This is a genomic window from Ekhidna sp. (assembly GCF_965227465.1).
Lineage (GTDB): Bacteria > Bacteroidota > Bacteroidia > Cytophagales > Cyclobacteriaceae > Ekhidna.
Genome location: NZ_OZ245746.1, coordinates 3709134 through 3766804, shown reverse-complemented (window position 1 = coordinate 3766804; position 57671 = coordinate 3709134). Strand labels below are relative to the sequence as shown.

Sequence of the window (57671 nt, the reverse complement as noted above, 5' to 3'; positions counted from 1 at the left end):
CTCTTCTTGTATATGCTTTTTAGGAAACCGGGACGGTTTTACCTCACACATTTCATTTTTTCAGTACACTTACACGCGTTCATTTTCGTCTTGCTGACTATTATGGTCGTTTTAATTGATTACATATTTCCAACAAGTGTATTTTTAAGTCAGTGGTCACTAATCATCACGGTTTTTCTTCTCGAGCTCTACTTATTAATTGCGTTGAAAAAAGTATATGAGCAAAGATGGTTGACCACCACGTTCAAATTAATACTGCTCAATATCATGTACATCATTTCGGTCATGATCATCTTTAGTGGTGTTGGGGCCCTCATATTTTATCTATAATTAAAATATTATCTTGAGAAGATGTCTGCTCAAGCACAGCATCAATACCCCCTCAATTGCCCTACAGGAAGGTGGACGATGTTTTCTACCATTCTTGCCACGAGCATGGCCTTCATTGATGGCTCTGTCTTAAACGTGATCTTACCGTCACTTCAAAAGGACCTGGCAGCAAATGGGGTTGATCTTTTCTGGGTTTTAAATAGCTATCTCTTAATGCTCGCCGCATTAATAATAGTTGGTGGAAGCCTAGGGGATAAATTAGGCAGGGTCAAAGTATTCAAGTTTGGAATTTTAGTTTTTACCATAGGGTCAGCGCTGTGTGGTTTTTCTCAGGACATTACTCAGTTGATAGCTTTCAGAACCATTCAAGGGATAGGAGGAGCTTTTATGATCCCCGGAAGTCTTTCCATAATCTCTGCTGTCTTCAGTAGAGAAGAAAAAGGAAAAGCCATCGGCACCTGGTCTGCCGCTACAACTATTGTCACGATATGCGGACCCGTGCTGGGCGGGGCATTGGCAGATGCGGGTCTTTGGAGGTTTATATTTTTTATAAATGTGCCGCTTGGGATATTATCCATGGTGGCCTTGCATTTAAAAGTCCCGGAAAGCCGAGAGCCAGGAGCTTCCTCAGTAGACTGGACAGGAGCCACAGCCCTTGTATTAAGTCTTGCTGCCCTGACATTCGGATTTTTGGAAATGCCAGAATGGGGATACTCCCACCCGGGAGTTATTTTAAGTCTGATACTAGGTACAATTTTTCTGCTCGTATTCGTCATCATCGAGAAAAAAGTAAAAGAGCCAATGGTACCCCTGGATATGTTTAGAGATAAAACCTTTTCAGGAGTTAATCTGCTAAGCTTTTTTCTTTATGCAGGCATGGGAGCAGTCATGTTATTTCTTTCGCTTAACATCATTCAAATTCAAGGCTACTCACAGCTACAGGCAGGGTTGACCTTCCTTCCGTTTTCACTTATTATGCTGGTTGCCGCAAGAAAAATGGGAGAGCTCACAGGAAAATATGGAGCAAGAAGGTTTTTGATCATTGGACCTACTATCACCGGAATTGGGATGGCCTGGTTTTCATTTATTGGAATGACGGATGGCCCCTCTGAATACTGGACCACCTATTTTCCTCCGTTTCTGACTTTTGCCGTGGGAATAGCCATAACGGTAGTACCCCTTACGACAGCCGTGATGGCGTGTGTTGACGATAGCAAGAGCGGAATTGCATCTGGAATTAATAATAGCGTGACCCGAATCTCAGGAACGTTTATGAATGCGATTTTAGGGGCAATAGCTGTACTAATCTTTGGGAATTACGTAATAGAAGCTTTGGAAGCAGTCTCAGCATCTGACCTAATGAAAGCAGAAGTAATGGGTGAAGCTTCAAAGCTTGGTGAAGCAAGTGCTCCCGAAAACTATAATGATGAATGGAGCAAAAAGATAAACTCAATTTTTGATTGGGGCTTTTTAGAGATTTATAAAATGGTTTGCTGGATCAGTGCATCACTTGCATTCTTATCTGCAGCGATCGCGTATTTCATGGTAGAAGGAAAGAAAGTTTGACATTGTGAGAAGACAATTAAGTGCAATCATGTTTACCGACCTTGCAGGCTATACAGCCATGATGCAAGAAGACGAATTCAACGCCAAGGGGATAAGAGATCTGCATCGCCAAATTTTAGAAAGTGAAATCAAAAATCACGATGGTGAAATACTGCAATATTATGGGGATGGAGCTCTCTCGATTTTTAATAGCACCATCTCAGCAGCTAATTCAGCCCTTTCCATTCAACGATCTTCCATTCAAAATAAAATACCACTTAGGGTTGGGATCCACACTGGTGATGTGGTGGTGGAGAAAGAGGGAGTCTACGGAGATGGTGTAAATATCGCGTCCAGGATTGAGTCTTTTTCGGTTCCGGGATCGGTGATGATCTCTGATAAGGTATTTGACGACATTAAAAACCACCAGACTTTTCAGCCTGTGTTGATGGGTGAGTTTGAATTGAAAAATGTGAAAAAGCCTGTTGAGGTTTATGCACTGACAAATGAAGGCTTGGTCGTTCCTCAACGAACAGACTTGAAAGGTAAAGTCAAAGAAAGAATTAAAAGCATAGCCGTTTTACCTTTTGTCAATAGAAGCTCAGATCCTGAAAACGAGTATTTCAGTGATGGAATAAGCGAAGAAATAATCACCGCACTGGCTAAAGTTGAAGGTCTGCGTGTTATTTCCAGAACTTCTTCATTTTCATTTAAAGGAAAAAATGTAGACGCCAGAACCATAGGCAAGCAACTGGAAGTCCAATCTATACTTGATGGCAGTGTTCGTAAGTCCGGAAACAAGGTCCGGATTGTTGCGCAGCTTAGCAGCACGTTTGATGGGTACCAACTCTGGACAGAAACCTATGATCGTACACTTGAGGATATTTTTGAAGTACAAGATGAAATTTCCTTAAAAATCGCTCAGCAGCTAAAGGAACGGTTGTCCAAAAAGGGACTGGAAGATCACGACAAAACAAAAGCCATCAATATTGAAGCATACAATGCCTACCTCCAGGGATTGTTTTTTTATAATAAGTGGACACCTGCAAACGCAGAAAAAGCTGTTGATTCATTTAAGAAGGCGATTGAATTGGAACCGACCTATGCTCAGGCATATGCAGGTCTGGCGCTAGCATATTCGTTAATGTCATTTACGGGATTTATTGACCCTCCGACTGGTTATCAGCTAACAGAGGAGGCAGCCAGGAAAACCATATCATTAGATCCTGATATAGAAAATGGGTACATCGCGCTTGGCTTTGTCGAGTTCTTCAATAATTGGGATTTTGAAAAAGGAAGGGAATGCCTGGAAAAGGCGCTTGAAATAAACCCGAAATCACCTGAAGCAAACCAGGCCAAGTCCTTTTATTATTTAATAACCAGTGATTTAGATAAGAGTCTGGAGGCCATCCAAAAAGCCAGAGAGGTAGACCCCTTATCACTGCTAACCAATAGAACCTTAGCTGATGTTTATTACTTGAGAGGTGATTACAAAATGGCCATTGAAGTTTATGATTGGCTACTGGAACAAGATCCCGAATTTAAGTCTGCACTTGATTTCAAGGCATGGGCCTATTTGATGGATGGACAATTTGATGTAGCAATAGAAATTTTTGAATCATTTCTTGATGGAGAGATTGCTCACTCGATGAAACCCTTTGTCCAACTTGGGTATGCACATGCCCTCAGAGGGGAAAAAGAGATTGCAGAGTCTTATCTACAGCAACTAATGGAGGATGCTAAAGAGCAACCAGGTGAGGTTAACGATTTAAACTTTGCTACACTTTATACTGGACTCGGAGATCATGAAAAAGCATTGGACTACCTCGAAAAAGTAGTAGATCAGCGAATAGGGGCTGTTTTGCTTATACACATTAGCCCTATATGGAAACCGCTCAGAGAGAAAGAGCGATTTAGCTTACTGCTGGATAAGATTGGGCTTCACAAAAATTATTTCAATCTGTAACCTTCGCTTCCTTTTCTTGTAACTTATCTGATTTAGAAATCGCCACCTGAAAAACTTAGGTGAAACCTGATAGAAATTTGAAATGACAGACGAACAGCTGATGTCGCTGGTTAAGTCCGGACAGTTGGATTACTTGAATGAGTTATTTAGTCGCTTTAGTAAGCGGATATATAACTACTTCCTTAAATCAACAATGGAAAAGGCAGATAGTGATGACCTGACTCAGGAGCTCTTTATCAGAGTAATGAAGTACAGAAACTCCTATAAAGAAGGGCACTCCGTTCAATTCTGGATTTTTCAAATAGCCAGGAATATGATCAAGGATCATTTCAGAAAGATGAAAATCCATAAAGATCAATTCAACCCTGTAGAGGTGATGCCGGAGAGGTTGGAGGACAGGGACGAACAGCTAATCGAGCAGGAAATGAAGCTGCACCGGGCAATGAAAAAGCTGCCTGATGAAAAGCGTGAGTTATTGGTGCTCAGCAAGTTTCAGGGATTGAAATACGAGCAGATAGCAAAGATGCGAGACACCACGGTGAGCAACATCAAGGTTCAGGTGCATCGCACAATAAAGGAATTAAAAGAAGTGTATTTCGAGTTATCGGAAGACGAATAATTAAAAGTGATAGATATGGAAATCACAGACGAACAAATAATCAGCCTCATTGAGGGAGAACCAAACGAGGCATTGGAAAAGAAGATCCAAAACGATTCTGCTTTGCAACAGCGATACGCTGAATTAAAAGAGCTAATGAATTTGATGGAGAATGCAGGTGAGGTGGAGGTTCCTTTTCATGTTCAGGCAAACTTTCAGGCTGCTATGGCCAAAGAGAAAGTAAAAAGTAGCAATGGACAAGTGCCTTGGATGCAGGTAGCAGCAGCGGTTGCATTGTTAATCATTGGCTTTGGAGCAGGGAAGTTTTCAGGAAGTGATTCTTCCGGAGACCTGGTAGATCTTCGAAATGAAATTCAATCGCTTAAGGAAGTAACACTGACGAACACGTTACAGAAGCACTCAGCAAGTGAGCGAATCATGGCTGTAAATCAAATAGAGCAGAAAACATCAGTGAATAAAGAATTGGTTTCTGCATTGATCACTACCCTTAATTCTGACGAAAGTCCAAGTGTTCGATATGCGGCATTACAAGCATTGGAGAAATTCATTGCAGTAGAAGATGTCAGAGCAGAGCTGGTAAAATCACTGGAAACACAGTCAGATCCACTTATTCAAATCTCACTAATTACCATTCTGGTGCAGGCTGAGGAACGGAGTGCTATTGCGCCGCTCAAGGAAATAATTGAAAACGAAGAGATATCCCCTGAGGTGAAACAACAAGCGGAAGTAGCCATACAGGTTTTAACATAAGATACCGGTACAATTAATTTTTAATAAAAATTCAAATAAAAATAGAAATGAAAACGATTATAGCAGGACTAATACTATTGACGAGCGTCAATGTAATGGCACAGGAAAAGAACTTTACCTATCAGGTAAAAGGGAATGCAGCAGAAACATGGTTAGAAATTGAAAACCTTTTTGCGGACATCAAGATTGAAGGGACCTCAGGTTCTGAGATCAAAATTGAAAGCAAAAACTACAAGGGTCTTCCAGAAAAAGCCAAAGGACTAAAACCACTCTCAGCAACTGGCCCGGAAAATACAGGTATTGGGCTTAGTATCTCTCAGGATGGAAATAAAATATCTCTTTCCGGAGCACATCGAAAAGCTGACGATGCAGATTACACCCTGTATTTGCCGAAAAACCTAAAGGTTAAAATCAACTACAATAGCTGGCAAGCAGGAGATGTGGTCATCAAAGGCATGGCAGGAGAAGTAGAGGCGAAGAGCCAGGTTGGAGATTTGAAATTTATAGACGTAACAGGTCCCATTGTAGCTCATACATTGAGTTCTGATTTAGAAGTGACATTCACCTCTTTATCAAGCATGTCTCCTTCATCATTGAGCTCTACCAGTGGAGATATTGATGTGACTTTTCCCGGGTCAGTCAAGGGAACATTCAAAATGTCAACAGTCTCAGGAGGTGTTTACACTGGATTTGATTTTGACTTTGGTGAAGATGCGAAACTAAACCGCGTAGGAGGTCAAAATGCCACCGGCAAGCTTAACGGCGGTGGGGTAGAGGTGACACTGAGGACCGTAAGTGGAGATATTTACGTACGAAAAGCTGAGTAGTCATGAAAGCATTTATCACATTGTTGTGTCTGGCATCCTTTGGGTTGTCAGCACAACCAAAAAAAGTTACAGAATCCGTGAGTGTCACCGGTCAGGAGAGGTTGGATTTGGAGTTTGCCTTTGCAGACGAAATCGTATTCAAGACCTGGGAGAAAAACGAGGTTTTGGTTGAGGTGATGGTAGAAATTAACAACGGTGAGGACAATGACATTTTTACCCTGAGTTCCAATAAATCAAACGCCACTATTTACATAGAAATGGATGAGGACATGTGGAAAAAACTTAGCAAACAAGAAAACGGAAAATGGAATAACTGTAGCTATCAATCGAATATCGATTATACCGTTTATTTACCAGCAAACTTGAATGTAAGATCAAACACGATATCCGGGGACTATGCTTTTGAATTCTACGGGGCGGAGATGGAGCTCAAGACAATCTCTGGGGCTATTGATGTAACCGTTCCAGAAAAAAAGGGGATGGACTTCAAAGCAAAAACCATTTCCGGTGAAATTTACTCGGATATAGAAATCAAATATCCATATGGAAAAGACGGGCTCAAACAAATCGTGGGCCAGGATATCCGTGGGAGAGTGAGCGAGGGAGGTGCTGAGTCTACCTTCGAGACCATCAGTGGAGATATTTTCCTGAGAAAAGGCTAGCAGAATCAATGCAGGGGTTGAGGCTGTCTCAAAGGGCTTATTAGTAATTATTCATTCTAACGAAAGAAGAATCTCCTTATAATTTGTGCTTACTGTCATTTAAGAAAGAGATCCTTAACAAATTCAGGAAGACGGACCTTGAGACAGTCTCTTATTTCTTCTTTAATACGATTAACCGATCGTCCATGACTGTCCCTACAAAGAGCAAATCCTTATAGAGAGCAGCTACACTACTTGCAGAAACAAACGAACCATCATTTTCATAAAGAGATTCTACCTGGTCACTGTTGGTAATCTTTATGACTTCAGAAGGAGCTACCTCTTTCTTGCCTCCTGCATATGCTGCAAAAGCAAGTAAATTGGGATGTGATCCAATCCATAAGTTTCCTTCTTCATCTAGCTCAATGTTATCAATGCCGGTCCCTACATCCAGGTTACGATCAAAGGATAGATCCCCAGTATCTTCGATGTTGTAATATTTTAGTGTGAAACTCCGAGGAGAAGCTACCAATAGCTGATCTCTGTCTTTGGAAATATTGATGCCATTGGCATACTTGATACCCCCGGCCACTTCTTTGTATTTGCCATCGTAAAAAACCACATTGGAAACACCCAATCCAAGATAGTCCTCAGCCAGCTTGCCCCAATAGCTGGTATATCCGTGATCGTTCGTAAAATAAAAGGACTCTTCATCCAGCGCGATAACATCGTTTGGGCTGATCATACTTTCATCTCGGTAGGTGGCCATATAAACCAGACTGTCGCCAAAGAGCTCAAATTTTTCAATGGTTTGCCCCCTCGCATGATTTACCACCAGAACCTGATAGTGGCTACTATCCAACTTGAGAAGACTGATCCCATGAGGGTAAAATGGCAACTTATAGTCAGCGGTAAGCTTCTTTGGTTTTAAATCTCCGGAATCCAGGTCCAGGTAATACAAATTTCCCTGAGTAGCAGATCCATCACGTCTTCCTGCCCGATCGTCCTGTGAGATGATCATGAAGCCATCTTCATAGCTTATGGTAAAGTCTTCTGCCCCTTTCATTGGGATCTCTGCAATAACCGAATAGCTTTCTGTGTTATTAACTTCGCGGAAGTATCCCGTAGAAGAAAAGGTATAGAACACAAATGCAGCAATAATCAGGATGAGTATCAGGAGGGTGAGTAAAACTTTTTTCATAGCAATAATGACTGTAAAGCATAAAACTAAGAAATGTTTTTCTGTGGTGGTAATTATGGCCATAACCTTACTCTCTGGTTGCGGTTCGGATGAAATCCAACTACCAAGTCAGAAACTGGAAGGAAAGATCAATGGAACAGACTGGAGCTATAAATCCGGTAATGGGTATATAGAAACAACGGATTTCGAATATCGTGTGAGGTTTCTCTCATCAAAAGAGGCTGTTAATGACCCCTGCACACTGCCCAACCCTTCACTTTCTCATGTAAGAGCCAATTTCAAACCAGCAGTCAGAAGTTATTTTGTGACACCTCAGGCGGTAGATGATAATCAGGTACAGGTCACTTTCGAGATCTCTCCCTCACAAAAATTAATCGCCACAAGTGGATTCATGGAGGTATATGCTATAGAAAGCCAGGTGGTAATCGGATATCTCCAGGCGGTTCTTGATGATGACAACAAAGTAGAAGGATCTTTTGAAATAAGACTGTGCAATTGAAACAAGGCAAGAATTTTGCAGTTAGTAACCAATAAACAATTTTAATGAAGAGGTATTTGTTATTGGCAATCGTTGGATTGTCTTTTATCACGGTTCAGTTTGATATAAAAAAGGTTGTCGATAAGCTCACCGCCTATTCCCTTAAGAACCCACAGGAAAAAATATTCATCCATTTTGATAAGCCGAATTACAGTACCGGCGAAACCATTTGGTTTAAGAGCTATTTGGTTGATGCGTACGCTAATGAACCAATTACGATTAGTAAAGTCATTTATGTAGAATTATTAAACAGTGCGCTAAAGCCAATCAATCAAAAGACTTTGAGAGTAGAAAAAGGGGGTGCTGCAGGTGAGTTCCTTCTTCCCGACTCGCTTTCTCCTGGTACCTATCATGTGAGGGCTTATTCCAATTGGATGCGAAATTCCGATGAAGCATTCTTTTATAGAAACTCATTCAAAGTGTTGAAAACACAGGTCGAGGAAGAAAGCTCCAATCCTTCAATTGAGCCAAGAGTTGCCTTTTTTCCTGAAGGCGGTGATTTGATTGATGGTGTTGCCTCAATCGTTGCTGTGAAAGCGACCGACCAATTTGGAAATGGAATAGTTGTGAATGGAACTGTGAAGAACAGTGAAGGAGCTGATATTACTACGTTTGAAACGGATGAAAGAGGTTTTGGAGCATTGATCGTGACGCCTAATAAAAAGGAACAATTGACCTCTGAAACAATATTTAATCAGCAGTCATATGCTATAGAGCTACCTGAAGTCAAGGAATCAGGATATGCCATTCGGGTTCTCAATAACTACCAATCTGAAAAAATAACCATTACAGTTACAGCAAAGAATAAATCACTGGCCGGGAGCGGCCTGGTAGCTCATCATTCCGGGGAAGTCTTTTACTCAGTGTTAAATGAAGGGGATGATGAAGCCTTTGCCGTGCGATTAGATCGAAACGACTTTCCTTCAGGCATTTGTCACATTACTTTTTTTGACCCAGACGGAATACCACAGGCGGAACGGCTACTTTATGCAAACTATCCGCGAACAAAAGAAGTCTCACTAGGCAAAAACGATTCCTATGGCAACAGAGCAGCGGTATCACTGGAAATTGGTGTTCGCGATTCACTAATTGGTAATATTGCAAGCAACCTTTCTGTCTCAATTACCCCTCAGGATCTGGTTCAATACCCTGAATTCAACGAAAACATAGTCAATTACCTGATGTTTACTTCAGATCTGGTTGGTACGGTTGTAGATCCTGGCTATTACCTGCAGAAGAACAAAGCGTCATTCCGATCAATGGATTTACTCTTGATGACTCAGGGATGGAGAAGATTTAATTGGGAAGAGGTGCTAACCTATGACGAGAAAGGCACGCCAAATTTTTGGGCCGAAGATGGGATTATCTTCTCTGGCCAGGTGATGGACTATTTCAAACGTGACTTACCACGAGAGTCACAAGTTTCCCTGTCGATTTTAGACAATCAATTGGGTTTTGTGCAGGGAGAGACTGATGAGCAAGGTCGATTTTTCTTCTCCGGAAATGACTTTTATGATTCTACAGATTTATTATTTCAGGCCAAACGAAAACTTAAGAAAGATGGGAAATTTCGAAATGATGTCTTTATTGAATTAGATCAGCAAGCAAAACCGACGATTAACAATTCATTTTTCACTCCATTTCCATCTCTAAAACCTGAAAAGAAAGAAACCTATCTGGTAGAAAAGGAGAAGATGGAAAAAATCGAGCGAGCTTTCAACTTTGATAAAGATGCCATTATGCTAGATGCTGTGGAGGTAACAGGCACGAAAGTGATTGTGAACGATCCTTTCGAGAGTCCATTCAAAATATATGGTGAACCGACTGGGCGAATCGTCGCAGACTCAATAATGCGTGGAGTTGCTATGATTAGTATTTTTGACCTATTCAGACGCTTGCCAGGTGTCAGGGTATTTGGAAGCTTCCCCAACCAAAGTATTCAGATCGGAGGACCGGGAAGTATCAATAGCAGCACAGATCCTTTATACCTATTGGATGGCATCAATATTTCTGCAGAAGTTGTCAATTCGATTCCACCCACCTCCGTTTCTCATGTAGATATTTTAGATCGTGCCGATGCAGCAATTTATGGATCACAAGGAGCCAACGGAGTAGTAGCTATTTATAGCAAGACAGGATTAGGAGTAACCGATAAGGAGCCAAAGAACATGGGTATCTTGAATCATAGTCATCCGGGATATACTCAGGTGCGGGAATTCTTTTCTCCTAATTATGAAGTCCCTCTAGACATTCATGCAAAACCAGATTTCAGAACAACACTTTATTGGAACCCTACACTGATCTTAGAGGGAGACAGCACGTCCACTGCTGTTTTTTATACGTCAGATCAAAAAGGAAAATTTGACGTCATCATTCAGGGGATCACTGTAGATGGAACTCCGGTGTTTTTGAGGGATACGCTGGTAGTGGAATAGTTGAAGCTTATCACCATCTTTTCAATTTGTTTTAATGGTTCTAATTGTGGTCATCTTATAGCCGGTAACATCTATTTGATCCATCAAATATCCTTTTGGTAAAAAGATATCATCATATCGTGGTGTTTTTTTATGACGAAGATTAAACTCTATTGGCAAACTAAATACCGTGTTTTTATAATCAACAGACCAGGTTCCGCCGATTTTTGATAAAGCTTTGAAAGCCTCTTTCTCCAGTAGTTTGGTTTTTTTGTTTTTGACCTCTTCATCTACAATCATATTACCGTTTTGGTCAATCGAAAAGTATACCATGATCAAACCACTTTGACCATTTCTAATGGCATCTACAGGGTATCTAATAAGCCCTTTTAGTTGAGTATAGAATAGCTCTATTCCATGCTTATATTCCAAGAGGTTTATTTTTCTGTCGACCTTAATTTGAAAGACTTTCAGATTTTGAGCAGTAACAAAAGCCGTTTTAAGATCAGGGTGCGAAATTTTAATTGAGTCTCCGAGGTTAGCCGAGACTTGAACAAAACCTTTGGCATTTGATATATTAATCGAATCCGATCCCAAGACATTTACGCTGGCATTTTCAACCGTACGACCCGAAGGAGATTCAATAATTTTCAGTGTATATACTTCCTGTCCAATTAGAGCAAAAGAGACACAACAAAAAAGCGTTACTAGTAGAGCTTTCATTACCTATCCGTTAACTTAAATCCGCAATATACAATTGAAAAGAAAAACATTTGAAGTAGAGAATCTAAAATCGATCAATTAAAGTTGAAATCTCTTGTCAAGCACAACTATTCAAGCTCTCCCTCCCTCAAAAACGTCAGTTCAAGTGTGTCGCTATTGCTATTGAGTTTCTCAAGCACCTACTGTTTCCTCTACTTCTACTGTTTCCTCATATTCACCTACCGGCAAACAACTACACATCAGGTTACGATCTCCATATGCACTATCTACTCTGCTCACCGCTGGCCAAAACTTATTCTCCCGTACATAGTCGGCAGGGAAAGCGGCCTTTTCGCGCGAGTATGGGTACTTCCACTCATCCGCAACCAGGACCTTGTATGAGTGCGGCGCATTTTTCAATGGATTGTCTTTTGCATCAGCCTTGCCATCAATAACCTCCTGAACTTCAGCCCGGATCGCAATCATTGCATCGCAGAAACGATCCAGCTCTCCTTGTACCTCACTTTCGGTAGGCTCAATCATCATGGTTCCTGGAACCGGGAAAGAAACAGTTGGTGCATGGAAGCCATAATCAATCAATCGCTTTGCGATATCTTCCACTTCTACACCCGACTTCTTGAAGTCTCGACAGTCAATAATTAGTTCATGTGCATTTCTGCCCTTATCATTTGCATAAAGAACTGGGTAATGGTCTTTCAATCTGGCTGCAATGTAATTAGCATTTAGTATCGCCATTTTGGTTGCGTTAGCCAGACCATGAGGCCCCATCATGGCAATGTATGCATGAGAGATAGGTAAAATACTTGCACTCCCGTATGCGGCAGCTGAGATTGCCGGGTTGCTGCTGTGCTCCGTCACATGACCAGGCAAGTATGGAGTTAAATGCTCCGCCACACCTATTGGACCCATACCCGGACCGCCACCCCCGTGAGGGATGCAAAATGTCTTGTGAAGGTTCAGGTGACATACATCCGCACCAATGATACCGGGAGAGGTAAGACCGACTTGTGCATTCATATTGGCCCCATCCATGTAGACCTGACCCCCATTTTCATGTATGATGTTACAGATTTCAATGATTGCCTCTTCGAATACTCCATGTGTTGATGGGTAAGTGACCATTAATGCTGCGAGCTCATTGCTATGGGCTTCAGCTTTTTCTCTCAAATCATCCACATCAATGTTACCATTGTCATCACACTTTACAATGACTACTCGCATTCCTGCCATGACCGCACTCGCAGGATTAGTTCCGTGAGCGGATGATGGAATCAACGCCACGTTTCTGTTTGGCTGACCAGTACCTTCCAGGTAAGATTTGATAACCATCAGCCCGGCGTACTCACCTTGAGCTCCGGAATTCGGCTGGAAAGAGACAGCATGAAATCCGGTGATTTCGGTCAACCAGTCATGTAGTTCATTAATCATAATTCCATAACCTTCTGCCTGATCCTTTGGAGCAAATGGATGAATATTGGCAAATTCCGGCCATGTTACAGGGATCATTTCTGAAGTCGCATTTAACTTCATGGTACACGACCCCAAAGAAATCATCGAGTGGACGAGAGAGAGATCTTTGTTTTCCAGCCGCTTCATGTAGCGCAGGAGTTCGTGCTCAGAGTGATACTGATTAAATATGGGATGCTCCAGGTACGAAGTTTTTCTCAAAAGGGTGGAAGGGTAGTCTACCTTAAAATCCTCTACAATAGGTGTTTCAAAGGCATTTCCCAGTCGCGCAAATAGTTTCACAACTTCATTGGCATCTGCTACGGTGTGAGATTCATCAAAAGAAATACCAACACCATCATCAAAAAACCTGAAGTTGATTTCGCTCTTATGACTCAGTTTCCTTAAGTGCAGTGTTTGATCTGCATCCAGTTGAATCCTTAAGGTATCGAAGAAATAGGTATTCTGATTTTCAAACCCAAATTGAGCAATAGCGTTCGCTGTTTCCTTAGCCAACCCATGTGTACGAGCACCGATTTCTTTGAGACCTTTTGCTCCATGATAGACGGCATACATACCGGCCATTACTGCAAGCAGTACTTGCGCTGTACAGATATTTGAAGTCGCACGTTCTCTTTTAATGTGCTGCTCCCTTGTTTGTAGCGCCATGCGATACGCATTATTTCCGTGTGCATCTTTTGATGCCCCGATGATTCTTCCGGGGATTGATCTTTTATAGGCTTCTCGAGTCGCAAAGAAAGCCGCGTGTGGACCACCATAGCCCATTGGAACACCAAATCGCTGGCTAGTACCAACCACCACATCGGTTCCCCATTCACCAGGTGCAGTTAATAGTGTAAGTGCTAAAAGGTCAGAAGCACATGCAGTAAATACATTGTTTTCCTGAGCAGCAGCAACGATAGCTGACCAGTCTTTAACCGCTCCCGAGTTGTTTGGATATTGGAAAAACATACCAAAGATCTCAGGTGAGGAGACATCCGTATTAGCAAGATCCACGATCTCCAATTCAATGCCGAAAGGCAAGGCTCGCGTTTTCAATACTTCTAATGTTTGCGGGAAAACTTCTTCGTCAACCAGAAATTTATTGGATGATTTTTTCTCACCTTTACGTAAGCCATAAAGCATTGACATGGCTTCTGCGGCGGCAGTTGCCTCATCCAGCAACGATGCGTTGGCTATTTCCATCCCTGTCAGGTCAATGACCATGGTTTGAAAATTAATTAAGGCCTCCAGCCTGCCTTGAGCGATCTCAGCCTGATAAGGCGTATAGGCCGTATACCAACCCGGATTTTCCATGATGTTGCGCTGGATAACCGTTGGCACCACACAGTTATAATACCCCTGGCCTATGAAAGACTTAAAGACTTTGTTTTTATCTGCGACCTTTTGCATTCGGTTGAGATATTCAAATTCATTTAGTGAAGGGGGTAGATCTAAAGGCTTTTTCTTAAGGATCGGAGCTGGAATGGCTTCCGAAATAAGTTCGTCTACACTCTTCAAACCAATGGTTTGAAGCATATGGGAAACTTCTTCATCAGAAGGACCATTGTGTCTTCTTTCAAACTCTACGCGATCGTTCAGATTTAATTTCATTAGGGGTACTATTTAGAGGCCGCAAATTTACGACAGGACTATCAGGACAAAAAGTATTTTACCCTAACCATTAGTGTAATTGTTTGGTTTGCCCGAATCAAAATTCTTTAGTTTTAGGGGCACATTTAATACGCTATATCATATTACGATGAGAAAGATAACATATGCATTGGGTCTGATTGTGGCCTTCGGACTGTTAGCACAGGATAAAACAGCCCTCAAGTTTGCAAAAACAATCACTTCTGAAGATTTGAAAGAACACCTTTCGATTTTAGCTTCTGACGAATACGAAGGAAGAGAAACGGGAACTAAGGGGCAAAAAATGGCTGCCGAATATATCGCCAATCACTTTAAGTCTTTAGGGTTTGAAGCTCCTGTTGAGGGTTCATACTTTCAAAAATTTAATTTGACAGAGTCCTCAATTGGTTCAGTCTACTTTCGAAAAGGGGACGAAAAGAAAATGGGCTTTGAAGACTTTGTCTACTATTCGAGTGCCGAGACAAGTGGAGAAGAGTACATAACTATTGTATTGGCAGATGAAGATAAAGAGGACGGTTATGATGGTAATTATGTTCTTTTTTCTGCTGAGAAACTGGGAGGTCTGCAAGAAAAGGCTGAGCAAGCCACTGCAGCAGGCGCTAAAGGAGTGATTATTATGCTCGAGGACGATACCGAGTTTGAATCATTTATTACCAGATACAGCCCCTATCTTCAAAGACCTTCTTTGAGAGCAAAAGCCAGGGATAATGAAGCAACCAAACTGGTCATTGGTGATCAGGCAATGATTGAATGGATGTTTGGAAAGCCATTTGCTGAAATTAAAGGAAACGAATCTGCACAAATCATTTTCAATGCGGATTACCTGGATAAGCCGGTAGAAACAGAAAATGTGCTTGGCTACCTGAAAGGCAGTGAAATGCCGGATGAATTGCTAATAGTAACTGCACACTATGATCACGTAGGAATCATTGGAGGAGAGATTCATAATGGGGCAGATGATGATGGCTCAGGAACAGTAACCGTTTTGGAAATAGCGGAGGCATTCTCTGAAGCAGTGAAAAAGAAAAAAGGACCTAAGAGAAGTGTGCTTTTCATGACAGTAACGGGCGAGGAAAAAGGACTGTTAGGCTCACTTTACTATACAGACACTGATCCGGTTTTCCCTCTAGAAAATACGGTAGCCAACTTGAATATTGATATGGTAGGAAGGATTGATGATGCCCACGCGGAGAATCCTGATTATGTATACGTCATTGGTTCGGACAAACTCTCAAAAGAGTTGCATGAGCTATCCGAGAACGTAAATAAGACTTACACGAACCTGGCCCTGGATTATACCTATAACGATGAAAATGATCCTAATCGATTCTATTACCGATCAGATCATTACAATTTCGCCAAGAACAACATTCCAATCATTTTCTATTTCAATGGAACACATCCTGACTATCATCAGCCAACGGATACCATCGAGAAGATTGCGTTTGATACCATGGAGAAGCGAGCAAGACTTGTTTTCCATACTGCATGGGAAGTTGCAAATAGAGCGGAACGAATAAAAGTGGATTAGTAAAACCTGGAAGGGTTGGGAAGGAAATTGATCATTGTGGGGCATTCGCCCCACAAGATCTTTTCAACCAGCTATGGAAAGAAAGACTAAAAAATCCATCTTTCTACTACAAGTATAATTATTAAATGTGGTTTCCATAAAAATTTAGTTCAAAAAAATTGTGAAGGCCGTTTTGTGTATTTTTTTATTTTAAATAATCATTGTTTTGAGGCCTTCGGAGGGCCTTTTTTGATTTCAACTAGTTCAGGGTATAAATGAGATATGAACTAACTTCGGTTTTATTTTAAATCCAAAAGGAGTCGAGTTTCCAGAATAATCATAAAAAAAACATAAATATTTATATATGTATTTAATTAAAGAAGTGAGTATTGTTAATGAAGGAGAAATCAGGGTAGGAGATGTACTCATTAAAAATGATGTGATTGAAAAAATAGGACAGGGGTTGGAGTGCCCCGAAAGATGCGTGGAGATAGATGGAAACGGACTTCATCTTTTCCCCGGAGTGATTGACGATCAGGTACATTTTCGAGAGCCCGGATTGACTCATAAGGGAAACATTTTTACTGAGTCAAGAGCGGCGGTAGCTGGAGGGGTCACTTCTTTTATGGAAATGCCAAATGTGAATCCACAAACAGTCACACAGGAACTACTTGAAGCCAAATACGAAATAGGCGCAAGGAATTCGTTAGCCAATTACTCGTTTTACATGGGTAGCACCAATACCAACCTGGATGAGGTGTTAAAAACAGATCCAAACTCTGTGTGTGGAATAAAAATATTCATGGGATCCTCAACTGGAAATATGCTGGTTGATGATCAGAAAACCCTAGAAAATATTTTCAGGAATGCGCCAATTTTGATTGCCACACATTGTGAGGATGAGGCTACCATCCGAGCAAACACCGAAGAATTTGTCAAAAAGTATGGCGAAGAGATTCCGTTTAAATATCATCCGATCATTAGAAGTGAAGAAGCCTGTTATCTCTCTTCTTCTAAAGCCATCGAGCTTGCAAAGAAGAATAATACTCGACTTCACATACTTCACATTTCTACAGGCAAGGAAACACATCTATTTTCCAATGAAGAACCTTTAGGTCAAAAGCGGATTACTTCGGAAGCATGTATTCATCACCTTTGGTTCTCAGATCAGGATTATGATGAAAAAGGAGCATTCATTAAATGGAATCCAGCGGTGAAAACGGCAACTGATCGAGATGAAATATGGAAGGCCTTGCTGGATAATCGCATTGATGTGATAGCCACAGACCATGCTCCACACACGCTTGAAGAGAAGCAAAACTCGTATTTAAAAGCACCATCTGGCGGGCCGTTAATTCAGCACACGCTGGTGGCCATGCTGGACTTTTATCATGAGGGAAAAATATCGCTGGAACGAATTGCAGAAAAAATGAGTCATGCCGTCGCTGAATGCTTTGAGGTAAAGGATCGAGGGTACATCAGAGAAGGGTACAAAGCAGATTTAGCTCTGGTAAATCTCGACAGTCCCTGGACAGTGGCGAAAGAGAATATTCGAGCAAAATGCGGATGGTCCCCTTTCGACGGACATCAATTTAAGTCGTCAATTGAAAAGACGTTTATTTCCGGTCACCTTGCTTACAGCGAAGGCAAACTGGATGAAAGTAAGCTTGGTCAGCGACTTTCATTTGATAGAAAATAATCGTTTGTAGATTTCATTAGTGGTATTACCTTTGCAGTCCTTTTCAGGAATACCTGAAAATACACGGTGGTTGTAGCTCAGTTGGTTAGAGCATCGGTTTGTGGTACCGAGGGTCGTGGGTTCGAGCCCCATCTTCCACCCAAAAATTAAAAGCAGTTGCTTAGTGCAGCTGCTTTTTTTATTTACTACCTCTATAATTAATGTAGATTTTAGCGGTCGACTAGTTAGGTCAATTGTCATTCTTAAGGAGGTCTAGAATTAGTGCATATTTCAGGGTAGTCTCTGCCAGGCTTGCATATCTGCCAGAAGCTCCCCCATGTCCGGCTGAAAAATCAGTCCTTAAGAAGATCTTATTCTCATCTGTTTTCATCGACCGAAGTTTTGCCACCATTTTAGCCGGCTCCCAATACCCCACCCGTGAATCGTTGATTGCAGTAAGAAATAGCATATTTGGATATGCCTGCTCCTCCACATTGTCGTAAGGGGAGTAAGACTTAATGTATTTAAAGTACTTTTTTTCATTAGGGTTCCCCCACTCAGAGTACTCTTGTCTTGTAAGAGGCAACTTTTCGTCAAGCATGGTATTCACTACATCTACAAAAGGCACATCTAGAATCACGAGCTTGAATAGGTCCGGTCTGCTGTTTGTGATAGCTCCCATCAAAAGTCCACCGGCACTACCCCCTTCGGCAATTACTTTACCTTTTTCACCGAACCCTTCTGCTATTAAATGCTCCGTACAAGAAATGAAATCCGTAAATGTGTTTTTCTTTTTGAGCATCTTTCCCTCTTTGTACCAATTATCTCCAAGCTCACCACCACCCCTTACATGAGCGATTGCATAGACAAACCCTTTTTGTAACAGCGGCGCAATGTTTGGCATGTAACCGGGAGAGTTTCCGGACCCATATGAACCATACCCTGTGATAAACAATGTCGGGTTCTTTCCAGCTTTTCTTAGATTTTTAACTAACCGCTTGTTGTAGATTAAGGTAATAGGAATCTCGGTTCCATCTTTAGCTTCTGCGTAAACGACTTCAACCGTAGAAAACCACGCAGGTGAAAATTTACCCACTGATTTCAGTCGTTTAAATTTCTTTTCTTCCATGTCATAATCCAGGATGGTAAGTGGGCGATTATAACTGGCTTTGCTAATCTGCAGGGTGTCTGTGTCAAATTCGTTATTCTCTCCAAGGTAGACCGCCTGATTTTTCATTTGCTTGATATAGTGCGATTTTCCATCCAATCGATTCACTACTTTTATTTTATAGTCCAAACCATGACGTTCATGATAAACCATCCACTTTTTGAAAGGCAGGATGGAGAGAATTTGAACCTCTTTGCTGGTGGGAACCACTTCTTCCCAATATTTCTTTTCGAATTTTGACGTGTCCACTGTCATGATTCGATTATTCTCGGCTTGATCATTTGTGACAACATAAAATTTATCTTCAAAATGGGCCACACTGTATCTATGCTCGGCCTTTCGTGGAGAGATGATTCGGAATTTCCCATATGGATTCGTTAAGTGAAGGAACCGAACCTCATTCTCATCTTTTCCATAGATATTGATAAAAGCGAATTGTTTGCTGCGAGATTTAGAAACACCAACAGAGAAAGCCTTGTCACGCTCTTCATATATCATTGTTTCCACGCCAGAGAAGATGTTAAACCGATAGATTTTGGAAGATCGAAATGTGGGCTGCTCCACTTTCGTATATAAAATTGTAGAGTCGGTTAGCCACACCAGACCAGAGGTGTATTCAATTTTCCTAGGGAGTGTTTGATTATCATCAAGGTTCTTGAAATGGACATCCCACTTATCATTTCCAGTGGTATTGATGGAGTAAGCAGCTATTTTTCCCGAGGGGTTTACACTTAATCCACCGAAATTAAAATAGCCATGGTCTTCAGCCATTTGGTTTAGGTCAAAGAGTAGTTCCTTTGATTCTTCCCCAACCTTTTTACGGTAATAATTAGGATACTCTTGCTCTGGGGCATATTTCAAGAAATATTCATAGCCACCTTCTTTAGAAGGAAGAGATTCATAGTCTTCATCTATGTAAGATTTTAGTTCTTTAAAAATTTCTCGTTGTAAAGGCTTCAGAGGTTTTAGGTAATTATTGGTATAGCCATTTTCTTTAGCCAGGTAGCTCATTACTTCCTCATTGCCCATGGGATTCTTCGTGTCTTTCATCCAGGCATAGTTATCTACCAATTTCTGGCCGTGGATATCAATAGTTTCCGGCTCTTTTTTTGCTACCGGAGGTTTCAGCGTTGTATCTCTGACTAGTTTATATGCAAACTGCTTGATGAGTGGAGTCTCTTCACTCATGGCCACCAGAATTTCTTCAGGCACCTTAGATTCTGCATGCTCTGTTTCATGCTTGGCCCAGAATGGTGTATTGTATCCTTCAGGATAATCAAAGAGAAAATTGTAATCCGAGTTAGCAAAATTTTCACTTGGAGGCACAGCTTTTTTCTCTTCACCTACTTTCGTGTCGTAGGTATAAAACTCAGAAATGGCAGCATATGGGATTCTTCTGTCGGTAGCGGTATCTTCTACAATAAACTCGTCTGAATGAAGCAAATAATCCAGCACATATTTTCCATTCTTTTTCATGTATTTGCTGGTTACGGAAAAGTCAAAATGCCGAATGGACCAACCTCTATAGCCGCAGATGTACTGTTTATATTCCGGAGGAACAGAGTATTTAATTTCAGTAATTGCTAAATCCTCCTTTTTAATCAAGAGACTGCCACCAAGCTTATATTCGTTGTTAAATGGACGTTTTTTTGCGCCCATTTTTTCAGCACCTATGGCAGGCTGAAAATTGATTAAATAGTACCCCTCACCTTGCTTTTCAACTTCCAGCATCGTGTAAGTGTATTTGGAAAACTTAGTCATGAAGTTTTTCAGATACTTTATTCGATCCTTAGTCAGGGCACTCAATGGACCCCCCTGGATATTTGCGTATAGCCGGGTTGTATTTAGGTCATCACTGGATTTAGACTCAATGATTTCTGCTTTTTCTCCTTTTAAGACACTTTGGTGAAAATGCCACCTGTGAAGAGAAGAGGAGCGGGAGGTGAAACTCCCGATGGTGGTAAGTCCGGATAGATTTGCCGGTTGTTCAAACTTCTTCTTTTTTGCCTCCTTGTCAGAATAAGGTTTCAGATCTAATACGAATGACGCATCTGCATACTTTACGGGCTTATCATTTTCTTTAACATACTCACGGTAATAGCCTTTCAGGTTAAAGGGCTCATCCACATAATTTTCTGGAATTGCTTTAATGGCCTTCCGAAGAATACTTTTGGGGTTGAGGTCTCTTTTAGTACTTATCACCACAGTAAATAACTCGGTTACATCCGTTTCGAGATATATTTTGGAAAGACCCGAATAGTTATAGAGCGGAAGCTCAAAAGTTTTAAGGCCTACATAGGAAAACTCAAGGATACCTTCCGCATACTTTGATGGAATTCTAAGTGAAAATGTTCCATCATATTCAGTAACAGTCCCATACGCAACACCTTTTAGTTTAACATAAGCAAAAGGGACCGGCTCTTTTGTCTCTTCATAATAGACAGTGCCCTTAACAAGTTTGCCTTGAGCAATAAGTAGGTTTAACCCGAGGCAAATAGCCAGCAGGGTGATTAGTGATCTTTTCATGCAGGTGATAAGTTTATACCATCAGAAACGGGTGTTTGTAAGCTTTATTTTAGAAGTAATTAACTACCCTTTTAAATTGATGCAATTCTACTCTATAAGTTGCTTTGGCTATGTCTTTTATTTACTGAATCTTAAATGATAGGCTTGGTCTGAACTTTCTTATCCCATTTTTTGCCTGCAAGAGAAATAAGCGGAGTGCCAATAACTCCAGGGAGTACCCACAATAACCATTGATAGCTGCTACCAGGCATGAACAAATTTGGGTTTTGAACTGCAAAAGCGGTAATTGCGGCAATGTAACTCCCACCCATAGCCCCAATGTGTTGCCTGAGCCACCAGTGCTTTTCAAGCTCTGGTTTTTGAATGAAAAACCGTAAATCTTGAAATCCATTGAGTAGTGTGAAAAACCCAAATAGGCCGCACAGGAAGGCTAAAATGGTGTTGGGAGTATTTAGAAAAAGATGGATACCATAAATGATAATTCCTATACCAAAAAGACTGGTAACGATAGAGACAGCCCAGTCGTACCATTTTTCTGAGCCAACTTTTTTTCTTCTAAGAACTCTGATACCAACAAAAGAGGAATGAAAGGTCAGCACAGCGATCACCATTAGAAACGCGCTAAACCGATAAAAAAAGATGATGCTCCAGGCGCTTAGGCAAATCCACCACATGGCGGCCACATAAATCTTTCCCAAAAGAATGTGGTTTTTGCCTCCTTTACGATTAAACATCTGAATTAAGCCAAGGGTTAGAACCGTTCCTCCACAGAGAACGTGAGATATAATAAGAAACTTTTCCATCTTTCTTTTTTAAGCAATTCAAGTCATAATAAGTGCAATTCAAAAAATTGATGAACTGAACCGTCGATTTTTCATGATGAATTGTTAACCTGACTATATCTTGGCTTTATGTATCAGTTTTTGTCTCGTGTTTCTAACAAATATTTCAAGAATCATCACCACACACTTTTCAAGGTGTTCTTTAATATATCTCCGATGTATCGAAGGTCAACAGGTAAGATTATATCTGTCACTAAAGATCTAAGTAGAATTGAAATTAAAATTCCGCTTTCATATAAAAACAAGAATTATGTAGGAACGATATTTGGTGGAAGTCTTTTTTCAGCTACGGATCCAATTTACATGGTACAGTTAATTCAGCTGCTAGGGAGAGACTATGTGGTTTGGGACAAGTCATCTTCGGTGAAATTTAAACGTCCCGCGAACTCAGATGCCTTCGCTGTTTTTGAGTTTACTGAGGAGGAGATTACCCAACTAAAAACAGACATTAAAGAGGAGAAAGAGTTGGCCCTTGTTAAAATGGTTTATCTCAAAAGCAAAGAAGGTAAGATCTTTTGTGAAATTGAGAAAACGATCTATGTGGCTGATAAAGCTTACTATAAAGAAAAAAGAAAGAAGCGATCTAACTCTTAATTGGCATTCTTTTGAACTCTTTCGTTCGATCAAATAGGTAGCGATAGGTATGATGGGTCTTGACCACATCTCCACCAACTTGCTCCACTACTTTGATCATTTTAGGATTGAAATCACCAATCCAATTCATCTCCAGTTGCTCATATCTCGTATAGGTTTCCTGCACCACATCTCTGATCGCCAAAATAATTGCACCATCCACCCCTTTGCCTTGATGTTCCGGTGAAATACCAAATACTAATCCGATCATTTTCTTGTTCGTCTTCATCAGTTTGTGATAAAGAAACTTGAGCTTACCAATCAAGTCTAATTTTCCATTGACATGCTTAAAAACCTGATTTAATTCTGGAATATTTATGTAGAAACCAACCGGCTGATCTTTGTGGTAGCCAAACCACATAATCTTTTCATCCATTATTGGCTTCATTTTTTTGATAATCGCATTGGCTTGAACGGAAGACATCTCCGCTACTCCGGGATGTCGCGCCCAGGCATCATTGTAGACGGTCCTAAAATCCTCTGCATATTTTTTCAGATGCTTTTTCTCAATATGCTTAAATGTATAATTTTCATTTTTTTGAGCGACCTCTGCTTTTTCATAAAGTCGATCACTGAGCGGATCCATTACCTCTCTTCCGAATGTGAATTGTTTGAAATACAATTCGAATCCATAGTTCTCAAATAGCTCTTGATAGTAGGGAAAATTATAATTGCACTGGTAATTTGGGGGGCGATCAAACCCATCGACGAGTAAGCCCCACCAATTGTCTCGATCACCAAAATTAATCGGTCCGTCCATCGCCTCAACTTCTTTATTCTCCAACCAGTTTTTACCGGTATTGAATAGGAGATCAGCTGCTGCCTGATCGTTGATACACTCAAAAAACCCTACTCCACCTGTGGGTTGATCATTGTCTTTATTGACTGTTTTTTTGTTAATAAATGCAGCAATTCTTCCAATAACCTCACCAGTATCATTTTTGAGTATCCATCTGGTGCATTCACCATGCCTAAAATATTTGTTTACATCTGGATTGAACACACCTTCAATGTCCTTATCCAAGGGACGAATCCAGGCGGACTCATTCTTGTAAAGTCTGATTGGGAACTGTAAAAATCCCCTTGCTGTTTTTTTATCCTTGACTTCAATGATGTGCATGATGCAAATTTTTGACAAATAAAAGCACTAATCTATCAGGAAGAAAATAGCACCTTGATTCAATCTTAAGAAATGTATTTAAAGAAGATCAAATTATGAGAAAAAGAATAATTGTAACCGGAGGTAATCGGGGAATTGGAAAAGAGATCTGTAAGCAACTGGTGTCCATGGGGCATGATGTTTTTTTAACTGGCAGAAATATTCAAAAAGGTGAAGATGCAGCGTTAGAGGTTGGAGCTAAATTTAGACAGTTGGATGTTTCAAATGGCGAACATATAAATGAATTTATTCACAAGTTCAAAGATGAAGTTGGAGGTCTTGATGTGTTGATTAATAATGCCGGAATCTTAATTGATTCAGGCATGGATGTGATGAATATTGATTTTGATGTAGTTCATAAAACCAGCGAAACTAATCTATACGGCCCGTGGAGGTTGATCCAGGGACTACTGCCTTTACTTGAAAAGTCGGCTAACGGAAGAGTGATTAATATATCGAGTGGAATGGGGGCAATTCAAGACCTGTCCAATGACCATCCCGCCTATCGAATTTCTAAAACGGCCTTAAATGCTTTAACACTCATGGTTCACTCACATGCTGGAAGTCTGATTAACGTTAATGCCATGTGTCCGGGCTGGGTGCGCACGGATATGGGCGGTTCAGGAGCTTCAAGACCCGTGGAAAAGGGAGCTGAGACCGCAGTATGGCTGGCGACAGCAGAAGAAATACCTAATGGAAAATTTCTTAGAGATAAGACAGTGATTGACTGGTAGCTAACAGTCAATCACATCATTGCAAACTCGATTAATAGTATCCTCTGAAGCTTGATTTCCTGAAACTGAAACTGAGTCATTATTCTTTATAAACTTCACTATGAATCCTTTCAAGTCTCCAGTTAAATCAGGAAGCTCACCATTTACAACAATGGTTTCTTCCTCACCATAAAGCGTGAATGAAGTGACACTTTCCGGCTCTTGGATAGATATCCAGGTGTAAAACTCATCTACAAAAATGTCTGAGCTGGCATGAACGATAACTAAATCAAGCCTCAGCTCTTCTTGTGAGGCTCTGTTTGTGCCTTCACGTACAATTGCAGGCAGAATAGCAATGTTGTATTGATCTCTCTGAAATTCTCCCTCAGGAGGAGCGGCACATGAGGCAATTCCTCTACAAAGATCTTGATCACAACCAACGAAGGTGAGGAGTATGATTAGGGAAAATAAGGTCTTCATAAATGGTTCTTTAGATTACAGACCCATGATTGAGAACCTTGGTTGAATTGTTGTAAAAATGAGCTAGTCTACTTTGACGAAAGAATAATCATTTACATCCCAGTCGATAACTAATCCTCTACCAACTCCTTTGGCAACCTGATCCCCATATAGGTGATGCACCAAGTAAAGTGAAACATCATAGGACTTTGCTCCTCCCGCAGAGGTCAGCAGATTATCATCATGTACAAAAGTCACCCCTTCGTGTACGGTAAGACTCTGAAATGTCTCTCGATATTTTTGAATATCTGTTGGGAAGGTGGTGGACTCTTTTCCATCTACCAATCCGGCTTTTGCTAATACAAATGCGCCATCACAAAGTGACATTACATAATCAGCTTTTGATCCGATATCCGCAACCCAGCGAATAAGATTTTCATTTTCCAGGTCTGAATCCATATTATGTTCGGCGCTGGGCACAACCAAAATATCAATCTCAGGAAGATCCGGACTATCAAATGAATAGTGAGGAATTAGTTTGAGGCCCTCAAATGTAGTGACCGTATCCATCGTCTCATTTACCGTAAATACATTGATGCCGCCATCTGTGTGGAAGATGGTATGCTGGAAAATATCATAAGGTGCCATGAGTTCAGAATTATACACACCGTCAATCATCAAAAACCCCGCATTGAAGCTCTCCCCTATTGCAACAGGCTCAATTTGAATCGTTTCTTTTTGCTGAGGAGCCTGGCAGGCCACAACCAAAACAAGTAGATAGGGAAGATTTTTGATTCTCATGTCATTTTTAGTTTAAGCTTATCCCAGAGGGTCATATCTTCAAGATGAGATTTCATTTTTTCTCCCACTTTTTCAATGGCCTTTAAAGGTCTGATCATTACTTTGAATTCTGTGATTAATCCCTGCTCATTCCAGGTAATTATATCAACCCCATCGATGTGGATTCCATCAATCTCAGCATTAAATTCAAGTACAGCCTCTTTTTGATTCACCACTTCTTTCACATAATGAAAGCCTGCATCGTTGAACATTTTAGCGGCAGAAAGCAAATAAGCCATCACGACTTTACGACCTTTTTGTGGTTTGAAGAGGATGGGAGAGTAGAAAACGGCCTTTTTGTTCAGAATGGACTTAAGCAACTTAGCATCGCCGTTTTTGACGACCTCATGCCAGTTGTTAAGCAGCTCATTCATCGCTTACAGGCTGAATGCTTCTTTAATCTGATCTACGTAATCGAGCTTTTCCCAGGTAAATGTTTCCACCACCTTTTTCACTTCTTCCCCGCCATTTCCAAAGAAAGTTACTTGCTTTACCTCTGGTGTTCGGCCCATATGCCCATATGCTGCGGACTCAGAATAGATCGGTTCTTTAAGTTTTAATCTCTTGATAATATAAGCAGGCCGCATGTCGAAGATTTTCTCTACAATTTTAGCGATCTCACCATCATTCATTTCCACATTAGCGGTTCCGTAAGTATTTACATAAATGCCCATAGGCTCAGCAACACCAATGGCATATGATACCTGAACAAGAATCTCGTCTGCGACACCAGCGGCTACAAGGTTTTTGGCAATATGGCGAGTAGCATAAGCTGCAGATCTGTCTACTTTTGATGGATCCTTGCCTGAAAAAGCACCACCACCGTGAGCCCCTTTACCTCCATAAGTATCCACAATAATTTTTCTTCCTGTTAGCCCTGCGTCCCCATGAGGACCTCCAATGACAAACTTTCCGGTTGGATTAATGTGATAATTGATTTTGTCGTTAAATAGTGCTTGGTTTTGTTCTTTTAGTTTGGCTTTTACTCTTGGAATAAGGATGCTGATTACATCCTCCTTAATTTTCTTGAGCATGTTGTCTTCATTGTCAAACTCATCGTGTTGAGTAGAAACAACAATTGCATCAATCCGAATTGGCTGATTATTATCATCATATTCAATGGTTACCTGAGACTTAGCATCCGGTCTTAGGTAAGTCATTTCCTTCCCCTCTTTTCTGATGTCCGAAAGCTCCATCAAAATTCGATGCGACAGGTTTAATGCCAGAGGCATATAGTTATCAGTCTCCTTTGTTGCATAGCCAAACATCATCCCCTGGTCCCCTGCTCCTTGTTCATCTTCAGAAGCACGCTCTACTCCCTGGTTGATATCCGGGGATTGTTCATGGATGGCTGATATCACTCCACAAGAGTTACCATCAAACATATAAGCTCCTTTAGTATATCCAATTTTATTGATGACCTCACGAGCTATGTTTTGTACATCGATATATGCCTTGGTCTTTACTTCTCCAGCCAACGCTACAAGCCCAGTTGTAACCATGGTCTCACATGCCACCTTGCTATCAGGATCAAATGCCAGAAAATGATCTACAAGAGCATCAGAAATTTGATCGGCAATTTTATCTGGGTGTCCTTCACTTACGGATTCTGAAGTAAATAAGTATGGCATGTATATATCGTTTTGAATTGGCGGCAAATTTAGAAGATTCGCTGAACTCCTTTAAGGGAATTGACCAAAACTAAAAATAGCCGGAATTTTATGTATTTGAATGTCAGTCTTCTGCCATTTAGAAATGGGTTGCGTTAGGATTTTTTCGTTTGCCCCGGAGATATCTGCGGAGATACTTAAGAGCGTGTCTGGTCTGCATATTTTCAAAATATCCTTGATTAATTGCTGATTTCGGTAAGGGGTCTCCATAAATAGCTGGGTATATCCGCTCTGGCTTAATTTTTCCAGCTCCCTGATTTTCTGTTGCCGAGGAGATTTATCGATGGGTAGATAACCATGGAAAGTAAATTTCTGACCATTAAATCCAGATGCAATCAGAGCCATTTGGATGGAGGAGGTTCCAGGCATTGGAACAACCTGAATGTGCGTTTGATGTGCAAAACTTACGGCAAGGTTTCCAGGGTCGGCAAGGCATGGGACACCTGCTTCTGAGATGACAGCCATATCATTACCTTTTCGGATAGGCTCAAATAGCGGATACATCTGATCCCAATTAGATTTTTTGTCCAAAACTTGAAAATCCAAATCTTCGATGGTGATGCCTGCCCTTAGGCTGCTAATAAATCTTCTTGCCGTTCTTACGTTTTCAACAAAATAGTATTTAGTGTTTTTAAGCACCTCAGTTACCATTGGAGATATGAAAGAAGCATCATTATCAGAAGAGAGATAGGTCGGTATTAGGAACAGTTTACCTTGATTCATGCCCTTAAAAATTCAATTACGGTTTCTCCTAATTCATTTGGTTTTTCGGCGTGAACCCAATGTCCCGCATCTTTTATCGTGACGATTGTGGCATTTGGAAAGTGTTTTCGGATCAATTCGTGATCATCGGAGGTAATGTAGTCCGACTTTCCTCCTGCAATAAATAAAGAAGTTCCATCAAAGTTAACATCACCCTCAATGCCCTCACCCACGTTCTCAATAGCATGCTCAATGGCATTTACATTTAGCTTCCACTGAAAGCTTCCGTCTTTTTTACGGTCCAGATTCTTTAGAATAAACTGTCTAACGCCAAAATTGGATATTACCCTGGCCATTTGCTCATCGGCATCTTTTCTGTTTTCCAGATTTGCAATATCTACCGAATGAAACCCATCAAATATTTGCTGATGATGGGGCGCATAATATTTTGGAGCGATATCCACAATGATGAGCTTGTTAACTCTCTCAGCGTATTTTGTCGCCAGATGCATAGCTACCTTGCCACCCATTGAATGACCCAAAATATGAGCTTTGGTCAAGCTTTCATCATCCATCAGTTCTATTACATCTTCTACCATTACCTCATAATTAAAGTCATCACTATGTGGTGAGTTGCCATGGTTTCGCAGATCAACTAAGTAAACTTTGTAGGTCTCTGAAAAAACTTTTCCCAAAGTCTGCCAGTTATCAGATGACCCAAACACACCGTGCATTACGATGAGGGGCTCTCCCTGACCCATTGTTCTAAAATTTAGTTTCATGAAGTACAATTATGATAGTTAGTAAGAGGCAAAAAGGCTTTTTTGTTCATTTGATCTCAAAGAAATGGATTCGACTCAAAGATACATATTACCTTCACGGGCTTTATGAATCATATTTTGATCACATTAGAAGAGTGAATCATTATAAAGCGAAACCAGTTCATGAATTCAATTAGTACTTTTTTATCTGATGCAGTCAACTTTATTTGGGGGCCTCCATTATTAATTCTATTACTGGGAGGAGGATTTTTTCTGCTCGTCTATTCCAGGTTTTTGCCATTCAGATACCTTGTTCATGCGGTAAATATTTTAAGGGGAAAGTACGACAATCCGGATGATCCGGGAGAGATAAGTCATTTTGAGGCATTATCGGGAGCACTCGCGGCAACCATTGGAATGGGAAACATTAGTGGTGTAGCACTTGCTATTGCTGCAGGGGGACCAGGAGCAATGTTTTGGATGTGGGTCAGTGCCTTTATTGGCATGGCTACTAAATTTTTTACCTGCACGCTTGCTGTACAGTTTAGAGGGAAAGATTCTATTGGAGAGCTACAGGGTGGACCCATGTATGTGATACGGGAGGCTATGGGCAAGAAATGGATGCCTTTGGCTGGTTTCTTTTGTGTTGCCGGATTTTTTGGAGCTACTCCGGTTTTTCAAACCAATCAGATGGTTGCGGTTTTTAAGAATGTGGTTCTGTTACCAGCAGGAGTTCAAGACTCTTTTTCAGTCAACCTTACAATCGGTATTGTTATCGCAGTGCTGGTAGCGATAGTGATTCTAGGGGGGATTAAGCGTATTGGGAACGTTGCATCGAAACTCGTTCCGTTTATGGTTGTGTTATTTGTGATTAGTGTTTTGACAATTATGATAACAAATCTTGGAGAGGTCATTCCATCATTAGTTTTCATAATCGAGGATGCCTTTACCGCTAAAGCGGTACTTGGTGGAGCTGTAGGAGCTGTGATTGTAGAAGGAGCCAAGAGAGCGGCCTTTTCGAATGAGGCAGGAATAGGGATGGCGCCACTTATGCACGGTGCTGCAAAAACAAAGGAGCCTGTCAGAGAAGGGCTGGTTGCTATGCTTGGGCCCGCCATTGATACGATTATTGTTTGTACGATGACTGGCTTATGTATTTTGATTACCGGAGTATGGAACAGTGGAGAAGCTGATGGTATCGTCATGACCGCAAAAGCATTTGAGTTAGGGTTACCAAACTTCGGTCCTTATGTATTAATGGTTTGTGTAATGGTTTTTGCGATCACCACCATTTTTGGATTGGCCTATTACGGACAAAAGTGTTTGTCATTCCTAATTGGAGCCAAGTATGGAAAGTATTTTTATTATTGGTATATCGCATTGGTACTCGTTGGCTCAGTTGCTTCATTAACCGATGTTGTTAATCTGGTTTTTGTAGCTTACGGACTAATGGCTGTTCCAACCATGATTTCTACCATTATACTAGCACCAAAAGTGATGGCAGCCACCAAGAAGTATTTTACGGAAATATATAAGTCATAATGATTTGGAATACTGGCACTTAGATGCAATATCTTTGCAGCCATTATCATTTTATAACGAATGAGAATTGTAATAGCAGGGGCAGGAGAGATGGGCTTCCATCTCGCAAAGCTTTTAACAGCAGAGGAGCAGGATATTGTAATCATTGATTCAAATCCCAGTGTGTTGGAATATGTTTCACAGCACCTGGACGTGAGTACGGTCAAGGGGAGTTCCACATCTCCACGAGTATTGAAGGAGGCCAATATTGGCAAAGCGGATCTTTTGATAGCGGTAACGTCCATTCAAGAAACGAATATCACTACGTGTCTTTTGGGGAAAAGCCTTGGGGCGAAAAGAACCATTGCTCGTATATCCAATGTAGAACTACTTCACTCAAGGGACGAATTAAACTTGAGTAATGTAGGAATTGATGAAATTATTTCCCCTGCATCGCTAGCAGCCAGAGAGATTAAACGGCTTTTAAAGCAATCTGCATTGACGGATACTTTCGAATTTGAAAAAGGAAGGCTGTCACTAGTCGGAGTAACTGTTGATGAAGGCTCGCAACTTTATGGGAAAACGCTAACAGAAACTGCGTATTTAAATCCTGATCATAATTTTACTACCGTTGCAATTCTACGGGATAACAAGACCATTATTCCTTATGGGGAAAATAAGTTTCAACATGGTGATCATGCGTATTTTATTGCCCAGCCAGACGGTATAGACAGGGTTACAGCACTTGCAGGAAAAGAAAGCTTTGAAATTAAAAATGTAATGATACTTGGAGCGAGCAAAGTGGGAATAAACACAGCTAAACTGCTCAGCAAAAAGTATAATATCAAAATCATAGAAGCAGATAAAGAGAAATGTCTTCACTTGGTGGACGAGCTTCCGGATACGATGATTATCAATGGTGATGGAAGAGATATCAATCTTTTAAAAGAGGAGAGCATTGACAGAATGGACGCTTTTGTGGCGTTAACAGAGAACTCTGAAACCAATATTATGGCATCCCTTCTTGCCAAAAATCAAGGCGTGAGAAAAACGATCGCGCTTGTTGAAAATGTAGATTACATTCATCTGTCTCAAAGCATAGGAATAGATACCTTAATCAATAAGAAGCTTATTGCGGCTAGCTTTATCTTCCGATACATAAGAAAAGGGGAGGTCTTGAACATTGCTGGTATTCATGGGGTGGATGCTGAAATCCTTGAGTTTGAAATTGGCGAAAGATGTAGGATCATGGAAAAGCCACTTAAGGATCTGGATTTCCCTCGTACAGCGATTGTTGGAGGAGTCATTCGGGAAGGAAAAGGTATTGCGGTTAGAGGAAATTTCGAATTCCAGCCAAAAGATCGGGTTGTAGTTCTATCTAAACCTGAATGTATAAAAAAAGTGGAAAGCTTCTTCAAGTAATAGATGCAGTTCAACTATAAGGTAATTTTCAAAGTAATCGGAATACTACTCCTCATCAACGGAGCATTCATGCTTACATGCTTGCCTTTTAGCTTTTACTATGGAGGACAAGATCACATCGCACTAATTTCCTCGGCGGGAGTTACCATAGGAGTGGGTGCTCTACTTTTCTTCCTAACACGAAACCTGAAAAGTAATGACCTAAGGAAGAAAGATGGGTACCTTATTGTTACGATGGGATGGCTATCAATGTCGTTTTTCGGATCACTCCCTTATATGTTTAGTGGCGCTATTCCAGACATTACAAATGCATTTTTTGAAACCCTTTCCGGGTTTTCAACAACAGGAGCAACAGTACTGACAGACATTGAATCTGTAGCAAAAGGAATTTTGTTTTGGAGAAGCCTGACTCAGTGGATTGGGGGAATGGGGATCATCGTACTTACAGTGGCCATTCTTCCTCTTTTAGGAATTGGAGGGATGCAACTATTTGTCGCTGAGGCCCCCGGGATTTCACCGGATAAACTTCAGCCAAGGATAAAAGAAACGGCCAAACGCCTATGGATTATTTATTGTGGCCTTACTTTGACGGAGCTGGTATTACTATGGGTTGGAGGAATGACATTCTATGATGCGATAAATCATAGCCTGACAACAATGGCCACAGGAGGTTTTTCAACCAAAAATGCAAGTATTGCTTACTACAGCGATCCATTTATCCAATATGTAATTATTGGTTTTATGTTTCTGGCGGGAACAAATTTCACTATGACCTATTTTGGTCTGCATGGAAATTTCAAAAAAGTCCTAAAGAACGAGGAGTTTAGGTTTTACTTTATCTTTTGTCTGTTCGTTTCATTGATAGTCGGTCTGATCATTTTCAATCTGGGTCATGATACCCTTGAAAAATCACTTCGTGATGCGCTCTTTCAGGTAGTTTCTCTGGTAACAACAACCGGATATGTAACACATGACTATACAGTCTGGACTTCCTTTCTCACCGTCCTTTTCTTCTTGCTCATGTTTGCTGGAGGATCAGCAGGGTCCACGGCGGGCGGAGTAAAACTCGTAAGACACATCCTGCTTATAAAGAACAGTTTACTAGAACTAAAGCGGATATTACATCCATCAGCCATTATACCGGTAAGATTCAATGGGAAGTCCGTAAGTCGGGACATTACATTCAATGTCCTGGCATTCATTATGATTTACATCCTAATCGTGTGCTTTGGCGCTATTTCAGTTTCTTCGTTTGGCATAGATTTTAATACGTCTTTAGGGGCAGTGGCAACTACCTTGGGTAACATTGGCCCGGGAATAGGAGACGTTGGACCCGTTGATAATTTTGCCCATCTTCCGATGGGGGTCAAATGGATTTTGTCTTTTATGATGCTCCTCGGAAGACTCGAGCTCTTTACTGTTCTTATTCTATTTACACCATATTTCTGGCGAAAAGTTTAACCCTTTCATCAGATTGAAACATCTTTGAAAGTCTCTTAACAGATGATTGAATGAATATTTTGAGTTATGTCATATGGACGATTGATCCGTCCATCTTTACGATTCCGTTTACGGACTATGCCCCAAGGTGGTATGGAGTGCTTTTCGCCCTTGGTTTTTTATTGTCTCAGCAAGTTTTCTTCAAAATTTTTCAAGCAGAAGGCAGGCCGGAAAAGGACGTAGAGCGGATCACAGGCTACATGGTACTCGCAACAATTATCGGGGCACGATTAGGGCATTGTCTCTTTTATAATCCTGAATATTATTTATCAAACCCCGTTAAGATTTTGATGATTTGGGAAGGAGGCTTAGCCAGTCACGGTGGAGCCTTAGGCATTTTAGTAGCGATCTACCTTTTCTGCAAGAAATATAACTACCGATACTTATGGATCCTGGATCGTCTGGTCATAGTTGTTGCCTTAACCGGAGCTATGATTCGTACTGGTAATCTTTTTAATTCTGAGATGGAGGGGACCCTTACCAATTCAGACACTGGAATTGTTTACGCAAGAGCGACAATGGATGTGCTAAACTATTCGACTGATGTAGATGATGTTTGGTTTGAGAGAGGTGGAGAATTAGAAAGTAATCAGTCAGGGATTGTTCCAATCACCGCATATATCGAATATCGAAGAGGCTTTAAGTTTGAAATGAAGGACAAGCTCTTCGTCGAAAATCAATTAAAAAGTACACTGGATAGGTATGGAGAGGTTGTAGAACACGTTGATTTTGGTGAAGGACCCTTGGTTTATAAGAACTACCAAAAAGAAGGAAAGGAGATTTTAGAAATTTCGGCCTTAGGAAAGGTGCGTCATGCGGCGCAGCTATATGAAGCCTTGTATTGTGTGGTATTAATGATCGTTCTCTATTGGCTGTGGTCCAAGAGAAGGGATGTACTGCCACAAGGATTCAACTTCGCATTATTCATGATTGTCCTTTGGTCGCTTCGTTTTGTTGATGAATTTTTCAAAATGAATCAGGAGGACTTTGAAGAAGACCTCATCCTAAACATGGGTCAAATTCTAAGTATTCCCCTCACCCTGGCAGGAGTCATATTAATGATATGGATTTTTCAAAGAGATAAAAAGATGTCAGATTTCAAATAGGCATAAAAAAAGGGAGCAATTGCTCCCTTTAATTTTTTGTTTCTTCTCGAATTATTGATCAGCTTCTTCTGCCATTTCATCTGCAGCTTCTTCTGCCTCAGCAGCAAGTGAATCAACAGCCATATCAAGAGAATCCATGGCACTGTCAGCAGCATCTTCCATGTCATCCATTGCCTCTTCTGCCGCTTCACCAGCTTCTTCTACAGCATCTTCTGCTTCAGATTCTGATGAGGAAGACGATGACGTGCAAGCTCCTAGGAATGCAACCATCGCTAATAGTAATAGTACTTTTTTCATTTTTGGTCAGGTTTTAATTATCCCTTAAAATTAGAAGTATATCGCTCATAAACAAACTATAACCCCTTTTTAGTCCATTTTCACAAAAGAAAAATTTAGATTTTGAAAATTCGCTTTTCGATCTTTCTGACTGACGAGTTGTCGGTTTTCTTTGAATTACAAATAAAAAATCTGCCAAGATGTCTTGAAATAGTCCAATAAAATCTTTGGAATAGCATTTGTCATCTTGCTATCGTACAAGAAAGAAAGAATCAAATGAATTTTAATAACTATACAATAAAAGCACAAGAGGCTCTTCAAAAGGCAACAGAAATAGCTTCCGGTGGTGGTAACCAAGTTATAGAGACTGGACACTTGCTGAAGGCAATTTTACTATCAGATGAGAACCTGATTTCATTTTTATTGAAGAAACTTGGAGCTACAAAGCAAATGGTTCAGGTTCCTCTTGATGAAATAGTTAACAACTATCCACAGGTTTCTGGAGGTCAACCTTATTTATCCAATGATGCAGCTAAGGCCTTGCAAAAAGCCGAAAAGTATCTTAAGGATTTTGGCGATGAGTATGTGGCTGTTGAGCATATTATTCTGGGAATCCTATCTGGTTCAGACAAAGCAGCACAAGTATTAAAAGATGCAGGATTCCAAGAAAAGCAGTTGATAGCAGCCATAAAAGAATTGCGAGGAGGTGAGAGGGTGACTGATCAGAATGCAGAGTCGAAATACCGATCGCTTGAACGATATTCGAAAAACCTGAATGAGCTTGCCAAAAAGGGTAAAATTGACCCGGTAATTGGTCGGGATGAGGAAATTAGGAGAGTGTTGCAAATTCTTGCCAGAAGGACGAAAAACAACCCAATCCTCTTGGGTGAGCCGGGTGTTGGAAAGACCGCTATCGTTGAAGGCATGGCACAGCGGATTGTTGATGGAGACGTACCGGAAAATCTGAAGTCTAAAATGATAATCTCCCTGGATATGGGGTTGCTCGTTGCGGGTGCTAAGTATAAGGGAGAGTTTGAAGAGCGATTAAAGGCCGTTATTAAAGAGGTGACTGACAGTGATGGGGAAATCATACTTTTCATTGATGAAATTCACACTTTGATAGGTGCCGGTGGAGGAGGAGAAGGAGCTATGGATGCAGCCAACTTGCTGAAACCAGCTCTTGCACGGGGAGAACTTCATGCAATTGGAGCCACAACGCTTCAAGAGTATCAGAAATACATCGAAAAGGATAAAGCGCTTGAACGAAGGTTTCAGTCTATTACTGTAGACGAGCCCGGAATTCAGGATGCGATCTCTATTCTTAGAGGAATCAAAGACAAATATGAAATACACCATGGGGTTCGTGTGAAAGACGATGCTGTTATTGCGGCGGTTGAACTTTCAAGCAGATACATCGCTGATCGGTTTTTGCCGGATAAAGCGATTGACTTGATGGATGAAGCTGCTTCCAAGTTAAGAATCGAGATTGACTCACTACCGGAGGATTTGGATGAGTTGAATCGGAGGATCATGCAATTGGAGATAGAGCGGGAGGCCATCCGCAGGGAGAAAAATAAGGACAAAGAAAAGCAGCTCAACAAGGAGATTGCAAATCTGGAATCCGAACGGAATGAACTGAAAGCAAAATGGGACAATGAAAAATCCGTCATTCAGGGATTGCGTGAACAGAAGGAGAACATCGAGAAGTATAAGCACGAAGCAGAGCAAGCAGAGCGTGCGGGTGAATATGATAGAGTCGCAGAGATTCGATATGGAAAAATTGTAGAAGCGGAACAAAAACTAGCGGACTTTCAAAAACAGCTAGCAGAAATGCAAGGTGAAAAAAGCCTGCTAAAAGAGGAAGTCGATGCGGAAGATATCGCAGAAGTAGTAGCAAAGTGGACCGGAATACCGGTATCCAAAATGTTACAAAGCGACAGAGAAAAGCTGATACATCTGGAAGAGGAAATAGGCAGGCGTGTAGCTGGACAGTCAGAGGCAATACAAGCCGTATCTGATGCTGTAAGGAGAAGTAGAGCAGGGTTACATGACCCCAAGCGACCAATCGGGTCCTTTATTTTCCTAGGAACTACCGGTGTAGGAAAAACAGAGCTTGCGAAAGCATTGGCGGAGTACCTGTTCAATGACGAAAACTCGATGGTACGTATCGATATGTCCGAATATCAGGAAAGACATGCCGTTAGTAGACTGATTGGAGCGCCTCCGGGATATGTAGGTTATGACGAAGGTGGCCAGCTGACGGAGGCTGTTAGAAGAAAGCCTTACAGCGTCATTTTACTGGATGAGATAGAGAAAGCACATCCGGATGTATTCAATATATTGTTGCAGGTGTTGGATGATGGTCGTTTAACAGATAATAAAGGCCGTATTGCCAATTTTAAGAATACGATTATTATCATGACGACTAATATTGGTTCGGGGCTGATTCAGGAAAATTTTGAGAAGTTGGACGATGCAAATCCTGAACCTGTAATTGAGGAAACTAAAAATCAAGTATTCGAACTTTTGAAAAAATCTGTCAGACCGGAGTTTTTGAACCGGGTGGATGAGACGATTATGTTTAGGCCGCTCAGTAAAGAGGATCTTCAGAAAATTGTTGGAATTCAATTCAGGATTATCCAAAAACGAATGGAAGAAAATGGAATTAAGATAGAGGCTGATGACAAAGTACTGGAACACTTAGGAAAGATTGGTTTTGATCCACAATTTGGAGCGAGACCGCTTAAACGAGTACTTCAACGTGAGATATTGAATGAACTTTCAAAGGAAATTCTGGCAGGAAATATTGTGAAAGACTCTGTTATTGGAGTGACGCTATCTGATCGTCAAGAAGTTGAGTTTCTAAATCTGGATAAGGTCGAAATTGAGTAAATTCTGGAGGATAGTTAAGCGAGTTTTGTGGGTGGCGATCATTGGTACAATGATCGCTTTTCACAATGCGTATAACCAGGAATTCAAGTCACTGGATGACATAAACCAGGAAGTTGACATCAGGGATGAAGAAGAGTAGGGCAGGAAATTCCACCCCGCTCTAATTTGACCTTAAAAAAGTTTGTACTGAGGAGGGGTAATTCCGCTCATCCGTAAATAGACAGCAGTCTGGCCCCTGTGATGAGAAATATGTTCGTGCGCTTTTTGTATCCATGCCAGCCGGGTGATTTTAAACGGACCTCTTTCAACAATTTCACCAAATGTGCCGGCATCCATTTTTTTGATTGATTCAATAGCGAAATCAAAACTTTCAGTCACAATTCTTTTCACCTCTGCTTTTGTTTGAAGTTCAGGATCTTTTTCCAGGTTGGCAGTAGCGTATATTCGGTCTGCCCCTGTTCCATTGCTTACCAGTCCGATGGTTCCTTGAGACGCATGTAAAAATTGCTCGGCGAATGTTCGAACACCCTCGGTAGGTCGATTAGAAAACTGATCTTCTGGCATTGCTTCAATGTATTCAAGAGACATTGCTTTAGCTCTTTCATAATCAGCAACAAGGGATTTAATGGAGGTCTGACTTATTGCCACTGTGGTAACGAGTAAGCATCCTAGAAAAAAGGTTAGTCTGTTCATGAGCGTAGTTTTTTGGTTTATTGATGAAACGTTCTCACGTTATAACACCCGACAAGCTTTACATAAGCGGTAAAATTTCAGACGCTGAAGAAACTTTTTTCACGAAATTCTACTACATTTAATTCACAATTACCCGTAACAAATACGTCATGACTGCAGAAGAAATCCAATCTCAAATCACAACATTAGAATCACAGCTAACCGGCGATATGTTTTCAGACATGGAGATTAAAGACAAGATTCACAACCTGAAAATGAAGATTAATGGAACTCGACCGATAAACTCTGAGATTGAGTGCGTGGGTTGTGGCAGTTGATCGAATATTCGATTACAACATGCTCGTAAAACGTATACATAGTAGGATTAAAAAGTAAATCTACTGATATGCGCAAGTACCAATACATATTCAAGGCTACCGTCGCATTTCTTTCAATTGCATTATTCATAGCCACTTGTGCATAATTCATGATTGAAATACAGAAGCTATCTTCATTTTAGGATGTCTATATTTGAAAGACATTCGAAATGAGACTTATTTCTACGCTTTCAATAATTATATTTCTCACCTTACCGGCATATACGCAGCAAGATACTGCATACGATTACACAGGGAGTTATGGTGATCTGGGTCACACTAGCTTTGCTCTTGTACGAAAAGAAAATTGGTATGGACTGATTGACAGACAAGGAAAGGAAGTACTTCCAACTCAGTACGAAAAAATTTATTCTTTTGGTGAAACAAGTTCCAATTGGGCTAAAATTCAAAAGGATGGCTTATATGGTTTCATTGATCGCTCTGGAGTTATTGTTGTCAAGCCTGTCTACGAACGAATTTATTCCTTTGGTGACAAGAATGTGAATTGGGCCATGGTGTTAAAAAATGGTCTCTATGGTTTTATAGACCGATCAGGGTCGGAGGTTGTAAAACCAATGTATAGCAGTATCCAATCTTTTGGATCGTATGGCGTATCCTGGTCCAAAGTACAAAGAGATGGTCTCTATGGCTTTATTGACAGGAGCGGGAAGGAAGTGGTACCTACGATTTATCAGCGAATCGGCAATTTTGGGGCTGTCAGTCATGATTGGTCAAAAGTGTATAAGAATGGACTGGTAGGTTTCATTGATCGTAGTGGAAAAGAAGTAGTCCCACCAAAGTACACCTCAGTCTCTTCCTTTGGTACCATTGCCAATCAATGGGCAAGAGTTGAGCTGAATGGGCTTTATGGCGTAATTGATCGTTCTGGTAAAGAAGTCATCAAACCAACGTACGAACGTATTTATGATTTTGGTAGCAAAGGAGCGTCACATTTAGCAATGGTCAGAAAGGCTGGTAGGTACGGTTTCATAGATAAGTCCGGAAAGGAAATAGTCCCAACAAAATATGATCGGATTAGCTATTTTGATCGAGAAAACTCAAAATGGTCCTTGGTAGAAAAGGATGGAAAATTTGGATTTATAGATAAAGGAGGCAATATAGTTGTCCCGGTTGCTATGTCTGACTTGAGTGGCAGTTTCCATGAACTAAGCGATCACTTTAGTTCAAGAGGAATTCACATTGGCACGCTAGGTCCGGTCAAAAAGTTTTGGGTTAGCGATTTTGTAGGGAAGTATGCGTTGATCAAAAGTAAGAAATCGTGGAAGCTAGGTGTAATCAATGAGGATTTTGAAGTTGTTGTACCTGTGGAATACAAAAAGATCCTTGTTGACCAATCAGGCAATATTCATGTGTGGAAATAAAAAAATCCCCAATTAAGGGGCTTTGATTATTCATTTTTCTTCTATCTATTTAGAAAAAACTTCACTTAAAAGTATCTTCATCTCTTCCCAACTTGCACTATCCGCTTTAGCATTATATGCAAGTGCACCGCTCAACATTTCATGCTGACTGGCGATTTCATCAGCACGTTTATTTGTAAACGCATGGACTACTCCTTCATATGCTACATACTTATAGTCCACTTCAGAGGCATCCATTACCATTTTAAAATCAACAACTTGTTGCTCGCTGATCATTGGATCATCAGCACCATTTGCCACTAAGATTTTCGCTTTTACCACACCAGCAGAATCGGGCATTATTGGAAGTCCTAAACCAGCATGAAATGCCGCAACAGCATCTAAATCATACCCAGCATTAGCCATGCTCAAAGCCATAGTTCCACCAAAACAATATCCAACTACTGCAATTTGTTCTGGGTCCACGTTTGGATGCATTTTAAGCTGCTCCAGAGCACTTTCAAAACGTGCTTTCGCTATATCCATATCGCTAACTACTGCCGTCATGAATTTCCCGGCATCATCTGGGTGATTGGTATTCTTCCCATCACCGTACATATCCAGCGCAAAAGCAACATATCCAAGTTCGGCAAGCATATCAGCGCGCTCTCTGGAATGTTCATTATGGCCCCACCACTCATGTATAACAAGAACACCAGGTTTTTTACTATCACCTTCTCCAACTGCAAAATACCCTTTTAGCGAAGTGGTATCCGCAGAATAAGTCACCTCTCCTTCCGGGACTTCAACTACTTCTTCCATTTCCTCAGAAGACTCTGACTCCTTTTCTGAACTGGTACAAGCGAACAAAAACGCTCCCAGCATTAATCCATAAATCAGTTTGAATTTCATCGTATATCAGGTTTTAAGTTTGGGATAAAGTTAAACAGGAAACACCATTACACTGTTCCGATAAAATTGAATCTGCTAAAAATCTCAATTAAGCTTAAAATTTACAGGCAGTTGCATTTGAACCTTGACAGGTACACCACGTTGCTTTCCGGGTGAAAATTTTGGCAGTAGTTTCAAAACCCTAATTGCTTCTTCATCACAGCCGGCACCTATTCCTCGTATTATTTTTATATCGGTAATAGCGCCATCTCTGTCAATGATGAAGGTGGCTGTTACCCTCCCTTCAATACCCATTCTCGCGGCTCGCTTTGGGTATTTGATGTTTTTAGCAATAAATGAAAGTAACGCATTTTCTCCTCCTGGAAACTCCGGCATATCTTCAACTACAATAAAAGGATCATCTGGGATGTCTACTTTCATTGGTTGATCAAAAATGATGTCATCAATATCATCATCAATGCTTTTTATTGGTTCCTCACTAATGACCTGTGTCAATTTCTCAACCTCTTTTATTATTGCCGCTGCGGAAACGACCTGTTTTTTAACTTTTGGCTTGGGTAATTCCGGAATTTCCTGTTTTGTAATTTTTGGTTCTTCCATTACAAACCAGGGCTCCTCTTCAACGGGTTTTTCATAAACAACCGGATCAATCGGCGACTTCCACTCAAACGCTAGAATAGTCAACGACAATGAAATGATCATTCCTATTCCAAAGAATAGAGGTCTTTTGGACTCTAACTCATACTTTTTATTCTTCTTAAGTTCCATAATTCAAGCATTTTTTAGGTTTTCAATCAATAGATTGAAATAAAAGCATGAATCGTGCCTTAAATCAGTTTAGAAAATCATTGATGTGTTTGACCAAGTCTTCAAACACTTCATTGCTTGGAAGTAGTCCGGCTTGACTGGAACCACTCACTGGTCGAGCAATGGTTTGCTTGGATGATTGCAGGTATTGTTCGCAAAGCTTTAAATCTTTTAATATGGGGTTATTTTGATCCATTGAGCAAGCATGTCTGAATTCTTCCAGGTAGGATTCATACCACTTACTTGCAGCACTCAACGATACCAATGAGGTAAAGAATAGTTCCAGTGCATCATCTCTACCACTCATCAAAGTGAGGCGTGATGGCTCAAAGGATTTTTCCTGCAGCGACCATAATTTTAGAATGTCTGCCGAATGATCTTCATTCGCTGTGTAGAATACATCTGTACGGTAAAGCGATGAGATAACCAATGAGGATCCGTCAGTAAGTGACTGTATCACCGACTTAAAATTTTGAGCACTTTTATCTCTGAAAAAAAATTGAGGTGCTTCTCTTCCTTGTACGTGAATGTAGTGAAGCATTAGTTTGTTAAACGCGTTTAGACATACTGTGATTTTCTAAAAGTTCAACGATCTCTTCATGTCCGTGGTTCTTAGCAAATGACAGTGCCGTATCCCCTTGCTTATTTGCTAATTCGATATCTGCCCCCCTTGCCAGGAGCATTTCAACAAGCTCCTTAGACCCTTTGAAACTAACACCCATTAGCGCAGTATTTCCGACAGAGTCCTGAGCATTGACGTTTGCACCATGATCAATTAGCAATTCGGCGATCTCCTTTTGGCCTATATACGTGGCTAGCACAAGCGGGGTAAAACCTCTTTCATCAGGTAGGTTAACTAGATTCAGATTTTTAGCTACTAAGTGTTGTAAAGGAGCTAGCTGCCCTGTTCGTATAAAATTTACATGTTCCATCTGTGCGATGTTTAAAAAATGAGCGTCCACATTGTCGGTGTAGATGCTCAATTAATTTTAGCGTAAATCAAACCTGTCAAGATTCATAACCTTGTTCCAGGCTGCTACAAAGTCATTAACAAACTTCTCGCTGGCATCATCGGCAGCATAAACCTCTGCTACTGCCCTTAACTCCGTGTTAGAGCCAAAAATTAAGTCCGCTCTGGTTCCGGTAAAGGCAACCGCACCTGTTCTTCTGTCTTTGCCTTCAAAAACTTTATTATCATCCGAAGTTGCACTCCATGTATACGTCATATCAACCAAATTCTTAAAGAAGTCATTCGTCAAATGACCTACATTGTCTGTAAAGACACCATGTTTAGAACCGTCGAAGTTTGCGCCCATTACCCGCATGCCCCCAACTAAAACCGACATTTCCGGAATAGAAAGAGATAACAGATTGGCTTTATCTATGAGTAAATCTTCAGCATCAATATCCAGATTGGCATTTTGATAGTTTCTGAAACCATCACCGACAGGCTTTAAGTAATTGAACTGCTCAAAATCAGTTTGCTCCTGAGTAGCATCTCCTCTTCCTGGACTGAATGGTACGGACACATCGTGACCTGCATTTCTTGCTGCTTCCTCTACACCAGCATTTCCGGCTAAAACAATCAAGTCAGCCATGGAGATGTCACCACTAAACTCCTTCTGAATTCCTTCAAGTACATTAAGCACGTTATTTAATTCTTCCGGATTATTTACTTTCCAACTTCTTTGAGGTTCTAACCGGATACGAGCACCATTTGCTCCACCTCTTTTGTCAGAATCTCTGTAGGTAGAAGCAGAGGCCCAGGCGGTTTTAACCATTTCTGATACCGAGAGACCTGATGCTAAAATCATTTTCTTTAGAGATGCTATATCGCTATCACTTAAGCTATAGTTAACTTTTGGAATCGGGTCCTGCCAGATTAATTGCTCACTTGGCACTTCAGGCCCCAAATAGCGATCTATTGGGCCCATATCTCTGTGAGTTAGCTTATACCAGGCCCGAGCAAATGCATCCTCAAATGCTTTATGATCTTCATGAAAACGTTTAGATATTTTAAGATATTCTGGATCCGTTTTTAAAGCAATATCTGCTGTGGTCATCATCAATGCCTGTGTTCCATTCGAGTCATTTGGCATTGGGGCCATCCTAGCTTTTGATTCCGCTGTAGGTGTCCACTGATGTGCTCCTGCAGGACTTTTGGTTAGTTCCCAATCGTAGTTTAGCAACACATCAAAGTAATCTGTATCCCACTTAGTTGGGTTTGGTGTCCAGGCACCTTCAATACCACTTGTAATTGTGTTTTCTAAAACACCACTTTTGTAGGTGTTTTTCCAACCGGTACTCATTTGTTCAATAGGAGCACCATGCGGCTCTGCTCCTACATATTGGCCAGGGTCTGCAGCTCCATGAGCTTTGCCAAATGTATGACCGCCGGCAACTAGCGCCACCGTTTCTTCATCATTCATGGCCATGCGACCAAAAGTCTCTCTTACATCTTTCGCAGAACCCATCGGATCAGGATTACCATTGGGGCCCTCTGGATTTACATAAATCCAGCCCATCATTACTGCTGCTAAAGGATCCTCTAAATCACCGGTTGCATATCTATCATCATTCGCACCCCACTCTGTTTCACTTCCCCAGTACACATCCTGTTCCGGTTCCCAGATATCTTCACGTCCTCCAGCAAAACCAAATGTTGGGAAACCCATTGACTCTAATGCGCAGTTTCCTGCCAGGATCATAAGGTCTGCCCATGAGACCTTATTTCCATATTTCTTTTTTATGGGCCACAGTAATAACCTTGCTTTATCCAGATTTCCATTGTCTGGCCAGCTGTTGATAGGGGCAAACCGCTGATTTCCTGTTCCAGCACCACCACGCCCATCGCCGACACGGTAAGTCCCCGCGCTGTGCCATGCCATCCTGATCATTAACCCTCCATAATGACCATAATCTGCAGGCCACCATTCTTGTGAGTCCGTCATTAAGTCGAGAACGTCTTGTTTCAATTCTGAAAAATTTACACTACTAAATGCCTCAGCGTAATTAAAATCTTCACCCATTGGATCTGATTTTGAAGCATGCTGTCTTAGAATATTAAGTTTTAATTCGTTTGGCCACCAGTCTCTGTTTTTAATACCGCTACCTGCGGCAATTTTTTGTGTACCACTTAAAAAAGGACATTGGCTGGAGTCACCATTATTATTTGATGTATGGTTAGTCATATTGGTAAGGGTTTAATACTTTAACTAAGTAAATCTAGTATTATCATAATTTATAAATTTTATATGGCTATAAGCTCAACCTATAGTAAAAATTTACTAATACTTCTGTTTATCATTCTTCTGTTTCCAGTGTTTAGCCAAACGAAAAAGAAATTTAAAACCAAGTATGACAGAGATGATCTAGAGTTAGTACCTCCAGCTCCGGACTATAATCAAATGAAATATTGGATTGCCCATCCTGACCTGAATGATCAGGCTGATTTGGTTCCAGGAAAAGGAGAGATTGCCGAATATCAGGAAACCGCAGAAGTTGACGTATTTTTTATTTACCCAACCATTTATTCCAAGAAACAAGAAAAAAAACACCCATGGTTTGCGGATGTCAACGATGAAAAACTGAATAAGGAAATTGCAACATCAACAATTAAATATCAGGCCAGTGTTTTCAACGGGACAGCTAAAATATATGCTCCTCTTTACCGTCAAGCACACATTGGCGTATATTATATAGATAACCTAGCTCTAAAAGTGGATGCACTTGAATATGCTTATAAGGATGTAAAAAAGGCATTTGAATACTATTTAGAAAATTGGAATAACGATCGACCGATCATAATTGCGTCTCATAGCCAAGGCACAAATCATGCGGTGAACCTGCTCAGGGACTTCTTTGAGAGTAAACCTTTGATGAATAAGCTGGTGGCTGCTTATATCGTTGGAATGCCGCTTGATAAAGGAACATTTTCTAATATTCCGATATGCGATGAGCCGAATAAAATAGGATGTTGGCTGACCTGGAATACCTATGCGCGGGACTATTACCCTCCAGGTCACGATTATTTGTATGTCTATGCGCTAAATGTAAATCCACTAAGTTGGAAAACGGATACTACATATGTCTCATGGGGAAGTAATAGAGGAGGGATATTAAAAAACTTTAATAAAATCCGGCCGGGACTTTCGGATGCCCAAAATATGGACGGAATGTTATGGATTAATAAGCCTAAATTTTTTGGGAATTTCCTAATAAACTGGAACCGATACCATGTCGTGGACTACAATTTGTTTTATATGAATATTCGCGAAAATGTGGCAGATCGTGTGCAAGCATATTTAAAAAAAGAAACTGACTAGCCCTCTTCATATTCATCCAGAAATTGAGGGAGTAAATCCAGCATTCGTTGCTGAATGTCAAACAACGTAGCACTGGCAAGATATTCAACAGAAAAATCACAGTAGGCAATGAAACTGGTGAGTTTGTCCCCTTCAAGGTGGGTATTTTCAGCAACCCATTCCCTGGTGAATTTTAAATAAGCTTTGGTAGTGATGTGCTTGTTTTTCCGGATCTGCTGCATCTGACGTTTCTCTTTTTCTTTTTTACTAATGGAATGATGAATGGCGGAAACAGGGTGAAAGAAGACAAAAACGGGATTGAGGTATTGACTTTTTTCAAGTTGCGGATACGGATCCATAGCTACTTGTGGGACTCCAAATATTTGAAAGGTGGTATCCATGGGTTGCTCTTTTATTACCAGGTCTTTAAAGCGCTCGTATTCCGGAAATTCCCCCACCACTACTTCATCAAGGTAGATGGTGTTTACTGGTAGAAAAAATACTACTTCTTCTTCATTAAACCAGGTAGAATCTGCTATCCAATAAAGTGTCTTATGCGCTACGCTGGATAACACAAGCGTATCTCCAACCATAGCAGGCATCTTGAATGCACCTCTTTCATTCGTGGATGTTAAACTACCGGCATCCGTGTTTTGAATATGTACCCCGATCATGACCTCATGGGTAGCACTATCTTTTACTACTCCATAGAAGTAGTTTCGCTGAGCAGAAGCAAAGCAGCAAAAGCAAGCAAATAGTATGGTAAGAACTATTTTCAAGATTCAAATATCAATCTTTATTTAACGTCATTAATTGATTTAGGATTATTTAACATTTTGGAAAAATGGGGGTTATGTGAGCATGATAGAGATCAAAAGGCATTCCGGTATTTATACATTAACAGTAATGCAACAATTACCTATAGGGTTGTCTGACGCATGGGAATTTTTCTCATCACCCAGGAATCTGGCTAAAATCACACCAGCACACATGGGGTTCAAGATTACTTCAGATGTTCCTAAAAAAATGTTTTCAGGACAGATAATCACTTATAAGGTTTCACCTCTAGCCTGGGTAAAAACCAATTGGGTTACAGAAATAACTCATGTAGAAGAAAACAAGTTTTTTGTTGATGAACAGCGATTTGGTCCCTACAGTATGTGGCACCACGAACACCACTTTGAGGAGAATAATGAGGGCATAATGATGACCGATAAAGTCTCCTATAAAATACCTTTTGGCTTTCTGGGACACATTGCCCAGCTTCTTTTTGTGAAGAGGCAGTTAAAACAAATCTTCGAATACCGCTTGAAAACGCTTGAAGAGATGTTTGGTAAGTAGCTTATCTTTAATGGTGATGATTTCACCAAAACAAAAGATATGGACCGTCGAAAAGTCTTAAAAGGGCTGGGTGTTGGAATAGCTAGCCTTCCATTTGTCAACGTTCAGGCAAGTAAACCATCGTTCAGCGATTATTCAGGCTATTTCAATGCCGAAAATACCCAAGACGAGAAATTTTGGAAGAAATTCAGAAAGGATTTTTATGACGTACCTAAGGATTTTATCAATCTGGAGAATGGATACTTTGGTGTGCAGCCAACCCCTGTTCAAGAAGCTTATATCAAAAATATTGAACGAGTTAATGTCAATAGCTCCCGATACCTTCGAACAAAATACGGGGACGAATTCAAAACTATTGCTAAAAGTCTCTCCCGCTTTGCCGGAATCGATCCGGAGGAGGCGTTAATCACGAGAAATGCAACCGAGGCGCTCAACATTGCCATTCAAGGCCTGGATTGGAAAGCTGGCGATGAGGTAATACTTTCCGGTCAGGACTACTTCAGTATGATCGAAACTTTCGAGATGCTGGAAAAGGAGAAAGGAATCATCATCAAGCGAATTGAACTGCCATTGATACCAAAGAGCGACGAAGAAATTTTAACTCGTTACGAGAATGCAGTGACTCCAAAAACGAGAGTAATTCTTGTTACGCACATGATACACCTTACCGGACAAATCATACCGGTACGAAAGATTTCAGACCGTTTCAAACCTAAAGGGATTGATATTATTGTAGATGCAGCGCACAGCTTTGCTCAAATTGAGTTTGGACTAAAAGACTTGGGAGCAGATTTTGTTGGAGTAAATCTTCATAAGTGGTTCGGGAATCCGCTGGGTGCAGGCTTATTGTATGTCAATAAGTCAAGGGTGAAAGATTTAAATCCACTCTTTGGCGACAGTGGTATTGACAAAACTGACATTAAAAAACTAGGGCACTTTGGGACCTTATCAGTGCCCACCTTGCTGACGATACCGAAAGCTCAGGAGTTTAATGAAACAATTACTATCCCGGTAAAGGAAAAGCGATTGAGGTATTTGCAGAACTATTGGACCAACCAGGTAAAAGATATTCCGAAAGTGATTATCACTACTCCTTCAGATCCATCCAGAAGTTGTGCCATCGCCAGTTTTAAGATAGAAGGAATGGAGACCAAAAAGGTAATTTCTGATCTATACAAGAAAACAAAAGTGTTTACGGTTATTCGATACCTTCCGGATCAGGAAGTGGTACGGGTGACTCCCAGTCTTTATAATCTAAAAAGTGAACTGGATGTACTACTAGATGGCTTAAAATCAATTTCTTGACAATTTTGCTATGAAAAACCTGCTTAAACTTGAGGAGCTTGCTATGTTCCTACTCTCCATCTATTTATTCTCATTTCTGGACTATGCGTGGTGGGTATATTTAATATGGATTCTTGCTCCTGACATAGGTATGCTTGGTTATGCAGTAAATACCAAATTGGGTGCGACAACTTATAACCTTTTTCACCACAAAGGGATTGCAATTATCATAGGATTTTTAGGCTTTTGGTGGTCAATACCGGAACTACAGCTGGCAGGCATTATCCTTTTTGGTCATGCGAGCATGGATCGTATTTTTGGGTATGGATTGAAGCTTAGTGATAGCTTTAAACATACACACTTAGGAAATTTATAATTATGGCAAAGTCACAGTTCCCAACAGAAGACATGGCACTTACCACAATTTTGGTAGTGTCTGACATGAGCAAATCAAAAGACTTTTATCAACATGTTCTGGGGGCAGAAATCTATCGGGAATATGGGGGAGATTCCTGTGTTCTTCAATTTCTGGGCAACTGGATTTTACTGGTTACATCCGGCGGACCCACCGAAGATAAACCGGACATGCAATTCGAGGCGCCAACCAAGCCAAATGTTGTCAGTCACTCCTTTACCATTCGGGTGAAAGACTGTATGGGATGCTATGAAACATTAAAGGAACGAGGTGCGAAATTTCTAACTCCTCCTAAAGATTGGGGAGCTGAAATTCGGGCATTTTTCAGAGATCCCGACGGCCATTTATTTGAGATCAGCCAGGCGTGATTTCCATTATAATTCCTACGCTCAACGAGGAAGAGTATTTACGAAAAACCACCCTTCATACGATTAACAAATCATTCAATAGGGATGAATTGGAGTTGATTATTGTGGATGCAGGAAGCAGGGATGACACGTTAGAAAGTATTAAAGATCTGGACGTAACAATTTTTTCTAAACCGGAATTTGCGCTTAAAAAATTTGAAAGCCTAAATTATGGAGTTTCGAAATCACACGGAGAACTCATCATATTTTTAGACGCAGATACATTACTTCCCAATCATTTTGATGACTTGATTGAAAGTAAAATGAGACAAAACAATGTGGTGGGAGGCGCATTTGAATTTGCTTTCGAACGACCTGATTGGAAGCTTTCCTTAGTCACAATTTTAAATAGGATTCGATATCGGTTCGGTAAGATTTTTTATGGTGATCAGGCAGTCTTTGTTAAGAAAGAGGTATTGGATGAAATAGGAGGAGTGCCTGAAGAACCCTTAATGGAAACAGCTTACTTGTGTAAGGCGCTTCGTAAAAGAGGTAAGTTGACAATTATAAGACCAGCTCTCAAGACTTCTGCTCGTAGATTTAAGACTTACGGGTTTTTTAATGTGGCATGGTTTGACCTCAATATGCTTATTCGATTTAATTTAGGACTTTCGGTCTCCAGCTATGCCAAGAAATACTGGGGCAAAAACCTAAAAACCTAGATGGACCAGCCTCTTGTATCTATTATCATGGCAGCTAAAGACACTGCTCCATACCTGCCAAAGTGCATTGATTCGATCTTACGACAGACGTACACAAACTGGGAGCTAATAGCGATAAATGATCATTCCTCAGATAGAACACCTGAAATACTAAAATGGTACGCTGATAAAGACGAGCGAATAAAAGTAGTACACAGCAAGAGGCATAAGTTGATTCCAGCTCTAAAAGAGGGTTATGCCATTGCAAAAGGGGAATTGATAAATCGGATGGATTCTGATGACTACATGCCCGATGATAAACTCGAGGTTTTAGTGAAAGAATGGTCCAAATATGGAAAAGGACACATCATAGCAGGTGGGACAGAACATTTTGTTGATAAAGGAGAGGTGGGAGATGGTTTTCGGAGGTATGAAGAGTGGCTTAATGAAGTCGCTAAAAATGGGACGCACTATCAGGAAATCTATCAGGAGTGTGTGATCCCGTCACATTGTTGGATTATTCATAAAGAGGACTTTGATCAGGTGGATGGATTTAATCCGGAAATCTATCCGGAGGATTACGATTTATGCTTCCGCTTTTACAAAAAAGGTCTCAAAGTTCACGGCATTGATAAGGTATTGCACTACTGGCGCGATCGTTCAAATCGCATATCCAGAACCTGGGAAGAGTATAAAGACAACCGCTACTTCGAAATGAAGGTGAGGTATTTTTATCAGATTGACAGAGATCGGGACCGACCACTCGTTGTGTGGGGCGCAGGACGAAATGGAAAGGATTTGGCCAAACTATTACTTGAGGAAGAAGCAACGTTTCATTGGGTTTGTGACAATGAGCGCAAAATTGGGAAGGACGTATATGGGATAAAAATGCAGCATTTTGCAGATATTCCTTCCATCGAGAATCCTCAGATTTTAATTGTGGTAGCATCCCCTGACGATAAGCAGTCAATTAGTCACCAGCTTAAAAACTGGGGAAAGCAACCGGCTGATGATTATTGGTTTTTTGCATGAAAAATACACCAAGACACATCCTACCAATAATCGTAATCGCTCAGTTTTTTTGCACCTCACTGTGGTTTGCAGGGAATGCCATCATGCCCGAATTGGCCATTAAGCTAAGCCTTGGCTTAGCCGATACCGGTTACATAACATCAGCCGTCCAGTTCGGCTTCATAGTGGGCACACTTGGGTATGCTATCCTTACCATCGCAGATCGATTTAATCCCTCGAATGTTTTTTTTATCAGTGCATTTTTCGGGGCTGGATTCAATTCCTTAATGGTATTGGATGTGTCATTCTATCAGATTCTTACTTTTCGTTTTTTCACAGGATTTTTACTGGCCGGGATTTATCCGGTAGGAATGAAGATTGCAGCAGATTATTACGAAAAGGGGCTGGGTAAAGCACTCAGTTTTTTGGTGGGTGCATTGGTTTTGGGGACAGCTCTACCACACCTGATAGCGAGTTATGATACCTCCTTTGACTGGAAGGTGGTGATAGTATCGACTTCCTGTTTAGCAATTGGTGGTGGTCTCCTTATTAAGCTCTTTGTTGGTGAAGGTCCTTATCGCAAAAAAGGACAAAAACCTAAGTTTGGTCAAATGAAGCAGGCATTCCAAAATAGGCCTTTTCGAGCAGCAGCTTTTGGCTACTTTGGACATATGTGGGAGTTGTACGCCTTTTGGGCATTTGTTCCACTAGTGATTAAAAATAATGGTCACCCACGCTTCTATAGTGGTGAAGTAATTTCGCTGCAGTCATTTCTGATCATTGCAGTCGGGGCGCTGGCTTGTTTTATTGGCGGTTATATTTCGGAGAAATTTGGAACTCAAAAAACCGCAAGAACCTTCCTCTTTCTATCGGGTCTTTGTTGTTTGCTTTCTCCTTTTGCTTTTGAAATTGACAGGCCATATTTTCTAGCTTTTATGGTCTTTTGGGGAATGGTTGTCATTGCAGACTCACCACTTTTCAGCTCATTAGTGGCAATTAGGGCTACCCCCGAACTGAAAGGAACTGCAATGACCATTGTTAACTGTATTGGTTTTGCAATTACGATAGTAAGTATCCAACTCGTTAGCTATTTCGCAATAACATTTGATGAACGAATTATCCTGCTACCATTGGCATTAGGTCCCGCGCTTGGGCTGCTGGCGCTTCGCAAGTCTACTGTCGGGTCATCTTAAACACTTCCGTCCACTTCTTATCTCCATCTTTTAGATCTAGTAGGATTTCCATTTCAGTGTCAGATTTTCGCTCGAAAACCAACCCTTTCAAAATAATCTTGTCTTTGGTAAACTCAATGGCTTTGAAATGGACAAAGTCTTCTTTCGTTTCCCATCCGACCAAATCGGGATTAAAATGTTTGAGTCTGAGGCCGGTAGAATCCATGATCATAAACTCGTAGAAATTGAGGCTGCCATCGCCCTTATAGTGCCTGTAAGTACCCATCATTGTACCATCTACAGCCGGTTCTGACCACAGTTCTTCTGAAACGCCACCGAAACCGTCTCCAGTCCAACTCCCAGCCAGCCATGCGTAAGGAACTTCTGACTTTTGGGCAAAAACAAATATGGATGAGATTGTAAGTGTACCTATAAGTAGTAGCTTTTTCATACAATATTTACTTGATGACGAACACAGCAGGATCAATTGGACATGCCCTCACGTAATTTTTTAGACCTTTCAGGCTCATGTGCAATCCAGGTTTTTAGCAGGCTGTTCATCATGGAAAGAAACTTGATGGACTGCATGTCCGCATTTTGCGGGTTTTTGATAAAACCTGAAATGTCATCTAATGCTGAGAGTTTTGTAAGCTCGTCATTTGACAGCATCCATGATCCCATGGACCACTCAGTGAAGATTCTTTTCTCTTGAAATCCCATTACCCAAACAATGAGGTCCTTATGGCGGACATCTGATTTAATTATTTCCAGAAGTGCAAGTACTTTTTTTTCATTGCCCTCTAAAAACTGGAGATAATGCCCTTCAATGGCCAGTAGCATTCCTGTAATGTCATCTCTGAGATTGTTTCGAATAGAAGCTTTTGTGATGTCTTCTACCACCTCAGGAGTCATTGGTACTCTTGGCTTACTCGTATAAATGAGATAAAAAACCATGGTAGAGAGATTGGTCTTTATTCAAGTTATATAAAATCCATGTCAAAATATCCGGAAGGTTAATTTTTGAACTTTTTAGATCGTTCGGGTTCGTGAGCAATCCAGGTGTTCAAAAGATTACTCATCATTGATATAAAGCGTTTTGATTGTAAGTTGTTATTTACCGGATCTTGCAAGAACTCTTTGAGATCAGCTAAAGCAGAAAGCTTTGTGAGCTCCTCATTGGTAAGCATCCATGACCCCATCGACCATTCTGTAAAGACACGCTCATTGGAAAACCCCTGGATTCGAAGAGTAACATCCTTATGACGAGAATCTTTCTTAATCATATTAAAAAGCTTTTTTACTTCCTCTTCTTCTCCTTCTAAAAATTGAAAATACTTATCATCGAGGCTTAAAAGCATGCCGGTAACATCATGAGCTTTATTCCATTTGATAGCTTCTTTGGTAATCGCATTTACGGTTTCAAGATCTACAGGAGAGCTTGGAGTGCTGGTATAGATTATGTAGTAGATCATTTTTATAAATTAAGTAAATAACCAAGACATTTTGAAGTCAAGTACCTTTTAAGTCTCAGTATTTGCGGATATTTATGTTCTATGAAATCTTTTTTCCGATTCATATTTTATATGATTCTGGTATTCATCCTTTTATCTGGAGTCATCGACCTGCTAAATGAATCAAAATCGGATCAGCCGGTTTGTGAGGATGTTTTCACCGTGATCAATGCAAATAATGATCGTATGCATCAAAGAGAATGGGAAACGAAATTTGCAAAGGCCTTTTGCACCTCATACTACTCAGAGGAGAATGAAAGCCTACGAGCCGGTCGAGCTAGAAATGAGATTATTTATGACATAGAGGATTATGAAAATTTTTGGGGGAAGGTGTATCGTAGGCTTGTTGCTGAAAGCAGAGAAAATCTTGATTTTCTTGCCGATTCTTTGGTTTCTATCTCCAAAGAAAAAAACCTCAGCAGTAGCCAACTAGCTGAACTGGTAGTGACTTTCGTTCAGGACATTCCCTACAGTTATGTAAGAGTTGAGGAGTGTTCGACAGTTGACAATAAGGGGAAACCCTGCATTGGCAATGTTGCACTGGGGTTGCTATCACCTTATGAATTTGTTCATTCCCTTTTTGGTGATTGTGATACTCGAGCCGTTTTGATATACACCCTGTTAGAAAAAATGGGATATGATCCCATGATTGTGATTAGCAATGAATATGCACATGCCATGATTGCTTTGAACATCCCAGCAGCAGGCGATCACCTAAAGTATAGAGGAAAGAACTATTACTTTTGGGAAACTACCGGGAAAGGGTGGCCAATAGGGATTCTCCCTCCAAATTCGAATAATATCAATTACTGGAAAATAGCGCTTGTCAATGAACTCTAATATCGCACTTTTAGCCATAATCGAAATCATCTCGGCAATCACTATCGGGATATTCATCCTTGCATTGACCTACAAACTTGTCCAATGGGTTGGAAGGAAATACTACAAGATTCAAGACTACAATCTCTCCTTTAGCATCTTCGTTTCTGCAATTATTATTTCAGTAGGGATTATGATAAGTGGGATCGTGCAGCCGCTGATTTCATCATTCCGACTGTTAAACCAACAGGAGGATAGCTTCAGACTGGCATTCGAATACATTGCTACTGGTGCCGTTTACATTACGATTGCTTATTCGGCAACAGTGCTGATCGGACTGATCAGTACCTTCCTTTACAGCAAGCTCACACCTATTGATGAGTTTGAGGAAATCAGAAAAAACAATGTGGGAGTTTCGTTAATTATCAGCAGTATTTTAATCACACTCACCCTTCTCACAAAGAGCGGCGTGATTTTGTTGATAGAGGCGATTATCCCATATCCGGAGTTACCGCCTATTTAGCAGTCTGCTTATTGGCCAGAATCGAAAGCTGCAATTCCATTCGTTTTATTTCACGAATGGTTGCATTCTTGTTCATTTCCATGAAATGGAAGATCTTGATCATAGAAACCCCCATCATCATGGTAAAGAAGCCTGCCCCAAATTGCAGCATTTCTATAGTTTCGGTTGTTCCAAAAAATCGATACCCAAAGTATACAGCAAAGCCGAGCATTATGAGTTGAATAACAAAGGTCAAGCCATTGAGCCATCTCATTTTGCCGTGAAATAAAACTCCAAACATTTCCAACATACCTTGCTCATCGTAGGAGTTGAACAACTCTTTTTCATCTTCAGACAATGCTTCTTTGATCATCTGATCTATTTCATCATTCTTTTTCATCCTGGTATAATTTATTTTCTAACATTCCTTTTAAATATTCTCGTCCTCGGAAGAGGCGTGATTTTATCGTTCCAACCGGTAACTTTAGCAACCCACTAATAGTGAGAATTGATAAGTTCTCCTGATAGAATAATTGTATCACCATCTTTTGCTCTTCTGGCAACTTGTCGATTGCCCTTTTTAGTGCATCAAGTGTTCCCTCATCCGGACGTTGACTATGTTCAGCAAATTCAGCTTGTGCGGTCTTTCGAATATCTTCTCTTTTACGATTTACCTGATTAGATCGAATCCAGTCAACGGCCATACGTGTAGCAATTCGCAAAGACCAGCCTTGAAAAGCTCTCGGATCCCGAAGGGTTTTAATCTTTTTGATAATGGTGATCCACGCATCCTGAACAATGTCTGGAGTAGCAGATGCATCTTTTGTAGTGTAGTAGACTCTACCAAGCATTTTTGGGTTCCAACGTTTGACTAACAGCTCAAATGCTTTGCGATCTCCCGACTGGCAATTAATCACCAGCCACTCTTCAATTATGTGATCCGAAGTTTTCATTTGCTAACCCTTAGTCGAAGTAAATCGCAAAAGGTTCAATGAGTTTTTATCAATCTACCGATTGATACCGAAAATCCAGATCAAAAAAGATCAATTATTCATCACGAAGAACATTGGCAGGATTGGTTCTGGCGGCATTCCACGTTTGGGTTATGATTGTCAGGAAACAAAGTGACATTAGAAAGAGAATACTGCCGCCAACTTCCACAATCGTGATATCAGTGCGATAAACTTGCTGTTCAAGAATCAGCTTGTCAAACAAAAAATAGCAGATTGGCGAGCCAATAAGCACAGCCAGGGCCACCATTTTGAAAAACCCTTTTGACAATAAGAAAATGAGCATGCGTTCAGATGCTCCAAAGGTTTTACGAATGCCAATTTCTTTCATCCGAGTTTGAGTAGAATAGAGCGCCATACCAAATAATCCGAGCGAACTAATGGAGATAGCGAGGAACCCGACAAAGCCAAAAATCTTCATGAAGTCAACCAGGAACTTAAAGTACTCCTCAATTTGCTGATCCATGAATTGGGCTTCAAGTCGATGTTTCTTATCTACAGAGTCCCAAACTCCTTCCACTTTGTCAAGCGTGCCAATCATATCTGTACTGGAAATTTTGAGGTTGGCGTATCGGTACTGATCACCATTTCTAAGGACAAAACTGTTGATGTGCTCTTCCAGGTTGGCATAAATGATATCTTGAATCACACCGACAATTTCAACGGATTCACCCGCTACATTAAATACTGTTCCTAATGCCTCAGCGGGAGAGCCAAGCCCAAAGTTTTTGACGAAAGTCTCATTGACAAGCATAGTGGACTCGCGAAGCTTGTTCTCGCCAGCTTCGAAATTGCGTCCTGATATTAATTCAATGCTCATATTGTTTAAGTAACTATGATCGACAAACAGATCATTGACCCACACAGTATCTTGATTTCTCTCATCTACCAGTTGGAGGTTATTCCATGTCCCAACACCGGTGATGTATGAGGAGAATGATACTTCTGATACTTCAGGAAGTTTTAAAAGCTCCGAGCGCATAATTTCAGGGTCGTTTCCCTGAAGACTTACATTCAGGATATTTGACTTATCAAACCCCATGTCCTTATTCAGCGAGTAAGTGTATTGCTTGTTGGTAATGACCACCGCCATG

At 40.7% G+C, this 57671-nt stretch carries 57 protein-coding genes and 1 tRNA gene (2 of these 58 cut by a window edge); 32 read left to right on the top strand and 26 right to left on the bottom strand.

Features of this window, described 5'->3' with window-relative positions; genetic code table 11:
• The 7 genes from ACO05G_RS16575 to ACO05G_RS16545 all read left to right on the top strand — a co-directional run.
• Nucleotides 1–330 carry the 3' portion of a DUF3667 domain-containing protein gene (locus ACO05G_RS16575; protein ID WP_348283021.1) on the top strand. Its footprint begins 399 nt before the window's first position, so 330 of the gene's 729 nt are visible here — the last part of the coding sequence; its start codon lies off the left edge, out of view; it ends in the stop codon at nt 328–330.
• A 21-nt stretch (nt 331–351) separates the two neighbouring features.
• On the top strand, nt 352–1896 hold the full coding sequence (locus ACO05G_RS16570) for an MFS transporter (protein WP_421763751.1): 1545 nt from the start codon (nt 352–354) through the stop codon (nt 1894–1896).
• 4 nt (nt 1897–1900) lie between these two features.
• Nucleotides 1901–3841, top strand: a complete 1941-nt coding sequence (locus tag ACO05G_RS16565; protein ID WP_421763750.1) for an adenylate/guanylate cyclase domain-containing protein — start codon at nt 1901–1903, stop codon at nt 3839–3841.
• Between the two features lie 82 nt (nt 3842–3923).
• The gene (locus ACO05G_RS16560) at nt 3924–4460 is read left to right on the top strand and encodes an RNA polymerase sigma factor (RefSeq protein WP_421763749.1); all 537 of its coding nucleotides are present in this window, start codon (nt 3924–3926) and stop codon (nt 4458–4460) included.
• A 15-nt stretch (nt 4461–4475) separates the two neighbouring features.
• Nucleotides 4476–5210, top strand: coding sequence for a HEAT repeat domain-containing protein (locus tag ACO05G_RS16555; RefSeq protein ID WP_421763748.1), 735 nt, complete (start codon nt 4476–4478; stop codon nt 5208–5210).
• Between the two features lie 47 nt (nt 5211–5257).
• Nucleotides 5258–6037 carry a DUF4097 family beta strand repeat-containing protein gene (locus ACO05G_RS16550; RefSeq protein ID WP_348283016.1) on the top strand — a complete coding sequence of 260 codons (780 nt, stop codon included), beginning with the start codon at nt 5258–5260 and terminating at the stop codon, nt 6035–6037.
• Nucleotides 6038–6039: 2 nt separating this feature from the next.
• The gene (locus ACO05G_RS16545; protein WP_421763747.1) at nt 6040–6699 is read left to right on the top strand and encodes a hypothetical protein; all 660 of its coding nucleotides are present in this window, start codon (nt 6040–6042) and stop codon (nt 6697–6699) included.
• 151 nt (nt 6700–6850) lie between these two features.
• Here ACO05G_RS16545 and ACO05G_RS16540 read toward each other — a convergent pair whose 3' ends face one another.
• Nucleotides 6851–7879 (bottom strand): strictosidine synthase family protein, encoded by a 1029-nt coding sequence (locus ACO05G_RS16540; protein ID WP_421763746.1) that lies wholly within the window; start codon nt 7877–7879, stop codon nt 6851–6853.
• Between the two features lie 55 nt (nt 7880–7934).
• Here ACO05G_RS16540 and ACO05G_RS16535 point away from each other — a divergent pair, with 55 nt between their 5' ends.
• Together ACO05G_RS16535 and ACO05G_RS16530 are read left to right on the top strand one after the other, a co-directional pair.
• Nucleotides 7935–8378 carry a hypothetical protein gene (locus ACO05G_RS16535; protein WP_421763745.1) on the top strand — a complete coding sequence of 148 codons (444 nt, stop codon included), beginning with the start codon at nt 7935–7937 and terminating at the stop codon, nt 8376–8378.
• A 44-nt stretch (nt 8379–8422) separates the two neighbouring features.
• Entirely contained in the window at nt 8423–10852 is a 2430-nt protein-coding gene (locus tag ACO05G_RS16530) for a TonB-dependent receptor plug domain-containing protein (protein ID WP_421763744.1), read from the top strand.
• 21 nt (nt 10853–10873) lie between these two features.
• Here ACO05G_RS16530 and ACO05G_RS16525 read toward each other — a convergent pair whose 3' ends face one another.
• Nucleotides 10874–11554, bottom strand: coding sequence for an energy transducer TonB (locus ACO05G_RS16525; protein WP_421763743.1), 681 nt, complete (start codon nt 11552–11554; stop codon nt 10874–10876).
• Between the two features lie 171 nt (nt 11555–11725).
• The gene (gcvP, locus tag ACO05G_RS16520; protein ID WP_421763742.1) at nt 11726–14614 is read right to left on the bottom strand and encodes an aminomethyl-transferring glycine dehydrogenase; all 2889 of its coding nucleotides are present in this window, start codon (nt 14612–14614) and stop codon (nt 11726–11728) included.
• Nucleotides 14615–14762: 148 nt separating this feature from the next.
• Between gcvP and ACO05G_RS16515 the strand changes: the two genes are divergently transcribed.
• The 3 genes from ACO05G_RS16515 to ACO05G_RS16505 all read left to right on the top strand — a co-directional run bounded on the left by ACO05G_RS16515 (nt 14763) and on the right by ACO05G_RS16505 (nt 18003).
• A complete protein-coding gene (locus ACO05G_RS16515; protein WP_421763741.1) occupies nt 14763–16184 on the top strand; it encodes a M28 family peptidase in 1422 nt (473 codons plus the stop codon).
• A gap of 343 nt (nt 16185–16527) precedes the next feature.
• The gene (locus ACO05G_RS16510; protein ID WP_421763740.1) at nt 16528–17862 is read left to right on the top strand and encodes a dihydroorotase; all 1335 of its coding nucleotides are present in this window, start codon (nt 16528–16530) and stop codon (nt 17860–17862) included.
• Nucleotides 17863–17927: 65 nt separating this feature from the next.
• Nucleotides 17928–18003 (top strand) — tRNA-His (locus ACO05G_RS16505).
• 88 nt (nt 18004–18091) lie between these two features.
• On the opposite strand, the gene ACO05G_RS16500 is transcribed toward ACO05G_RS16505, so the two are convergent.
• Together ACO05G_RS16500 and ACO05G_RS16495 are read right to left on the bottom strand one after the other, a co-directional pair.
• Entirely contained in the window at nt 18092–21535 is a 3444-nt protein-coding gene (locus ACO05G_RS16500; protein ID WP_421763739.1) for a prolyl oligopeptidase family serine peptidase, read from the bottom strand.
• A 131-nt stretch (nt 21536–21666) separates the two neighbouring features.
• Nucleotides 21667–22338, bottom strand: coding sequence for a hypothetical protein (locus tag ACO05G_RS16495; RefSeq protein WP_421763738.1), 672 nt, complete (start codon nt 22336–22338; stop codon nt 21667–21669).
• A gap of 108 nt (nt 22339–22446) precedes the next feature.
• Between ACO05G_RS16495 and ACO05G_RS16490 the strand changes: the two genes are divergently transcribed.
• Nucleotides 22447–22971, top strand: a complete 525-nt coding sequence (locus tag ACO05G_RS16490; RefSeq protein ID WP_348283002.1) for a DUF4442 domain-containing protein — start codon at nt 22447–22449, stop codon at nt 22969–22971.
• On the opposite strand, the gene ACO05G_RS16485 is transcribed toward ACO05G_RS16490, so the two are convergent.
• On the bottom strand, nt 22961–24130 hold the full coding sequence (locus ACO05G_RS16485; RefSeq protein WP_421763737.1) for a hypothetical protein: 1170 nt from the start codon (nt 24128–24130) through the stop codon (nt 22961–22963). The genes ACO05G_RS16490 and ACO05G_RS16485 overlap by 11 nt on opposite strands.
• A 95-nt stretch (nt 24131–24225) precedes the next feature.
• On the opposite strand from ACO05G_RS16485, the gene ACO05G_RS16480 reads away from it, so the two are divergent.
• A complete protein-coding gene (locus ACO05G_RS16480) occupies nt 24226–24903 on the top strand; it encodes an SDR family NAD(P)-dependent oxidoreductase (RefSeq protein ID WP_421763736.1) in 678 nt (225 codons plus the stop codon).
• Here the strand turns inward: ACO05G_RS16480 and ACO05G_RS16475 are convergent, their stop codons facing one another.
• The 6 genes from ACO05G_RS16475 to ACO05G_RS16450 form a co-directional block, all read right to left on the bottom strand.
• Nucleotides 24904–25362, bottom strand: a complete 459-nt coding sequence (locus tag ACO05G_RS16475) for a hypothetical protein (protein ID WP_421763735.1) — start codon at nt 25360–25362, stop codon at nt 24904–24906.
• A gap of 63 nt (nt 25363–25425) precedes the next feature.
• Nucleotides 25426–26142, bottom strand: coding sequence for a DJ-1/PfpI family protein (locus tag ACO05G_RS16470; protein WP_421763734.1), 717 nt, complete (start codon nt 26140–26142; stop codon nt 25426–25428).
• Nucleotides 26139–26555, bottom strand: a complete 417-nt coding sequence (locus ACO05G_RS16465) for a nuclear transport factor 2 family protein (protein ID WP_421763733.1) — start codon at nt 26553–26555, stop codon at nt 26139–26141. The genes ACO05G_RS16470 and ACO05G_RS16465 overlap by 4 nt, the downstream gene beginning before the upstream one ends.
• A gap of 3 nt (nt 26556–26558) precedes the next feature.
• Entirely contained in the window at nt 26559–27812 is a 1254-nt protein-coding gene (metK, locus tag ACO05G_RS16460; protein WP_421763732.1) for a methionine adenosyltransferase, read from the bottom strand.
• Nucleotides 27813–27863: 51 nt separating this feature from the next.
• Entirely contained in the window at nt 27864–28574 is a 711-nt protein-coding gene (locus ACO05G_RS16455; RefSeq protein WP_421763731.1) for an SAM-dependent methyltransferase, read from the bottom strand.
• Nucleotides 28571–29335, bottom strand: coding sequence for an alpha/beta fold hydrolase (locus ACO05G_RS16450; protein ID WP_421763730.1), 765 nt, complete (start codon nt 29333–29335; stop codon nt 28571–28573). Before ACO05G_RS16450 ends, ACO05G_RS16455 begins: the two co-directional genes overlap by 4 nt.
• Nucleotides 29336–29497: 162 nt before the next feature.
• On the opposite strand from ACO05G_RS16450, the gene ACO05G_RS16445 reads away from it, so the two are divergent.
• The 4 genes from ACO05G_RS16445 to ACO05G_RS16430 are packed head-to-tail and all read left to right on the top strand — an operon-like array spanning nt 29498 to nt 34863.
• The gene (locus ACO05G_RS16445) at nt 29498–30856 is read left to right on the top strand and encodes an alanine/glycine:cation symporter family protein (protein WP_421763729.1); all 1359 of its coding nucleotides are present in this window, start codon (nt 29498–29500) and stop codon (nt 30854–30856) included.
• A gap of 60 nt (nt 30857–30916) precedes the next feature.
• Complete coding sequence (gene trkA / locus ACO05G_RS16440; RefSeq protein ID WP_348282992.1) at nt 30917–32257, top strand: Trk system potassium transporter TrkA; 1341 nt, start codon at nt 30917–30919, stop codon at nt 32255–32257.
• A 3-nt stretch (nt 32258–32260) separates the two neighbouring features.
• Nucleotides 32261–33718 carry a TrkH family potassium uptake protein gene (locus ACO05G_RS16435; RefSeq protein ID WP_421763728.1) on the top strand — a complete coding sequence of 486 codons (1458 nt, stop codon included), beginning with the start codon at nt 32261–32263 and terminating at the stop codon, nt 33716–33718.
• A gap of 50 nt (nt 33719–33768) precedes the next feature.
• Nucleotides 33769–34863 (top strand): prolipoprotein diacylglyceryl transferase, encoded by a 1095-nt coding sequence (locus tag ACO05G_RS16430; RefSeq protein ID WP_421763727.1) that lies wholly within the window; start codon nt 33769–33771, stop codon nt 34861–34863.
• A 51-nt stretch (nt 34864–34914) separates the two neighbouring features.
• Here ACO05G_RS16430 and ACO05G_RS16425 read toward each other — a convergent pair whose 3' ends face one another.
• On the bottom strand, nt 34915–35160 hold the full coding sequence (locus ACO05G_RS16425; protein WP_421763726.1) for a hypothetical protein: 246 nt from the start codon (nt 35158–35160) through the stop codon (nt 34915–34917).
• A 255-nt stretch (nt 35161–35415) separates the two neighbouring features.
• On the opposite strand from ACO05G_RS16425, the gene clpB reads away from it, so the two are divergent.
• Both clpB and ACO05G_RS16415 read left to right on the top strand, forming a co-directional pair.
• Nucleotides 35416–38031 carry an ATP-dependent chaperone ClpB gene (gene clpB, locus ACO05G_RS16420; RefSeq protein WP_421763725.1) on the top strand — a complete coding sequence of 872 codons (2616 nt, stop codon included), beginning with the start codon at nt 35416–35418 and terminating at the stop codon, nt 38029–38031.
• Complete coding sequence (locus ACO05G_RS16415; protein ID WP_421763724.1) at nt 38024–38170, top strand: hypothetical protein; 147 nt, start codon at nt 38024–38026, stop codon at nt 38168–38170. The genes clpB and ACO05G_RS16415 overlap by 8 nt, the downstream gene beginning before the upstream one ends.
• Before the next feature lie 32 nt (nt 38171–38202).
• Here ACO05G_RS16415 and ACO05G_RS16410 read toward each other — a convergent pair whose 3' ends face one another.
• Nucleotides 38203–38724: a DinB family protein gene (locus ACO05G_RS16410; RefSeq protein ID WP_421763723.1), complete on the bottom strand. Its 522-nt coding sequence runs from the start codon at nt 38722–38724 to the stop codon at nt 38203–38205.
• Between the two features lie 149 nt (nt 38725–38873).
• Between ACO05G_RS16410 and ACO05G_RS16405 the strand changes: the two genes are divergently transcribed.
• Together ACO05G_RS16405 and ACO05G_RS16400 are read left to right on the top strand one after the other, a co-directional pair.
• Nucleotides 38874–39041, top strand: coding sequence for a hypothetical protein (locus tag ACO05G_RS16405; protein WP_421763722.1), 168 nt, complete (start codon nt 38874–38876; stop codon nt 39039–39041).
• A 209-nt stretch (nt 39042–39250) separates the two neighbouring features.
• The gene (locus ACO05G_RS16400; protein ID WP_348282984.1) at nt 39251–40462 is read left to right on the top strand and encodes a WG repeat-containing protein; all 1212 of its coding nucleotides are present in this window, start codon (nt 39251–39253) and stop codon (nt 40460–40462) included.
• 45 nt (nt 40463–40507) lie between these two features.
• Here the strand turns inward: ACO05G_RS16400 and ACO05G_RS16395 are convergent, their stop codons facing one another.
• The 5 genes from ACO05G_RS16395 to katG all read right to left on the bottom strand — a co-directional run bounded on the left by ACO05G_RS16395 (nt 40508) and on the right by katG (nt 45351).
• Nucleotides 40508–41353 carry a dienelactone hydrolase family protein gene (locus ACO05G_RS16395; RefSeq protein WP_348282983.1) on the bottom strand — a complete coding sequence of 282 codons (846 nt, stop codon included), beginning with the start codon at nt 41351–41353 and terminating at the stop codon, nt 40508–40510.
• 84 nt (nt 41354–41437) lie between these two features.
• Complete coding sequence (locus ACO05G_RS16390; RefSeq protein ID WP_421763721.1) at nt 41438–42121, bottom strand: energy transducer TonB; 684 nt, start codon at nt 42119–42121, stop codon at nt 41438–41440.
• 64 nt (nt 42122–42185) lie between these two features.
• Entirely contained in the window at nt 42186–42701 is a 516-nt protein-coding gene (locus tag ACO05G_RS16385; protein WP_421763720.1) for a hypothetical protein, read from the bottom strand.
• A gap of 7 nt (nt 42702–42708) precedes the next feature.
• Nucleotides 42709–43092, bottom strand: a complete 384-nt coding sequence (locus ACO05G_RS16380; protein ID WP_421763719.1) for an ankyrin repeat domain-containing protein — start codon at nt 43090–43092, stop codon at nt 42709–42711.
• 57 nt (nt 43093–43149) lie between these two features.
• Nucleotides 43150–45351 carry a catalase/peroxidase HPI gene (gene katG, locus ACO05G_RS16375; RefSeq protein ID WP_421763718.1) on the bottom strand — a complete coding sequence of 734 codons (2202 nt, stop codon included), beginning with the start codon at nt 45349–45351 and terminating at the stop codon, nt 43150–43152.
• Between the two features lie 63 nt (nt 45352–45414).
• Here katG and ACO05G_RS16370 point away from each other — a divergent pair, with 63 nt between their 5' ends.
• Nucleotides 45415–46485 carry a DUF3089 domain-containing protein gene (locus tag ACO05G_RS16370; RefSeq protein ID WP_421763717.1) on the top strand — a complete coding sequence of 357 codons (1071 nt, stop codon included), beginning with the start codon at nt 45415–45417 and terminating at the stop codon, nt 46483–46485.
• On the opposite strand, the gene ACO05G_RS16365 is transcribed toward ACO05G_RS16370, so the two are convergent.
• On the bottom strand, nt 46482–47243 hold the full coding sequence (locus ACO05G_RS16365) for a hypothetical protein (protein WP_421763716.1): 762 nt from the start codon (nt 47241–47243) through the stop codon (nt 46482–46484). The genes ACO05G_RS16370 and ACO05G_RS16365 overlap by 4 nt on opposite strands.
• 82 nt (nt 47244–47325) lie before the next feature.
• On the opposite strand from ACO05G_RS16365, the gene ACO05G_RS16360 reads away from it, so the two are divergent.
• From ACO05G_RS16360 to ACO05G_RS16330, 7 genes are read left to right on the top strand one after another with little or no spacing between them, the layout of a single operon-like run.
• Entirely contained in the window at nt 47326–47805 is a 480-nt protein-coding gene (locus ACO05G_RS16360; protein ID WP_421765720.1) for an SRPBCC family protein, read from the top strand.
• A 39-nt stretch (nt 47806–47844) separates the two neighbouring features.
• The gene (locus tag ACO05G_RS16355) at nt 47845–49110 is read left to right on the top strand and encodes an aminotransferase class V-fold PLP-dependent enzyme (protein ID WP_421763715.1); all 1266 of its coding nucleotides are present in this window, start codon (nt 47845–47847) and stop codon (nt 49108–49110) included.
• A 10-nt stretch (nt 49111–49120) separates the two neighbouring features.
• Nucleotides 49121–49465: a DUF4260 domain-containing protein gene (locus tag ACO05G_RS16350; RefSeq protein ID WP_421763714.1), complete on the top strand. Its 345-nt coding sequence runs from the start codon at nt 49121–49123 to the stop codon at nt 49463–49465.
• A gap of 2 nt (nt 49466–49467) precedes the next feature.
• Nucleotides 49468–49872, top strand: coding sequence for a VOC family protein (locus tag ACO05G_RS16345; RefSeq protein WP_421763713.1), 405 nt, complete (start codon nt 49468–49470; stop codon nt 49870–49872).
• Nucleotides 49869–50573 (top strand): glycosyltransferase, encoded by a 705-nt coding sequence (locus ACO05G_RS16340; protein WP_421763712.1) that lies wholly within the window; start codon nt 49869–49871, stop codon nt 50571–50573. The genes ACO05G_RS16345 and ACO05G_RS16340 overlap by 4 nt, the downstream gene beginning before the upstream one ends.
• Complete coding sequence (locus tag ACO05G_RS16335; protein WP_421763711.1) at nt 50574–51584, top strand: glycosyltransferase; 1011 nt, start codon at nt 50574–50576, stop codon at nt 51582–51584. It begins immediately after the preceding gene.
• Entirely contained in the window at nt 51581–52756 is a 1176-nt protein-coding gene (locus ACO05G_RS16330; RefSeq protein ID WP_421763710.1) for an MFS transporter, read from the top strand. The genes ACO05G_RS16335 and ACO05G_RS16330 overlap by 4 nt, the downstream gene beginning before the upstream one ends.
• Here the strand turns inward: ACO05G_RS16330 and ACO05G_RS16325 are convergent.
• The 3 genes from ACO05G_RS16325 to ACO05G_RS16315 are packed head-to-tail and all read right to left on the bottom strand — an operon-like array spanning nt 52737 to nt 54207.
• A complete protein-coding gene (locus ACO05G_RS16325) occupies nt 52737–53186 on the bottom strand; it encodes a DUF6265 family protein (RefSeq protein ID WP_421763709.1) in 450 nt (149 codons plus the stop codon). The two genes, ACO05G_RS16330 and ACO05G_RS16325, sit on opposite strands and share 20 nt — an antisense overlap.
• Nucleotides 53187–53218: 32 nt before the next feature.
• Nucleotides 53219–53689 carry a BLUF domain-containing protein gene (locus tag ACO05G_RS16320; protein ID WP_421763708.1) on the bottom strand — a complete coding sequence of 157 codons (471 nt, stop codon included), beginning with the start codon at nt 53687–53689 and terminating at the stop codon, nt 53219–53221.
• Nucleotides 53690–53748: 59 nt separating this feature from the next.
• A complete protein-coding gene (locus tag ACO05G_RS16315; RefSeq protein ID WP_421763707.1) occupies nt 53749–54207 on the bottom strand; it encodes a BLUF domain-containing protein in 459 nt (152 codons plus the stop codon).
• Between the two features lie 81 nt (nt 54208–54288).
• Between ACO05G_RS16315 and ACO05G_RS16310 the strand changes: the two genes are divergently transcribed.
• Both ACO05G_RS16310 and ACO05G_RS16305 read left to right on the top strand, forming a co-directional pair.
• On the top strand, nt 54289–55086 hold the full coding sequence (locus ACO05G_RS16310; protein WP_421763706.1) for a hypothetical protein: 798 nt from the start codon (nt 54289–54291) through the stop codon (nt 55084–55086).
• Complete coding sequence (locus ACO05G_RS16305) at nt 55076–55588, top strand: DUF350 domain-containing protein (protein ID WP_348282962.1); 513 nt, start codon at nt 55076–55078, stop codon at nt 55586–55588. Before ACO05G_RS16310 ends, ACO05G_RS16305 begins: the two co-directional genes overlap by 11 nt.
• Here ACO05G_RS16305 and ACO05G_RS16300 read toward each other — a convergent pair.
• The 3 genes from ACO05G_RS16300 to ACO05G_RS16290 all read right to left on the bottom strand — a co-directional run.
• Nucleotides 55581–55967 carry a DUF6768 family protein gene (locus ACO05G_RS16300; protein WP_421763705.1) on the bottom strand — a complete coding sequence of 129 codons (387 nt, stop codon included), beginning with the start codon at nt 55965–55967 and terminating at the stop codon, nt 55581–55583. The genes ACO05G_RS16305 and ACO05G_RS16300 overlap by 8 nt on opposite strands.
• Nucleotides 55954–56520 carry an RNA polymerase sigma factor gene (locus ACO05G_RS16295; RefSeq protein WP_421763704.1) on the bottom strand — a complete coding sequence of 189 codons (567 nt, stop codon included), beginning with the start codon at nt 56518–56520 and terminating at the stop codon, nt 55954–55956. Before ACO05G_RS16295 ends, ACO05G_RS16300 begins: the two co-directional genes overlap by 14 nt.
• Before the next feature lie 94 nt (nt 56521–56614).
• On the bottom strand, nt 56615–57671 hold the 3' end of the coding sequence (locus ACO05G_RS16290) for an ABC transporter permease (protein WP_421763703.1). It continues 1556 nt past the right edge of the window; 1057 of the gene's 2613 nt are visible here — the last part of the coding sequence; its start codon lies beyond the right edge, outside the window — the gene reads right to left on this strand; the stop codon is at nt 56615–56617.

Excerpts from the sequence above, each read along its gene's own strand:
- ACO05G_RS16465 (WP_421763733.1), bottom strand. The coding sequence starts at position 26,555 with ATGAATGAGCTGCTTAACAACTGGCATGAGGTCGTCAAAAACGGCGAT.
- ACO05G_RS16555 (WP_421763748.1), top strand. The coding sequence starts at position 4,476 with ATGGAAATCACAGACGAACAAATAATCAGCCTCATTGAGGGAGAACCA.
- ACO05G_RS16295 (WP_421763704.1), bottom strand. The coding sequence starts at position 56,520 with ATGAAAACTTCGGATCACATAATTGAAGAGTGGCTGGTGATTAATTGC.
- ACO05G_RS16430 (WP_421763727.1), top strand. The coding sequence starts at position 33,769 with ATGAATATTTTGAGTTATGTCATATGGACGATTGATCCGTCCATCTTT.
- ACO05G_RS16395 (WP_348282983.1), bottom strand. The coding sequence starts at position 41,353 with ATGAAATTCAAACTGATTTATGGATTAATGCTGGGAGCGTTTTTGTTC.
- ACO05G_RS16400 (WP_348282984.1), top strand. The coding sequence starts at position 39,251 with ATGAGACTTATTTCTACGCTTTCAATAATTATATTTCTCACCTTACCG.
- ACO05G_RS16480 (WP_421763736.1), top strand. The coding sequence starts at position 24,226 with ATGAGAAAAAGAATAATTGTAACCGGAGGTAATCGGGGAATTGGAAAA.
- ACO05G_RS16445 (WP_421763729.1), top strand. The coding sequence starts at position 29,498 with ATGAATTCAATTAGTACTTTTTTATCTGATGCAGTCAACTTTATTTGG.
- ACO05G_RS16435 (WP_421763728.1), top strand. The coding sequence starts at position 32,261 with ATGCAGTTCAACTATAAGGTAATTTTCAAAGTAATCGGAATACTACTC.
- ACO05G_RS16345 (WP_421763713.1), top strand. The coding sequence starts at position 49,468 with ATGGCAAAGTCACAGTTCCCAACAGAAGACATGGCACTTACCACAATT.
- ACO05G_RS16500 (WP_421763739.1), bottom strand. The coding sequence starts at position 21,535 with ATGAAAAGATCACTAATCACCCTGCTGGCTATTTGCCTCGGGTTAAAC.
- ACO05G_RS16560 (WP_421763749.1), top strand. The coding sequence starts at position 3,924 with ATGACAGACGAACAGCTGATGTCGCTGGTTAAGTCCGGACAGTTGGAT.
- ACO05G_RS16535 (WP_421763745.1), top strand. The coding sequence starts at position 7,935 with ATGGCCATAACCTTACTCTCTGGTTGCGGTTCGGATGAAATCCAACTA.
- ACO05G_RS16450 (WP_421763730.1), bottom strand. The coding sequence starts at position 29,335 with ATGAAACTAAATTTTAGAACAATGGGTCAGGGAGAGCCCCTCATCGTA.
- ACO05G_RS16330 (WP_421763710.1), top strand. The coding sequence starts at position 51,581 with ATGAAAAATACACCAAGACACATCCTACCAATAATCGTAATCGCTCAG.
- ACO05G_RS16545 (WP_421763747.1), top strand. The coding sequence starts at position 6,040 with ATGAAAGCATTTATCACATTGTTGTGTCTGGCATCCTTTGGGTTGTCA.
- ACO05G_RS16315 (WP_421763707.1), bottom strand. The coding sequence starts at position 54,207 with ATGATCTACTACATAATCTATACCAGCACTCCAAGCTCTCCTGTAGAT.
- ACO05G_RS16300 (WP_421763705.1), bottom strand. The coding sequence starts at position 55,967 with ATGAAAAAGAATGATGAAATAGATCAGATGATCAAAGAAGCATTGTCT.
- ACO05G_RS16470 (WP_421763734.1), bottom strand. The coding sequence starts at position 26,142 with ATGAGAATCAAAAATCTTCCCTATCTACTTGTTTTGGTTGTGGCCTGC.
- ACO05G_RS16490 (WP_348283002.1), top strand. The coding sequence starts at position 22,447 with ATGTATCAGTTTTTGTCTCGTGTTTCTAACAAATATTTCAAGAATCAT.
- ACO05G_RS16475 (WP_421763735.1), bottom strand. The coding sequence starts at position 25,362 with ATGAAGACCTTATTTTCCCTAATCATACTCCTCACCTTCGTTGGTTGT.
- ACO05G_RS16425 (WP_421763726.1), bottom strand. The coding sequence starts at position 35,160 with ATGAAAAAAGTACTATTACTATTAGCGATGGTTGCATTCCTAGGAGCT.
- ACO05G_RS16350 (WP_421763714.1), top strand. The coding sequence starts at position 49,121 with ATGAAAAACCTGCTTAAACTTGAGGAGCTTGCTATGTTCCTACTCTCC.
- ACO05G_RS16325 (WP_421763709.1), bottom strand. The coding sequence starts at position 53,186 with ATGAAAAAGCTACTACTTATAGGTACACTTACAATCTCATCCATATTT.
- ACO05G_RS16455 (WP_421763731.1), bottom strand. The coding sequence starts at position 28,574 with ATGAATCAAGGTAAACTGTTCCTAATACCGACCTATCTCTCTTCTGAT.
- ACO05G_RS16515 (WP_421763741.1), top strand. The coding sequence starts at position 14,763 with ATGAGAAAGATAACATATGCATTGGGTCTGATTGTGGCCTTCGGACTG.
- ACO05G_RS16390 (WP_421763721.1), bottom strand. The coding sequence starts at position 42,121 with ATGGAACTTAAGAAGAATAAAAAGTATGAGTTAGAGTCCAAAAGACCT.
- metK (WP_421763732.1), bottom strand. The coding sequence starts at position 27,812 with ATGCCATACTTATTTACTTCAGAATCCGTAAGTGAAGGACACCCAGAT.
- ACO05G_RS16540 (WP_421763746.1), bottom strand. The coding sequence starts at position 7,879 with ATGAAAAAAGTTTTACTCACCCTCCTGATACTCATCCTGATTATTGCT.
- ACO05G_RS16495 (WP_421763738.1), bottom strand. The coding sequence starts at position 22,338 with ATGGAAAAGTTTCTTATTATATCTCACGTTCTCTGTGGAGGAACGGTT.
- ACO05G_RS16405 (WP_421763722.1), top strand. The coding sequence starts at position 38,874 with ATGACTGCAGAAGAAATCCAATCTCAAATCACAACATTAGAATCACAG.
- ACO05G_RS16385 (WP_421763720.1), bottom strand. The coding sequence starts at position 42,701 with ATGCTTCACTACATTCACGTACAAGGAAGAGAAGCACCTCAATTTTTT.
- gcvP (WP_421763742.1), bottom strand. The coding sequence starts at position 14,614 with ATGAAATTAAATCTGAACGATCGCGTAGAGTTTGAAAGAAGACACAAT.
- clpB (WP_421763725.1), top strand. The coding sequence starts at position 35,416 with ATGAATTTTAATAACTATACAATAAAAGCACAAGAGGCTCTTCAAAAG.
- ACO05G_RS16570 (WP_421763751.1), top strand. The coding sequence starts at position 352 with ATGTCTGCTCAAGCACAGCATCAATACCCCCTCAATTGCCCTACAGGA.
- ACO05G_RS16410 (WP_421763723.1), bottom strand. The coding sequence starts at position 38,724 with ATGAACAGACTAACCTTTTTTCTAGGATGCTTACTCGTTACCACAGTG.
- ACO05G_RS16550 (WP_348283016.1), top strand. The coding sequence starts at position 5,258 with ATGAAAACGATTATAGCAGGACTAATACTATTGACGAGCGTCAATGTA.
- ACO05G_RS16525 (WP_421763743.1), bottom strand. The coding sequence starts at position 11,554 with ATGAAAGCTCTACTAGTAACGCTTTTTTGTTGTGTCTCTTTTGCTCTA.
- ACO05G_RS16360 (WP_421765720.1), top strand. The coding sequence starts at position 47,326 with ATGATAGAGATCAAAAGGCATTCCGGTATTTATACATTAACAGTAATG.
- ACO05G_RS16485 (WP_421763737.1), bottom strand. The coding sequence starts at position 24,130 with ATGCACATCATTGAAGTCAAGGATAAAAAAACAGCAAGGGGATTTTTA.
- ACO05G_RS16305 (WP_348282962.1), top strand. The coding sequence starts at position 55,076 with ATGAACTCTAATATCGCACTTTTAGCCATAATCGAAATCATCTCGGCA.
- ACO05G_RS16335 (WP_421763711.1), top strand. The coding sequence starts at position 50,574 with ATGGACCAGCCTCTTGTATCTATTATCATGGCAGCTAAAGACACTGCT.
- trkA (WP_348282992.1), top strand. The coding sequence starts at position 30,917 with ATGAGAATTGTAATAGCAGGGGCAGGAGAGATGGGCTTCCATCTCGCA.
- ACO05G_RS16355 (WP_421763715.1), top strand. The coding sequence starts at position 47,845 with ATGGACCGTCGAAAAGTCTTAAAAGGGCTGGGTGTTGGAATAGCTAGC.
- ACO05G_RS16380 (WP_421763719.1), bottom strand. The coding sequence starts at position 43,092 with ATGGAACATGTAAATTTTATACGAACAGGGCAGCTAGCTCCTTTACAA.
- ACO05G_RS16510 (WP_421763740.1), top strand. The coding sequence starts at position 16,528 with ATGTATTTAATTAAAGAAGTGAGTATTGTTAATGAAGGAGAAATCAGG.
- ACO05G_RS16530 (WP_421763744.1), top strand. The coding sequence starts at position 8,423 with ATGAAGAGGTATTTGTTATTGGCAATCGTTGGATTGTCTTTTATCACG.
- katG (WP_421763718.1), bottom strand. The coding sequence starts at position 45,351 with ATGACTAACCATACATCAAATAATAATGGTGACTCCAGCCAATGTCCT.
- ACO05G_RS16310 (WP_421763706.1), top strand. The coding sequence starts at position 54,289 with ATGAAATCTTTTTTCCGATTCATATTTTATATGATTCTGGTATTCATC.
- ACO05G_RS16320 (WP_421763708.1), bottom strand. The coding sequence starts at position 53,689 with ATGGTTTTTTATCTCATTTATACGAGTAAGCCAAGAGTACCAATGACT.
- ACO05G_RS16370 (WP_421763717.1), top strand. The coding sequence starts at position 45,415 with ATGGCTATAAGCTCAACCTATAGTAAAAATTTACTAATACTTCTGTTT.